Genomic DNA, 57,671 nt, shown 5'->3' with positions numbered 1-57,671 from the left:
TGCCAGATCGCTTTTATTTAGGATAAAAAAGGCTTTTTTGTTTGAGTTAGAAACGAGCTTTATTATCTCTTTATCTTGCTCGTCGCTTGCAAATGAGCCGTCAAAGACAGCTAGGATGATGTCGGCCTCGTTTATGGCTGAGATCGAGTAGTTTATGCCGATTTGTTCGATCTTTCCAGCATCTTTTCTAATGCCTGCGGTGTCTATAATGCGAACTAGATGCGAGCCGATCTTGAAATTTTCTTCTATCCTATCTCTAGTCGTGCCAGCCTCATCACTAACGATTGCTCTTTCGTATGCCAAAAATGAGTTTAAAATGGAGCTTTTGCCAACATTTGGCTTGCCAACGATGGCGATCTTAAAGCCATCTATGAGCCCTCTTCTTTGCTCGCTAAGAATTGCTATGCGCTCTAGCTTCTCGCTATTTTTTAAAAGCATCTGCTTAGTCTGCTCTAGTAAATTTGCAGGCAGATCATCATCAGCGTAGTCAATCATAGTCTCAACAAAGGCAAGAGTTTTGACCACTTCACCCCTGATCTCGCCTACAAATTTACTAAGATCACCTTGCATTTGGCGGGTCAAAATTTTAGCAGCGATCTCGCTTTTTGAAGTGATGAGCCCTTGCATCGCCTCGGCCTTGGCTAGATCCATCTTGCCATTTAAAAATGCTCGCTTGCTAAACTCGCCAGGCATAGCAAGCCTAGCACCAGCTCTTATTAGCTCATTTAAAATTCTCTCGCTCACCATCACGCCGCCATGAGTTTGAAACTCGACGATGTCCTCGCCAGTAAAACTTGCTGGGCCTTTAAAATATATAACGATAGCTTCGTCTAAAATTTCATCATCAAGGGAGTAAATTTTGGCTAGTTTTGCGTATCTTGGCTCTAAATTTGAAAGTTTAAGAAGTTTTAAAGAGGTGGCTAGGGCGTCCTTGCCGCTAAGCCTTACGATAGAAACTGAGCCGATGCCATAAGCTGTGGCAAGGGCTACGATAGTTTCACTCATTTTTTGAAAAAGTCATTTACGACGACAAATTTGCCGTCATTGCCGCTTTTTATGCCGACATATTTATCTGGGAATTTCTCTCTAAGCTTCTCAAGTGCGATCTTAACTAAAACTCCGTCAAGTGGCTTTGTTTGGGCTCTACCGCTATTTTGCACGCGCTCGATCACACCATTTAGATATTGATCCATCATCGCTTCTTGATTTTGCAAAAATTGTGCGATCTCAAGACGGATAGCGAGGTTATATTTTGAATTTAGCCAGTTATAGAGCATATAAGAGATCGCTTTATATCTATAGCCCTCTTTGCCGATAAGTAGCGCCGCATCAGCACCGTCTAGCTCGATAAGCACTGTCTCATCGTTAAATTTACTAACTTCTACCTTGTCTATCTCAAAGCAGCTTGCTTTAAAAAGACGCGTCATGCCCTCTTTTATCTCAGGCAAAATTTTATCAAAGTCGATTACAACTTTCTCTTTTTTCTCTTTTGGCAAAGCTTGAGGCGCGCTCTCTTCATCAGTTTGGTTGAAATTTTCGATGATTGAAGTATCTAGGATGTTTTTAGGAGCACTTTTACTAGCTTGTGGCTCTTTTGCCTCTTTAGTCTCTTTTTGCTCTTTTGGCTCATCAAGTCTTTTTATGACATATCCTGGCTCTTCACCCTTTTCGGCAAAGGCATCTTTTGCAAGGGCTGAGTTTTTTTCACTCAAATTTGGCTTTTCGTTTTTATGCTCTTTTTGCTCAGACTTAGCCTCATTTTTCTCATCTTTATGCTTTTTAGGATTTCGCTTTTTATCATTATGATCGTGTTTTTTGCTCTGTTTTTTCTCTTCTTTTACACTCTCATTATCATCGCTTTTTTTAGCAAAATTTCTATCATTTTTTGGTTTATGCTGTGGTTTTGGCTGATTTTCTAAATTTGCCTCAATGATCGCTGTCTTTTTAAAAAATCCAAAAATTCCACCGCTTGGATGTTGCAAGACCTTGATGTCAAGTTCGGTGACTGAGCAGTTAAGCTGCTCGGCTGCCTTTTGAAATGCCTCTTGGAGGGTATTTGCTTCTATTTTCATTGAGCTTTTACCTCCGCAGCTTTTTTATGTTTTTCAAAAAGTTTATTTACAAAGACTTGTTGAACGACTGAACAAACGTTATTTACAAACCAGTAGAGCGTAAGACCTGCTGGGAATGTCACAAAGAAAAATGTGAAGATCAAAGGCAAGAATTTCATAACCTTTTCTTGCATAGGATCGGTAAATGTCGTTGGTGTAAGTTTTTGTTGTAAAAACATCGTTAGACCCATTAAGATAGGTAGCACAAAGTATGGATCCATCACTGAAAGATCGTGTATCCAAAGTATCCAAGGAGCACCTTTTAGCTCGATCGCATTTAGTAAAACGCGGTAGATCGCAAAAAATACCGGAATTTGAAGCAAGATCGGCAAGCAGCCACCCATCGGGTTTGCGCCATGTTTTTTGTATAGCTCCATCATGTGAACTTGCATCTTTTGCTTATCATCTTTATATTTTGTTTGGATCTCTTTTACCTTTGGAGCAAGCTCTTTTAGCTTATTCATCGATAGCATACCCTTATATGTAAGTGGGAATAAAACTATCCTTATAACAAGCGTTAGCACAACTATCGCCCAACCCCAGTTGCCGATGTAGTTATGTAAGAAATTTAAGAATGCAAACATCGGCTTTGCAATAAATGTAAACCAACCATACTCGATAACGTCATTTAGCCTTTCATCCATTGAGCTTAAAATTTTATGCTCTTTTGGTCCGATGTAAGCGCCTAATTTTAGACTATCGTTTGCCTTTACAAAGACGATAGGATTGTTATTTGCATCTTTATCTACAACAGCTTCAAATGGCTTGTTAAATGAGTAAAATAGCGTTGTGTAGTATCTATCAGATGCAGCCGCTATAGTTGTGCTTGCATAGTTTTTAACCTCTTTTGCATCGCCATCTTCTATGATATTTAGGCTATCGTCTGTATTTCTAAGCATGACGCCATGAACCGTGTAGCTATCTATCGCGATATTTGGTCTAAAGCCAGGAGTGATGAAATAATCAACACTTTTGCTTAAATTTACTTCAACCTCGTAACGACCATTTGGGTAAAATTTGATATTTTTTGTGACTGTAACACCATCTAAATTTTGAGTGAGTTTTATAGTTTTAGGCTCGCTGCTAGCATCTATTTCGCTAGCGTCACTGCTATATGCAACCTTAAAAGCATCAGTATTTAAAGCGCTATCGTTAAATCTAAGCTCAAGCGGCAGTGGATTTTGCGAAACAAGCTCGATTTTGTTGCCATCTTCTGTTTTATACTTATCTTCGGTGAGATAAAATTTCGCAATCCTACCTAGCTTATCTATCTTTGCTTCGTAGCTTTGACCTTTGATGGTAGCGATTATCTCGTTTGAAGCTAAATTTTCATTTGATTTTGGAGTATCGTTAGTAGAGGCTGGGGCTTTGCTTTGATCCATTGTTTGAGAGATCGTTGTCTGGTTTTGCTCTAGTGGAGCTCTTTTTGGCATAAAAAAGTCATATACTATGAAAAATACGATTGACAAAAGTGCTGCAAGAAGCAACCTTTTTTGCATAGACATCTGTTCCATTTAATTTTTTTCCTTTAATTTATCTAATACTTTTACGACATAAAATTTACTATTTTGGCAAGGGATAAACCAGAAATTTACATTTTTGGTATCGCTTTTTTGAAATATAAAACATGAGTTAAATTTTTTGCGGATGATTGGGTAGTTGATACCGCCTTTGAAAAGTTGATTGCATCTTAAAATTCGCATAAATGTTGCAAAAAAAGCAGAGAAAAAGCTATTTGTTTGAAATTCCCAAATGGCGTATTGTGAGCAAGTCGGATAGTAGCGACAGCTTTTTGGCAGAAGTATGGAAATATATTTTTGATAAAAAGCGATAAATTTAATCGCAAATTTTTTCATTTTAGACATCCCATTTTTTTTGTAGACCAGCTCAAATTTTTACAAATTTTGTCAAATGAAATTTCTATAATTCCATTTTTTGCGACCATAATGTAAGTGCCATCTTTTAGCTCTTTAGAAATAGAAAAAAAAGCAGCTCTTAAAAGCCTCTTTGCTCTATTTCTAACTACTGCTTTTCCCACTTTTTTGCTAGCAACAACTGCTAATTTTTTTTCAATTGTAGGTTTATAAAAAACTACGCAAGCGTCGCAGTGCCATTTACTGGCCTCTTTATAAACCTGAGAAAATTCTCTCGAGTCACTTAGTGACTCAAAACCAGCTAAGCAGCCAATCTTTTTCTACCTTTAGCACGTCTAGCATTGATAACCTTGCGGCCATTTTTAGTTTTCATTCTTAAACGAAAGCCATGAGTGCGTTTTTTAGGGGTTTTATGAGGTTGATAAGTCCTTTTCATTTCTATCCTTAAAGTTAATATAAAAAGTGGGATTTTATCAAAGCAATACTTAAATTCCTTTGAATAAATCAGCCCGAAAAAACTATAATTTAAACTTTAAGTAAATCAAGTTATAATCCAAAAATGAAATTTCATAAAAACAAAGATCTCTTAGAAAAATTACTTTTTTTAAAAGCGATCGGTTACAATTTTATAGATGAAAATTTTCTTAATTTAAGTAAATATCAAGATTATAACAGCATAGACGAGCTAAATAGCGAGATAAAAAAGTGCTCTCTTTGCTTTTTAAGAAATAGCTCAAAGTGCGTTTTTACTGGCTTTGGCGATAAAAATAGCAAGATAATGTTTATCTCGCTTTGCAAAAAAGATGATTATTTTGAAGGCACAAGCGGCAAAATTTTAGAAAAAGCTATAAATAATGGCTTAAATTTAGAAAAAGATAGTGTCTATATAAGCTTGCTTTTGCGCTGTGAAATTTCAAATAGTGACGCGAAAAATCCAGCGTTAAAGAGCTCGTTTGAGCTTTGTAGGCCATATCTTTTAGAAGAGATAAGACTTATTAAACCAAAAATTATCATCACTTTAGGAGAGGAAGCTTTTATGCATCTTTATCCAAATTTGCTCTCAAAGGGCGGATTTTCAAGCATAAGAGGGAGCATTTTAAAAGATGATGATAGGTTTATAATGCCAACCTTTTCACCAGAGTGGATCAGCAAAAATCCAAGTTTTGAAGAAAATTTTATAGATGATTTGAAAAAAATCAAGGGAGTGATATGAAAAGAATTTTTCTTTTTTTAGTTATATTTGTAAGCCTTTTTGCAGCGCAAAATGAAGCCATAAGCGAGATGCAAGACGAGATCACTGAGGCAAAATTTGAAAGCAACATCACTAAAAATCAAAGCCTCTCAAGCATACCGCCAGCAAAGATCACTTACATAAATTTAGAGCCAGAATTTTGTGATAGCTCTTGCCTAAATGAGCTTGTAAAAAGCGATATGTTAGCTAGCTTTATGGCGAGATTTGAGCCAGCAAAGATAGATGATAAGGCACTTTTAGACCTTTACGCTTCGCTTGGCGGAGAGATGGTTTTAAAACTTGCACAAAGCGACAAGATAGCAGTCATCATCCCTCAAAAGGTTATAAAATCATACGCAAATGTCGTATCAAACGCTATTTTGAGCTACATCTTAAAGCAAGATGCAAATGTTGAAGTGAAATTTATAAATAGCAGCGACGAAAGTTTGCCTAGCCTTCAAAACGCGCTTCAAAACGCTAGAAATGAGGGCTTTATCTACTTTATAGCAGCCCTTACTCAAAATGGCGCAAACATAGTAAATTCTCTCATCTTGCCAAACGAACTCATCTACATCCCTAGCGTTCATAGCTCTTTCGTGGTAGCTCCAAAGCCAAATTTGATCTTTGGCGGAGTTGATTATAAAGCTCAAATTTCAGCCCTGCTCGCTTTTGCCAACGAAAAAATAGTCGCCTTTGACGATGGCAGCGCGCTAGCACAAAAGCTAAATGAGTATGTACGCATGCAAAGTAACGACTACTACGAGAGCTCGATCACAGGTAAAGATATAAATTTAAACGATACTTTAAGCAAAAAGTCTAAATTTGATAACGCAAGCATCTTTTTAAACATCCCTATAGTTAAAGCTTCTCTTGTAGCAACGCAGATGAGAGGCTTTGAGATAAAGCCTTACGCGCTTTTAAGCACGCAGATAAATTTCTTGCCAAATATCTTTAGCGCCATCACGCAAAGAGATAGGCAAAACCTCTTTGTGGCAAATTCGCTAAATTTACTTGATGAGAGTTTTTTAGGGCTTGGAGATCTTTTTGGAGTTGATTTTAGATACTCACAGATCGGCTACTCAAGTGCCTTGGGAGTGGAGTATATCTATACAAATTTCATAAACAAAAATGCCAGCAAAATTTTTGCTGAGAGAGTTGAAAACTCACAAGTTTTATATGATGTAAAAATTTATGACACAAAAAGCGATCACTTTAATGAGGCAAATTCGCAGGAGCAAAACAGTACAAGCGGGATTTAGCAGTTTTGCTTGCTAAAATTTAACCTCATTTATAAAAGTTTTCATGCTCTCATCTATCTTTGCTAATCTGCCCTCTTTCATAAAAGCTAGCGTGATAGTCGCTTTAAAGAGCACTTTTTCGGCATCTTTTTCATCAAATTTATAAATTTCTTGCTCTAAAACAAGGCTTGCTTTTTTAAGCTCTATGAGCTTTGTTCTCACAAAAACCTCATCGCCAAGCACTGCTGAAGCGAGAAATTTAGCCTCAAGAGCTGAAACGACAAAGTATCCGCCCTCTTTTGTGAAATTTAGCCCAGCCTCAAAAAACGCTTCACTTCTGGCTCGCTCGCAATATTTAATATAGTTTGTATGATAGACAATGCCGCCTGCATCGGTATCTTCGTAATAAATTCTTATCTTCACAGCAAAGCTCCTTTAAATTTTCATTTGCTCTTACTAGGTCTACCTTTAGCGCCTCTAGTTATCGTAAGCGACTGATCATAAAACAAGATAAGTACCACCGAAACGCCGACACCTAGGGCTAGTGAGACCGTCGTAGTCGTGATAGCATTATCAAAAAATATAATCAAATACTCATTTTTCTTAGCGATGCTTGTCTCATTTAAAAATGAAAAAAGTGCCAATATCCCTTTATACGCAAAAACTCCTGGCACCATCGGCAAAAGCGCTGGAAATGCGATGATCTCAGCTGGCACCTTTAGCCGTTTGGCAAAGAGCATGCCTAAAATTCCGCTCATAAAAGAGACGATGAGCGTTGCGACACTGATGTTAAAAAATCCCATCTGCATGATCCAAAAGCGGCTAGCATGCGCAAATGCAGCGAGCAAAGCACAAAAGATGAGAGTTCTTTTTGGAGGCGAGCTAGCATAGGCAAAGCCAAGTCCAGCCACCGCAGCAAAGCCAGCATCTACAAGCGTTTCACTCAAAAGCTCAAACATTTAGTATCTCCGCACTGCTAAGTGTTAGCGTGATATAGACGCCAACAGCCATGCAAAGTATGAGGATGCCCGTGCTTATGGCTCTACTGATGCCAACAAGGGTGTTGTCATTTAGGATGTCAAAGACTGAATTTATGAGAAAAACGCCAGGCATCATAAAGAGTACAGACGAGCCTATCGCCACGTCGCTTGTATGTGTAAGCCCGTAAGATACGCCAAGGTAGGCGATAAATGAGACGACAAAGGATGTCAGGACGTATTGAACCTTTAAATTTACACCCATTTTCGCAAGGGTAAATTTAAGAGTGTAGCCAACAAGCGTTGCAAAAAATATGCAAACAACTGAGCCAGCATCGCCTCCAAAAAGTCTGCAAAATGCCGCATTTGCAAGGCTTATCAAGATAAGCGAGCTAGCAAATTTATTTGCACTGACACTCATCACGCCCTCAAAGCTCTCTTTAGCCTCATCTAAACTTAAACCCTCATCTAAAATTTGCCAGCTGAGTGAGGATAACTCAGAAATTCTGTTAAAGCTAACCTGCCCTAATGGGATCTTTCTCACATAAGTTCGGCGCAAGGAGTTATCCTGCGAGTCCATCACGCTAATGGTAAAATACTTCACGAAAATCGTCACGCTAACGTCGTAGCCGTAGTGCTTAGCTATGCGGTCGACGCACTTTTCTACGCGCGCAGTGTATGTGCCAGCGCTCACCATCGCTGTCGTGTATTCGGCGAGGAAATTTGTTAAGATTTGGATATCAGGCTTGGCGTTCATCTTGGCTGATCTTAAATTTCACAAAAAACAAAATGAGCTGCAAAACAAGCATCACTTTCATCACATATTCGCTTGCGCTGTGCATCTTGGCAAACTCCGCTGTCTGCGTCGCCTCTGCGCCAAGACTTTGAGCCTGCACGATAAAAGGCGTAAAGATAAAGACAAAGCTAAGCGCTAGGGCTAAATTTAAAAACGAGAGCATAAATGTGCTAAATTTTAGTGAAAATGCAAGCTTTTTTCTTAGATCAAATAGCTCGCTAACTGCCACAAATGCGCTTACAAATAGCAAAACATAGTTAAATTTTAAAAATATCTTTGTCATCATCTGTCCGCTCATAAAATGCGTAAGCACACCCTCGCCTATGATGCTTTGTGGGAAAAATATGACTGGCGCGACCAAAATTCCAAGCGTTAGCTCAGTGCCGATCACCGCCGCTAATAGTAAAAAATAGATACTTCTCAATCTCTCTCCTTTATAGTTTTAATCTCGCGCAAAAGCCCCTATCAAAGCCCGCCAAGTCCTTGTAAAAAGCGCTTTTGAAGCCATTAAATTTTAGCGCCATCTCCATGCTCGCTCTTTGATCATAGCCCATCTCGCAGGCGATATTTTTTATGCTGCGATTTCTAGCGATAAGGATGATGTTTTTTAAAATTTCATCTCCAACCTCGCCGCCAAATAGCGCCTCATGCGGCTCATTTATCACAAATTTATCAAGTTTATAGTCTCGCGCTATATAAGGCGGGTTTGAGACCAAGATGTCGATATCACCTGAAATTTCATCGATATAAGAGCACTTTACAAAGTCGATCTTATCGCTTACATTAAATTTAAGCGCATTTTTTTTAGCCAAATTTAGAGCCTTTTCATTTATATCAGTAGCTACTATTTTAGCGTTTGTTTTTAGAGCTAGCATGACGCTTATTATCCCGCTGCCAGTGCCGATCTCAGCGATCTTTGGCGCTTTATAGCTGCTTGCTATCTCAAGCACTTTATCAACTAAAATTTCAGTCTCAGGGCGCGGTATCAAAACGCCACCTTCTACCTCAAACTCCAAGCCATAAAAGCCAGCCTTGCCAGTTATATATTCAAGCGGCTCGTAGTTTTCAAAGCGCTTTACAAGGGCAAAGTAGCCGACATCGTCAAATTCGCTCTTTTGGTTTAAAAATATCCACTCAACGCTCACATCAAGGTAGCTCATAAGCAAAATTTTAGCCACCCTGCTTGGGTTCTCACAAAGCGGCTTTAGCCTTAAATTTGCCTCTTTTAGAGCCTCTTCAACTCTCATTTTCTAGCTCATTTATCCTCTCAAAAAGGCTTGGGTGCGAGTGATAGACAAATGAGTAAAGCCAGTGCGACTTTGGAAATGCTTTGTTTTCGCTGCCAAGCTTGGTTAGGGCGTTTATCATGTCGGTTTTGTTTGAAATTTCTTTTGAAAATCTATCTGCGCCAAATTCATTTTTGCGGCTAAAGTGCGAGATGATCGGCGAGAAAAGAAAGCTAAAAATAGGCGAGAAAAGCACCAAAAAGATGATGATACTAGCGCCATTTTGCCCTAGTCCTATCGCCTCATAAGCGCTTGCGCCAACGTTTCCAAAGATAAAAAATAGACAAAATAGCATGACCGCACTTAGTGCTATCATTTTTAGGATATCTTTATGCTTAAAGTGCCCAAGCTCATGACCTAAAACCGCCACGATCTCCTCGGTGCTTAGCTTTTTTATCAGCGTGTCAAAAAGTACCACTCGCTTTGTCGCTCCAAGTCCGCCAAAATAGGCATTTAAGCGGTTGTCGCGCTTGCTAGCATCTATCGTAAAAACGCCGCTACTTTTAAAGCCGCATTTTTCAAGTAAGCCCTCTATCTTGCCCTTTAACTCGCCATCTTCAAGCGGCGACATCTTGTTAAAGATAGGCGCGATGAGCGTTGGATATATCAAATTTATAATTAAAGCGATGCCAAAACTTAGCAAAAATGCCCAAAACCACCAAAATTCCCCAAGGAAATTTATACATAAAAGCACGAGCCAGACGAAGGCCGAGCCAAAAACGAGCATTAGCGCTAGCGACTTTATGGTATCAATCAAAAATATCTTTGCACTCATATTTGAAAAGCCAAGCTTTTTGTCTTTTACAAAGCTCTCGTAGATATTTAGCGGTAGATCAAGCAGCGACGAGATCAGCAAAAAACTCATCACAAAGATAATATTTTCAAACGTGGTGCCATCTTTTATGCAAGCGTTTGAGAGCATTTTTAGCCCAAAGCTTATCCACGCAAAGAAGATAACGGCGTGATAGATGAGGCTAAAAATTTCAAATTTTAGATTTGTCACGGCGGCCTCTGCAGCGTTTTTATATTCGCTCTCTTCAAGCACGACTGGCTCTTTTTTGGCTTCAGTCCTTACAAAGCTGATCTGTAAATTCGCCAAAAAAAGCTTAAAAATCACATAAAAAATATAGATAAATAAAAGTGTATAAAACATATTCTCCCTTAAATTTCATAAAGACTAAAGCAGCCATAGTCCGTTCTAACTGCAAGCTTGCCATCTATAAATTTAGCCTCGCAGCTTTTCACAACGTGATCTAGCCTAAATTCCGCCATCGCATTGCCACTTTTTAGATTGATAGCGTAGCCCCTGCTTTGATCTATCACCACAAGCTTGTCAGTATCCACACAAAACTCGCTCACTCTTAGATACTCATCCTTTATCCATGGCTGCTTTGTCACCTTTGCGCTCTTTATATCAAGGCTTAATAGCTTGTTTTCAAGATGTTGCCTAAGCAAAAGCGTGTTTTCGTCTAAAAAGCAAATTTTATCAAGCACGCCAAATTCTGCTCTTAGCTCGCTTAAAATTTCGCCATTTTTTGCATTTAAAATTTGTAGCTCATTTTCTTTGGTGCAAAACGCAAGCATGCTAGCATCCGCACTAAGAGCTGCGCAAAGTATCGGCACGTGTTTTTTTGTGCTACATTTATACTCGCCGATCTTTGAAATTTCGCCATTTTTAAAGGCAAAAATTTGCCCAAACATACCAAAGACGGCTACATCATTTGAAGCACAGATAAAGCTCGCTATCTCGCTACTTTTCTTGGCATTTTGCTTGGCTAAAATTTCACGAAATTTAGCCCCATTTGGCTCAAAAATGTAAATTTCATGATCAAGGTCTAAAAGTAAATTTTCACTTGCACACTGGATGTCCCACGCAAGCGGCTTTGGCAATGCGATCTGCTCTTTTATAGTGCCGCTTCTATCAAGCTTCACTAAAAGATCGCTAGAGTTGCCGCCATCTTTTTGACCACCACTTTTATAAACATAAATTTCATCTCTTAAGCCTACAAACGAGAGCGTTCCAGTGTATCCACCACCGATATAAACGTGCAGACTCGCTTCACCTGTTTTTGCCTCGCTATCTTGCAATATAAAGCCCTTTTTTAGGCTATCCCACTCTTTTTTGATGCAGGCTTTTTTAGCCTCCGTCTCGCTTGCAAATTCTTTTTTACTCTGTTTTGTTTTGCCGCCTTTTTGGCTCACACTCACTAAAGCATTATCCTCTACGCTAAGTCTTAGGCGCTCACCACTATCAAAATTTACAAGCTCACGCATATTTCACTTCAAAAAGTTGTCGTAAAAACTGCTGATAAATAGCACCAAAATGACAAAAGGCACGATAAATTTAATGTAGAAAAACCAAATATTTATAAGCTTTGCGTATTTTTCGCTGCCTTGCAATATCTCTTTTTTCGCTTCATCTTTTAGCACCCAGCCCACAAATATCGCACATCCAAGCGAGGTCAGCACGAAAAATATGGTCGCACTTATCGCGTCGTATGCGTCAAAGATATTTTTACCAAAAATGCTCACATGACTTAGTAAATTTGTAGCCATAAGTGAGGGCAAATTCCCAAGCACAAAGATAACGCTAAGCACTAAAAATATCGCTTTTTTGCGTTTTATCTTAAATTTCTCTTGCAACGTTGTAATGATCACTTCATATATCGGTAGCGACGTCGTAAGCGCAGCGATCATAAGCAGCGCAAAAAATGCAACCGCGAAAAATCCGCCAAAAGGCATGTGCGAAAAGACGATCGGAAGCGACTTGAAAACTAGGCTCGGCCCGCTATCTGGCGAGACGCCGTAGCTAAAGAGCGACGGAAATATCATAAAGCCAGCAAGCACGGCTATGACGGTGTTTAAGATACCTGTGATGATAGAAATTTTAACTAAGCCTTCGTCTTTTTTAACAAAGCTTGAGAGCGTTATCATCACGCCAAATCCAAGCGAAAGCGCAAAGAAAACCTGTCCCAAAACCTCAACAAAAAGCTTTAAATTTATCTTTGAAAAATCAGGCGTTAAGTAAAATTTCACACCCTCCATCGCACCCCCAAGCGTGATGTTTTTAGCGATCATGACGAGCATCAAGATAAAAAGAAGCGGCATTAGGTATTTTGCTGAGCGCTCGATGCCGCCAACTGCGCCTTGCACCAAGATAGCGTAATTAACCAGAACAAAAACAAGGGTCGCAAAGCTGATGGCAAGCGGGTTGCTGACAATATTTTGCTCGTAAAATGCGCTAGTTTGCTCAAAGCTCACGATGTGCGAGAGATCAAGCAGGCCAAATGAAATTTGAGCGATATAGTTTAAGACCCAGCCTCCGATAACCATATAATAAGCCATGATGCCAAATGCGCCAACAAGCCCCATCCAGCCAACTATCTGCCACTTTTTGCTAATCTTTTTGCCATTTACTGTGCCGCCAAATGCATCAACGGCGTTGCACTTTAGGCGCCTGCCGATGGCGTTTTCAACCAAAATCATAGGAATACCAATGACTATCATCGCTATGCAAAATACCAAAACATAGGCCCCACCGCCGTTTTGACCGACCAAGTAAGGAAAACGCCACGTCGCGCCAAAACCGACCGTAGCCCCTGCAACAGCTAAAATGTATGTAAGTCTTGAACTCCACGATTTTCTATCCATATTATCTACCTTTGTGAAAAATTTGGATTATATAAAAAAAATGATTAAATTTTGCTAGCAAAAGGCGATGCTTGCGTGTAAATTTGACTTTTTTGCTAAATTTTAGGACTTTTATGGACAGAATTTATTTTTAAATTTGCGTGTAAATTTATTCAAAAAGTTTGTTTATCTAAAACACCAAATTCTACATATCCCTCCATCGCAATGAGTAATATCCAGCCCTCTTTTGGACTGCAAAAATAGTGATGTTGCGGGACATTTTCAACCATAAATTTTAAAAAGTGGTTTATAAAATTATAGTGGTAGTTAATGAGCAAATTTTAAAATTTCATGAGCGAGTAATTTCGGCTCTAAAATTTGAGCTAAGCGGCAGGCGAAGCCAAATTTTAGTAGTCAATTCTTGCGAGTGAGTGGAATTTTAAAATTTACAAAAAAAGATTTTTAGAAATTTAAAGTTTTGTTTCTTTGTTAAGGGGAAGAGGCTTGAATTACGAAGTCGCTCCCTTCCCCCTTAACAATCCCCCAACCCCGACGACGTTAGAGGTGCATGCTTCAGTGCTAAAGCACTGCATGCGGTTTTATTAAATTTGAGCGAATTTTAAAATTTGCAAAATAGCTTGATTAAATTTGAAAATTTGCCCAGAATTTTAAAAATCTAGGCAAATTTCACTCAAATTTACTCTCTCACGACATGCAAGAACTGCATATGTTTGCGGTATTGCTCGATGACGTCATTTATCAGCGTGGCTTCGCTCCAGCCAAGCACGTCGTAGTCCTGACCGCCCTCTTTTAGATAGACTTCAGCTCTGTAGTAAAGATCGTCGCCGTCAAGCTCTCTAGTGTAGTCTGGGCTCTGGCTCTTGGTGAGATAGACGCCATATCTAAAGTCCATCTCATCGCCAAGTCCAACGTTTAAATTTACAAAATTTTCGTTATTTGTGACCTTTGCTTCAAGGCCGTTTTTGGCAAATTCCTCTTTTAGCTCGTTAAACGCTTTTAGCACGACTTCGTTTAAAAATTTCTTGCCATCTTTCTTGCCTGGCAGCGTAATGATCGCACTTAGGCGCTCTTGCCACGGCTTTGAAAGATCACTAATGGGCATGTTGCTAAAGTTATTTGTCTCTTTTTTGGTTAGATCCACACGTAACGCCTTAAATAGCCCATAAATGGCGCCAAGTAGCACTATGGAAAATGGCAGTGCTGTGGTGATCGTAAGTGCCTGAAGTGAGCCAAGACCACCAGCTAGCATCAAAAATGCTGCCACGACGCCCACTGTAACGCCCCAAAAGACCTTTTGCCAAACTGGTGTATCATCCTTGCCGTTTGAGCAAAGCATATTCATCACGATCGCTGCTGAGTCAGCAGAAGTGACGAAAAATATGACGATCATAAAGACTGCGATCACGCTTAGCACGCCTGAGAAGCTAAATTTCTCTAAAAACATAAATAGCGCTGAGGCTGAGTCAGAATTTACGGTCGTTGCTAGCTGGCTAAAGCCATTTTGCACGAGTGAGATCGCCGAGTTGCCAAAGAAGCTCATCCAAGCAAAGGTAAAGCCAGTTGGCACTAAAAGCACGCCGATCACAAATTCTCTGATCGTTCTACCCTTTGAAATTTTAGCGATGAATAGCCCCACAAATGGCGACCAAGATAGCCACCAAGCCCAGTATAGCAGCGTCCAACCGCCAAGCCAGCTCTCGTTTTGCCTCTCATAGGCGTAGAGGTTAAAAGTGTTTGAGATGAGCGTAGAGATGTAGTCGCCGCTGTTTTGCACAAACGACTTTAGAAGCTGCGTCGTATCGCCCAAAAATAGTATCAAAAACATAAAACATATAGCTAGCGCGATATTTGCGTTTGATAAGATCTTGATGCCCTTATCCACGCCGCTTGCCGCTGAGATAGTAGCTGCAAAACAAAGCACTATTAGAAGCGTGATATGCATAGTCGGCAGGCCAAAAACGTGCGTAAGGCCAGCATTTACCTGAAGTACGCCATATCCCAGCGATGTCGCCACGCCAAAAAGGGTCGCTACGACGGCAAATGTATCGATGGCACTACCTATCTTGCCGTAAATTTTATCTCCGATGATCGGATAAAATGCCGATCTAAGCGTGAGTGGCAAGCCGTGTCTATACGAGAAAAAGGCTAGAATTAGCGCTACGATAGCATAAACTGACCATGCGCTCATGCCCCAGTGAAAAAATGTGATATTCAACGCAAGCTTTTGCGCTGCGATAGTTTGCGCGTCGCCAACTGGTGGGTTTAGATAGTGCATGAGCGGCTCGGCCACACCAAAAAATACTAGACCTATGCCCATGCCAGCGGCAAAAAGCATAGAAAACCACGAGATATTTTTGTGCTCTGGCTTTACATGGTCAGCTCCAAGCTTGATCTCGCCAAGCTTACTAAAGCCAAGAATGATGACGCTTAGCAGTATGACGGCAACGACTAGGATATAAAACCAGCCAAATTTGGCCGCGATGTAGTTTTGCATACCCTTAAAAAACTCATTTGAGAAATTTGGAAATATCGCTGCAAATGCCGCTATTAAAAATATGATAACAAGCGATGGGATAAATACTGAGTTGTTAAATTTTGACCTTTGAAATTTAAACATTTTTCTCCTTTTTATAAATTTCAGTTTTGCCTTAAAATAACAAAAAAGAGTAAATAGGTCAAATTTTCTCTTTAAAGTTTTTATGAAATTTTAAGCTTTAGCCACCAAAAATAGCCACTTTAAAATTTATCTCAAGTCTCTTTTATCTCTCTTTGGTTTTGCAAGAGTTGTTAGCACTATGACGACAAAAGCGATGCCAAATGTGATATACAAAATGATCTTTGGCGAGTCATACTCTATCCTAGATCTTGCGACCTCTTCGCCACTTGCCTCCACTAGCTCGCCGCGCTTTATCATCTCGCTGATATCTTTTGCGCTAAGCTCTTTAGACGCTCTTGTTAAAATTTCTATGACACTAAGATCAGCCACCTCATAAACACTATGCTTTATGCCATAAAATGGCTTTATCTTGCTAAAAAAATAGACCTTCTCGCCATTTGCATAAACTGCGCCATACTCGCCATCTTTTACCAGCCCTACTTCGCGCCAAGATGAGCTTGGGGCAAATTTATATAAAGAGACTGTTTGCGCCTCTAAGTGCCTGCCATGCTTTGAGCGCCGCCACTCTTCGCCTTGCTGTAAGAAATACGCTGAGCTCTCATCTACAAAAACATCAGCATAGAGCCTTTTTAGCTCGCCTTTTAGCTGGTAGTCTGAAATTTTAGCCTGCTCGTTTTTACTGCCATCCCAAAAGTAAATTCCATCTTTGCTGGCAAAAAGAGGCCAAAACGAGTGCATATTATCCACGCTATAAATGGCGCTATAAGGCATATTTTGAGCGCTAAATTTATGCTCATTTGCAAACACCACCCCACTTTTTGGCTCAAAAAGATATTCTATATCGTGCTTTGGGTCATAGCATATCTGGCGCGTCCCATCTGAATATCTTGCATCAAGCCTATAAAAGCCTAAAAACAAGCTTTTGCCATCTGTGTAATATCCGCTAGCAGCGCCGTTTTCTGTCGTGATGTATCTTAGCTCGTTAGGATCTGCGTCAAGCTTTTCGCCCTTGTAGTAAAGCGTGCCGCCGTCTCTTGCAAAGCCAGCGTCAAATATAGGCTCCAAATTTGCACTTTCAACCAGCTTTGTCCTGTAAAAATAAGGGCTATCATCGTAGCTTTTTATAAAAACGTGAACAAGGTTTTTCATAATGGCGCCAAATTCGTTAAATCCCGCCTCTTTCTCGCTTCTAGTGGCGCAATAATAGCTTATCTTGCCATCACTTATATAGCCATTGCCAAGCACTTTGGCACTTTTTGGATCAAGACCTGGCAAAATTTCCCTAGCGCAATAGATATGATTTTTATCAGCTGCCACATTTGAGTAGTCGTATGCGTGTTTTAGCTTTAAGACCCTAAAACTAGCCTCATCGACGCCTTTTAGCTCATACTTGCCACTGCCTGAAATTTGAACGTAAATTTTACCCTCAGGCGAGCGGTAAAACTCGCTACTATCAATGTTTGCAAAGCCTCTTTGATACTCGCCCTCACGCCACAGATAAAGCATCGCCAAAACAAAAAATAGCGTCAAAATGACAAAAAGATAAAGTATCTTAGTCGCAATTTTTCTCATTATCTATAATCATCCACCCTTTTTTTAAGCTCGCTTTTTTGCTTTTTATTTTTAAAAATAGCGCCAACTACCGAGGCCACAAATGCAATGGCAAGAAATATCCAGTAGGCATATTTTTGCGAGTAATCATCAAAGTCGCTTATCGCATCGATCACCACCTCGCCCTCAGCTGGCGTCATAGCGCCTTGATCTACCATTTTTACTATCTCATCAAGTTTTAAATTCTTAACATTTGGACCATAAGGACGAGTGAGAATTTCAACCACGCCAAGGTCGTTTATATCATAAACACTGCTGTTAAAACGCCAGCCGTAGCCGACGTTATCAAAATAATATGTCTTATCGCCGTTTGCATAAACTGCTCCGTAGCCATCGTTTCTTACAAGCCCTATCTTTCGCCACTGCTCTTTTGTATCAAGCCTAACAATACACGTGTGGCGTGAGCTTAGGCTGTGATCATTTTTTGTGTTGTGCCAAATTTCATAGGTTTTTAGAAAATATGTCTTGCCATCACTTATCACCACGTCGCCATATAGCGGCGTTATCTCGCCTTTAAAAGGATCGTCTCCGTCTCTTACAAACTCGCCCTCATCTATGCTGTTATACCACTGCCACTTTCGCTCCCAGTGATAGATACCGCCTTTGCCACGAAAGAGCGCATGATAGGTGTGCCTGTCTTCTAGGTTAAAAAGTGGCTCGTATGGGGCAAATTTTGGGTCAAATTCATGGTCGTTTGCATAGACCATTCCAGAATTTGGCTCATAAAGATAGTGAATGCGCCATATCTCGCCGATATCACGCATTTGCGGGCTAAATTTGATCCTTAGCTTTGTGCTGTCGTAATAGACATTTTCCCCATCAGTCGTAAAATGCACGCTCTTTCTGCCAGATATCTGCTCGATATAACGCATCTTGCTGGCATTTGCGCCCTCTAGCTCTTTGCCCTCATGATAGACCTTTACTCCGTCGCTTGCATAGCCAAAGCCCAAGATCGCTGCTAAATTTGCGTTATCAACCTGCCTAAATTTATAGATATGGGTTTGCGCTTTTGGGGTTTTAAACATTTTATGTGAGAGGATATCCCAAAACTCTTTAAGTGCGGATATTTCAAGGTTTGTCTCACTTGCGCTATCGCAAAAGTATGTTACATTGCCATCACCAAAGTAGCCATTGCCAAGCGCTCTAACGCCATTTGGATCAAGCCCACTCATCACAAGGTTACCGCAATACACCACCTTATCGCTAGCGCCAACGTTTCTGTTGTCGTATTTGCCAGTGTCGATGTATCTAAATTTACTGGCCCTCACGCCTATTAGCTCAAATTTACCCCCACTTGGCACCAAGGCATAGACTTTGTCATCTTTGACGTAAAAAAAGCTATTATTTAGCTCTTTACTATCGCCAATGTCATCATCTAAAATAGAAACTAACCCAAAGATAAAAAAGTAGGTAGCAAAAAATATCACAACAATGGCGATCACTACAGAGATTAGCGGATGTTTTTTTAGCATTTTAGCCTCGTTTCAAACAAATTTAGCGACCTCATCATGCCGCAAAACCTTTCATACATTTAAATTTCAAAACACCTATCCAAATATAAAATATCTAAAAATTAAAAACTTAAGATAAGCAAATTTACCCATCAAAAACAAAAAACAAGCAGCTGCTAATGTAATAATAAGCCTAATAATATCAAATTCCAGCGTAACCCCATAATAAATAAAAACTGACGCAATAAAGCAAAAATAAAAACAACCAAGCATGAAGATCAAATTTGTAATCCTTGCAAAAAGTCCCGACTCCTCGCTGCTTTTTGCGATTAGCCTAATTGTCTCTATCTTATTTAAAAACCCAACTCTTTTATATTTTATCCGGACCAGATCGCCTACTTCATATTTATATATATCAGGTGAAAATGTCTCACTAAACCTCATCTTATCAACGATAATGCTAAGGCTTACAACAGAATTTTGCCTAACAACTCTCGTATTTAGCGCGCTTATCCTACCGATCTTTTTCAAGCTACTCTAGCTCCTCGGCGATCTCAAGCACTTCAAAATACTCATTTTCTAGGCTTTCAAGCTCGGCTTTTGCACTTTCTAGCTCTTCATAAAGCTTAGTAAGCCCCACTTCTTGATAAATTTTAGGATCACTAAGCCCCTCGTTTAGCTCGGCTACTCTTGCTTCAAGAGCTGAAATTTTATCTGGATATGTGTTTAAAATTTGCGTTTGTTTGTAGCTTAGTTTTGCGCCAGATTTACTCTTTTGTTTGGCTTCATTTTGGCTATTTGCTAGCTCTTTTTCAAATTTATCAAGCTCTTTCATCTCATCTTCAAGCTCCAAATAAACGCTATACTCTTCATGCAAGACATTTATCTTTGTGCCCTCAAACGCCCAGAGCTTATTTGCCATCTTATCGACAAAATATCTATCGTGGCTAACTAGCAAGATAGCCCCCTCAAAGCTTTGCAAGTAGTCTTCTAATATGTTGATAGTTGCGATATCAAGATCGTTTGTCGGCTCGTCAAGCACCAGCACATCGTAAGTTTTAGTAAAAAGCATCGCCAGTGCCACGCGGTTTTTCTCGCCACCACTTAAAACGCCTATCTTTTTATCTAAAAATTCCTTTGGAAAGAGAAAATTTTTAAGATAACCATAAACGTGCATATTTCGCCCACGAACTAGCACGTGGTCGCCGCCGTTTGGGCAAAATGTCTCTATAAGGCTCTTATCATCATCAAGGACATTTCTAGCCTGATCAAAGTAGCCGATACTCGCCTCGCCCCTTTTTATCTCGCCGCTGCTTTGTTTTTCAAGCCCTAGCAAAATTTTAAGTAGCGTGCTTTTGCCACTGCCATTTCGTCCGACTATGGCGATCCTCTCGCCCTGCAAGATTCTTGCGTCAAATTTTTCAAAAAGCACCTTGCCATCTATGCTTTTGCCTAAATTTTTAAACTCAAAGAGCATTTTTTTGCGGTTTTGGCTCTGCGTTTGGTTGAAATTTTTACTCGCACGCTCAAGCTCTAGCCTCACTCGCCTTATCACACCTGGATTTTTCTTCGCCTCTTCACGCATAGCAAGCACCCGCTCTTTTCTGCCCTCGTTTCGCTTTAGCCTAGCTTTTACGCCGCGCCTTAGCCACTCCTCTTCAGCCTTTAGCTGCTTTAGCAGCGTCTCATGCGACTTTGCAAGGCTTGCTAAAATTTCCTCTTTTTTGGTTAGATAGTTTGCATATCCGCCCTCGAAATTTTTTAAGCTTGCATCCTCGACCTCAACGCACCTAGTAGCGAGCGCATCGATAAAATATCTATCGTGACTTATAAAAACTATGCTTTGATTTGAGCTTTTAAGCATATCTTCAAGAAATTTGACCATATAGACATCAAGGTGGTTTGTAGGCTCATCAAGCAGCAGCACATCTGGCTTTTTAAGGATGAGCGCGCCCAGTGCCACGCGCCTGATCTCGCCACCACTTAGCGAGCAAATGGGTCTGTTTTCATACTCTTTTAGCTTAAATTCTTGCAAAATTCGCTCGATCTTGTGCTCGATATTCCAGCCGTCCTTTGCCTCTATAAATTTTAAAAGCCTCTCTTGCTCTTTTAAAATTTCTTTGTTCTCTGGGTCGTTTGCTAGTAAAACGCCACTTTTTTCATACTCGCTTATCGCGTCAAATATCTCTTTTAGCTCGTTATTTAGCGCATCTCTTACGCTAAATGTGGCGTTAAAATTTGGATTTTGCGCTAGCATCTCGACGCTTATCAAGCTCTGCACTATGCGTCTGCCGCTATCAGCTACCACCTCGCCAGAGATGATCTTCATAAGCGTGCTCTTGCCGCTGCCATTTTTGCCGATGATCGCTATCTTTTCATTTTCATTTACACTAAGGCTTACGCTGTTTAAAATTTCATTTGCGCCAAATTTTTTACTTACGTCTATTAGGTCGATTAATGCCATTTTTCTCTCAAATTTTAAATTTTTTGGATTATATCAAAAGGGAGCTAAAACCTAATTTGGCTATAATCGCCCCAAAATTTAAAAAGGGAGAAATTTATGAATCTTTCTATGAAAAAACTGGTCGTCCCTATATTTTTAGATATGTTTTTGCACTTTATAACGCTCATCATCAACACCTACATGGTGACAAAAGTGAGCGTGCATCTAGTTGGCGCCATGGGTGCTGGCAATCAAGTGATGGATCTTTTTATGACCATTTTTAACTTTTTAAGCATGGGCTGCTCAGTCGTCGTCGCACAAGCACTTGGAGCAAAGCAAAACGAGCTAGCCTCAAGCGTCATACATGCAAGCATCACTTCAAACACAATATTTGGCGTATTTTCAGCCATCATTATCTACGTCTTTGGCTACAACATCTTAAATTTACTAAACGTGCCAAGTGATCTCATAAACGATAGCTTCTCATACCTTCACATCCTTGGCTTTGCATTGCTATTTGATGGTATCGGCATGGTGCTAGCTGCGGTGCTTCGCGTCTATAACCTAGCAACTGCCGTGATGCTAACTTCGGTTTTGATGAACATCATCACCATCTTTGGCAACGCCATCGCTCTTTTTGGCTGGTTTGATCTGCCAAATTTAGGCTTGCAAGGTGTTGCTATCTCGACATTTGTGGGCAGACTAATAGGCCTTTTTGTCCTACTTTACATGCTCATACGCGTGGCAAAAGTTAGAATTTATCTTAGCGGACTGCTTGTCGTGCCGTTTGGAATTTTAAAGAAAATACTCTCAGTTGGCCTACCAAGCGCTGGCGAAAATTTACTCTGGATGGCGCAATACATGGTCGCTTTTGGCTTTATCGCGAGCATGGGCGAGGCAACTCTTAGCGTGCAGACTATCTACTTTCAGATCACTCTTCTCATCTTGCTTTGTGGAGCTAGTATCAGCGTGGCAAACGAGGTTATCGTGGGACATTTGGTTGGGGCAAGCGAGTTTAACGAGGCTTATACCAGAACCTTTAAAGCCTTGTGGCTTGGAATTTCTATCACGCTCATCGTCGTTTTGATCGCCTACGCCTTAAAGTATAAGATCATGGACGCACTAAATTTAGATGAGAACTTGCGCAAGATAATGCTACCACTCTTTACGCTCTCGATCGTGCTAGAGGCTGGCAGAACCTTTAACATCGTCATCGTAAATGCCCTTCGCGCAAGCGGCGACGCGAAATTCCCACTTGCAACTGGGCTTATCTTTATGTGGGGACTTTCGCTGCCGCTTGGATATTTCTTAGGCATACACCTTGGCTGGGGCATCGTTGGTGTTTGGATAGGATTTTGCGCTGATGAGTGGCTAAGAGGCCTTGCAAATACCTGGCGCTGGAGAAGCAAAAAATGGCAAGAAAAACGCCTAGTTTGAGGCAAAAGAGCCTAAATTTAGACTTTTATGGCCTAAGCGTTTTAATAAATTTTAAAACAAATGTAAAGTCTATGCGCCTAAGAGTTGGCAAGGATGCTAAGATCACGCTTTCTATGCCATTTTACAGCACGCAAAAGATGGCTCTGGCATTTTTAGAGAGCCATAAAATTTGGCTTGAAAATTCCTATAAAAAAGCCATTTTAAATTTGCCAAAAGATGATGAGATGAAATTTCTTGGGCAAATTTATAAGATCAAATTTGATGAGAGCATAAATGTACCATTTTTTAAAGATAAATTTATCATAACGCCAAATTTAAAGGCACTTGAGCGCTTTAAAAAAGCAAGAGCAAAAGAGCTATTTTTAGAGCTTGTAAGCTACTATCAGCCTCATATCAATAAGCCAGTTAGTCGCATCGTCATAAGAGATAGCAAAACTCGCTGGGGCAGCTGCAACCACAAAAAAGGCTATATAAACTTAAGCCTAAGGCTCATCGAAAAACCGCTCTCAGCCGTGCGATACGTCGTGCTTCACGAGCTTACTCACCTGCTCTATCCTCATCATCAAAGCAGTTTTTATAAATTTATAGAAGCCATCATGCCTGATTACAAAGCGCAAGAGCAAATTTTAAAATCGTAATTATTTTTTATCAAGTAAGTGTAAATTTAATATGTTAAAATTGCATATTACTTTACAAAAGGAAAATTTTATGAAAAAAATGATTTTTATCTCGCTTCTAGCAGCTTGCGCTCTAGCAGGCGACTTTGAAGATGGCTTGAAAGCTTATGCTGACTCAAATTTCACTGAGGCTTTGTCTAAATTTGAAGCAGGTTGCGCGGCAAATGACGCAAGATCATGTGCAAAAGCAGGTGCGATCTACCAGCTTGGCAAAACTGACGTGCCAGATAGCAACAAAGCGTTAGAGTTTTACAACAAAGCTTGCCAAGGTGGCGAAAAAGAGGGTTGCTCAGCAGCTGGTGGAATTTATCTAGACAGCGATCCGCAAAAAGCAAGAGAGCTTTTTAACAAAGCTTGCGAGCAAAACGACGGCTACTCTTGCGGCATGATAGGCTCGATACTAATAGAAGCTAAGAAATTTAAAGAGGCTTATACCTTCTTAGAAAAAGGCTGCAAACTAAACGATAAGATGTCTTGCGAGTTTGCAGGCGATCTAAAACGCTCAAAACAACTTTGATCTTTAGGCTTTTAAAGCCTAAATTCTCACTTTTTATAAAATCAATAGAAATTTATAAATAAATTTAAAAGTTTAGGCAAGAGAGCTCTTGCCTAATGTTAAATCGCTCTTATTTGATCAAGCGGTTTATCTTTTATGCCCCACTGAGTCATAAAGACAAAGCCATAAAGAGCTGCTGCTACGATGTAGGCTGTGTATTCGTTTGGCATTAGTCCAAATTTCACGCAGATGTTTGGCACAAGAGCTAGAGGCACGACTGGGATAAGTAGCACTCTCTCCCAAATCCTAAGCTTTGTGACGTAGTATCCTTGAAGCAAGCTTGAAAAGGCAAACATTCCCACGATCGCCATGCCAAATATAAGTAAAATTTCAAGTGGATTGCTCATCCAGACTATCCCTTTTGAATCAAGCGGATCGCCAGTATTTATGCTCTCAATAAGCATAAGTTTGTTGTTAAAGAAAAAGGCAAATGGCAAGATCGCTGTTCTTAGATCGTAAAAAAATCCTTGCACGCCAACGGTTATTGGGTTTGCCTTGGCAATGCCCGCTGCTGCGTAGGCTGCGATGCCAACTGGTGGCGTATCATCAGCTAAAATTCCAAAGTAAAATACAAAAAGATGCACGGCGATGGCTGGGATTAAGAAGCCATTTTTGTGCGCTAAAAACAAGATAACTGGCGCAACAAGACTTGAGACGACGATGTAGTTTGCTGTCGTTGGAAGTCCCATGCCAAGGATAAGCGACATAAGAGCCGTTAAAAGTAGGATCATCATGATGTTATCGCCCGCTAGAAGCTCGACTAGATCAGAAAGTACTTGACCAAGGCCAGTTAGCGAGATAGAGCCCACGATGATGCCAGCAAGAGCAGTTGCGATAGCTATTGTGGTCATGCTCTTTGCAGCTGCGACCATCGCCCAAAATATATCCTCAAAGCCAAGAAGCACGTCGCTTAGCCCCACTTTTTCGCCTGAAGCTAGCTTTTTAGTTGGCTCTTGAAAGATCATTATTAAAAATAAAAATCCAATCGCATTAAAAGCTGCGGCTATGGCTGACTCTTTTGCGATTAAAAGCGTGTAAAGCAAGATTAGAATCGGCGTTATATAGTGAAGGCCGCTAACGAAAATTTTAAATCTTGAGTGAAATTCGCTCTGATCTATGCCTTTTAGTCCAAGTTTAACGCTCTCTAAATGCACGATGAAAAATAGCGACAAATAACAAGCAAATGCTGGGATAACCGCTGCCATCATAACATTTGTATATGTCATGCCTAAAAACTCAGCGATGATAAAAGCAGCTGCGCCCATGATAGGTGGCATGAGCTGTCCATTTACGCCAGCTGCGACCTCGATAGCGCCGGCTTTTGTGCGTGAAAGACCAGCCTTTTTCATAAGCGGTATAGTAAATGTACCAACGGTTACGACGTTTGCTGTTGAACTGCCTGAAACCATGCCCGTTAGGCCACTTGCGATGACTGAGGCTTTGGCTGGGCCGCCTCTATATTTTCCAAGAAGCGAGAAGGCTAAATTTATGAAGTATTGTCCAGCTCCTGCCCTCTCAAGTAGTGAGCCAAAAAGAACGAAAAGGTAGATAAAACTAACGCTAACGCCGATAGGCACGCCAAAGACGCCCTCTGTCGTTAAAAACATATGTCCCGCGATCTTTTCTAAGCTAGCGCCCTGATGAGCGATGATGTCTGGCATATAAGGGCCAAAGTGGTCATATATCAAAAATATAGCGCAGATGATGCCAAGAGCTGGCCCCATCACGCGTCTGCCACCCTCAAGCAAGATAAAGATAGCGATAAATGAGATGATCACATCCTGCTTGATATAATCCCCAGTCCTATCGGCAAGCTCATAAAAATAAACCGCTGGGTAGAGCACAGCCGCTACGCCAACTACGCAGAGGAAAATATCGTAAAATGGCACGCTTGAATGAGCCTTTTTATGAAAAGTGACTGGATATAGCAAATATACAAGCCCAACCGCAAAAGCTAGGTGAATAGAGCGTGAAATGTTAGTATTTAGCGGAAAATAAGCTATATAAAGCTGAAAAACTGACCAAGAAAAGCATACAATCGCAATAAAATAGTTGTAAAAATTGCTATTTATCTCCCTTGTTTTTACCTCGACAAATTGTTCTTCGTTGTCTTTGACTTCGTTCATCTCTCTCCTTTAAAATTTAAATATAAAAATTTAAAAGAATTTGCATATTTAAATTTTATCCAGAGGCAAAAGCCCCTGGAAATTTGAGTTATTTTAAGATACCAGCCTCTTTAAATGCAGCTTCTGCAGCTGGGTGAAGCGGTGCTGAAAGACCTTGAACGAGATCTTCTTTATTTACTGATTTTAGTGCTGGGTGAAGAGTTTTATACTCATCAAAGTTGTCTAAAATAGCTTTTATCACAGCTTTTACAGCCTCATCTTTTGTATCTTTATTAGTTACCAAAACAGCTTTTACGCCGATAGTATTTACGTCGTGATCGACGCCGTCATATGAGCCTTTTGGGATCACACCTTTTGCAAAGTATGGCTTCTCTGCAAGAAGCTTATCGATCTCGCTGCCTTCGATGTTTAGGATATCGATAGGCAAAGATGTCGCAGCGTCAGTGATGTTTGCAGTTGGGTGGCCGACGACAAAGCTATATCCGTCTATTTTTTTATCTTTTAGTGCGTGCGGGCATTCGCCAACTGTTAAAACGCCGCGGTAGCCTAGTTTTGAAACGTCAAAGCCTTTTGCTTTAAAGACTTCAAGCGTACTCACTTCGTTGCCGCTGCCTGGGTTGCCTACGTTGTATTTTTTACCTGCAAAAGACTGGATATCACTTGTTAGACCGCTATCTTTTGCTACAACAAATGCAAGAAGCTCAGGATAGATAGCTACTACTGAGCGTAAATTTTCATCTTTTGCTCCGTCAAATTTGCCAGTGCCGTTATATTTATCATAGACGACGTCACTTTGAACAAAGCCAAAAGTAAGCTCTTTTTTAAGGACGTTATTTACGTTATAAACAGAGCCGCCAGTTGATTGAACAGAGCATTTTACGTCTGTATTTTTATTTGCCAAGCGGCAGATCGCTCCACCTATCGGATAGTATGTACCTGTCATGCCGCCAGTGCCGATACTGATAAATTCTTTTGCTGAAAGTGTTGTTGCCAAAAGCAATCCAGCAAGTGCCAAAGAAGTAGTTTTCATCTAAAATCCTTTCAAAAAATTTAAGGCTATTTTATTCTATAAATTTAGCTTTGTATCTTTTTGATATGATATTTTTATGCCATTTTGGTAAAGTTGCAACTATTCTACACAATCAAGGCTTAAAAAAATATTTTCTTAAGAATAAATTTATATTTCTTTTACGAGCAATCTAAATTTTAAGAGCTAGAAATTATAGCTCTAAATTTAGTCGATAAACCTCTTTGTGATATCTGCGTAGGCATCGATCCTGCGGTCACGTAAAAATGGCCAAATTCTACGTACTTCTTCGCTTCTTTTCATGTCTATCTCAACGATCTTGCATAGCTCGCTATGGCTATCTGCACGGAAAAGCTGCTCGCCTTGTGGCCCGTAAACAAAGCTATTTCCCCAAAATTTGATCCCATCCATCACGCCGCTATCATCTTTTTCAAAGCCGACGCGATTTACTGCGACCACTGGCAGTCCATTTGCCACGCTGTGGCCTCTTTGCACTGCCACCCACGCTTCAAGCTGTCTTGACTTCTCATCATCACTATCGCCCTCAAACCAGCCAATAGCCGTTGGATAGATGAGAATTTTTGCCCCTTTTAGCGCCATCAGCCTTGCTGCCTCTGGATACCACTGATCCCAACACACCAAAACGCCAAGCTTGCCAAGGCTGGTTTCAATAGGCTCAAAGCCAATATCGCCTGGCGTAAAGTAAAATTTCTCGTAAAATCCAGGGTCATCAGGGATGTGCATTTTTCGGTATTTGCCAGCCACGCTACCGTCACGCTCGAAGACAAAAGCGGTGTTATGATAAAGTCCGTCAGCCCTCTTTTCAAAGAGCGAAGTGACTAAAACTACGCCGTTTTCTTTTGCTACCTTGCCCCAAAAAGCAACATCCTCTTGCCAGTCGTTTGCGTGATCAAAGAAATTTGTATCCTCGCTTTGGCAAAAGTACTGCGTCTGGTGCAGCTCTTGACAGACTACGAGATCAGCACCTCCTTTTTTTGCCTCAGCGATTAGCTCAAGCGTCTTTGCGATGGTCGCTTCTTTTGTGCCTTTAAATTCTTGTTGAAGTAGTGCTACTTTCATCTCATCTCCCTTCTTTGTCGTTATATGGGTCTAAATGCGTGGTTATCTGCCACGAAAATTCCTTAAATTTCTCTCTTATCTCAGCTTCAAGCGATTCGGCCACTTCGTGCGCGTCGTAAAGCGAGATATCTTTGTCAAAAACTAAGTGCAGCGTTAAAAATATGGTATTTGCGCTCTGCCTTGTGTTTAGATAGTGAAAGTCTGAAATCCTCTGCTTTGCCTTTATCATCTTGATGATCTCAGCTGTGACCTCAGGGCTTGCTGCGTGATCTAGCAAGACACCAAAGGCGTCTTTGCCAAGACTTATCGCGCTTTGAGCGATGTAGCCACTTATCACGATGCCAAAGATCGCATCTATCATCACAAATCCGCTAAATTTAATGATAAGCAGCGAGATGATGACTGCAAGGTTGCTAAAAAGGTCGATCTTATAGTGCAGCGCGTCTGCTTTTATGATAAGGTTGCCACTTTTTTTAGAAATTTGGTTTAAAAATAGCACCAAACATAGCGTCACTACGACCGAAAAGACCATCACACCAAGGCTTAAGCCAAGGTCTATCTCTAAATTTGGCTCGCTAAATTTCTTAACACTCTCATAAAATATATATCCAGCAGCCACAACGATGATGACGCACTCAAATAGCGCTGCTAACGCCTCTAGCTTTGTGTAGCCAAAGTTAAATCTCTCATCAGCTTGCTTTCTTGACTTTCTAAGAGCAAATAAATTTAAAAGCGAAACGATAAAATCAAGCATTGAATCAATCGCCGAGCCAAGCACAGCGACCGAGCCGCTAAAAAGTCCCGCTGCGAATTTCACAAGTGCGAGCAAAAAGGCGCAAGCTCCTGCTGCGATGACGGCCTTATTTTCGCCCTGCGTGCACTCCTGCTTATTTATGCGGTTAAACTCATAATCAAAAGGACTTCCCAAGTTTAGGCCCTCTTGTATCTATTTTGGCTTGAGCAGTGAAGCGAGCCATTCTGACGAACAAAAACTAGCGAATTTACACCGATGATCTTTCTATCTGGCAGTGCCTTGGCAAGTAAATTTAGCACCTTTTCATCGTTTTCGTCATTATATGTTGGCACGATTAGCGCACCATTTATAAAGATAAAATTTGCGTATGTGCAGCCAAGCCTTTTACCATCATAAAATTTAGGCTTAGGAAGCGGCAGAGCAAGCAGCTTAAAGCCAGTTTTTTTAAGCTCATTTTCCATCCTTTTTAGCTCATCAAAGTGCTCATCGCTCCCATCTTCGCAAGCTGCGTAAGCAATAGTATCAGGCGTGATAAAACGCGCTAAAGTGTCGATATGGCTATCTGTGTCATCGCCTCTTATAAAGCCATTTTCAAGCCAGATGATACGCTTTAAGCCAAATAAATTTTTTAATTTTTCTTCGATCTGCTCTTTGCTAAGCGCTTTGTTTCTATTTTCATTTAGCAGGCATTTTGAGGTGGTTAAAAGCACGCCATCTCCGTTAAACTCGATGCTTCCGCCCTCTAGTATCATATCAACAGGCTCAAGCTTAGTTTTATAAATTTTAGCCAGCTCTAAATTTATCGCATCATCTTTTGAGCTCTTAAATTTACCACCCCAAGCGTTAAATTTAAAGTCATAGCTCTTTACGCCGTCCTTGGTGCAAACGTCGATCATACCGTAGTCTCTGATCCAAGTATCATCAGTCTCAAGCTTTACAAACTCTACATTTTTAAATTTCTTAAATCTGGCAAAATTTGCCTCATCAGGACAGATGAGCACCACCTTTTCATAGGGCGTAACAGCAGCCACAAGCTCCTCATAACCCGCCAAAATCTCCTCTAAATAAGGCTCCCAGTCGCTCTTACTATGTGGCAGCGATAAAAACAAAAGTTCCTGCTCCTCCCACTCTGCATACGCTCTCACGCTCTCTCCTTGTAAATTTTATAAATTCCATATATCGTAATGATTATCCAAAAGACCTCTATCAAAAATGAGCCGAGGTTAAAGTGCACAAAAAGCGAGATTATAAGTAGCACCGCACCTGCTAAATTTATTATCTGGTAGGCTAGATCGTGGCTATTTAGGCGGCCGATCTGAAGTAAAAAGTAGCCCATCACGATGCAAATCATCCCTAAAAAGCCGATGATCTGAAAAAGATCGATCAAATTTTATCCTTTTTGTAAGCTTAAATTTAAAGCGTGATCATATCTAATTAGTTTTAAATTTATGATTATGGGATAAAATATCTCCATTTTTCAGATTGGATTAAAGTTTATGGATTTTGATTTTATTGAGAAATTTTACCCCCTTTTTGTAAAGGCTGGGATTCTCACCTGCCAGATCGCCTTTTTGGGGATCGTTTTTTCTATTTTGATAGGCATTTTTTGCATGGCTGTGAAATTTTACAAGCTAAAATTTCTCTCAAAGCTCGTTGATTGCTACGTTGAGCTTTCAAGAAATACGCCGCTTCTTATCCAGCTCTTCTTTTTATACTACGGCTTGCCAAAGCTTGGAGTGTCGATGAGTGGCTTTACCTGTGCGGTCGCTGGGCTTAGCTTTCTTGGTGGTAGCTATATGAGCGAGAGCTTTAGACTTGGCTTTGAGGCGGTGAGAAGGTCGCAGATAGAAGCAGGACTTAGCATCGCACTTAGTAAAAATCAGCTTCTAAGATATGTCATTTTGCCACAAGCCTTTAGCGTGGCACTTCCGAGCATCAGCGCAAACGTCATATTTTTACTAAAAGAGACAAGCATCGTTAGTATCGTAGCGCTTGCTGATCTAGTCTATGTCGCAAAAGATCTCATCGGACTTTATTACAAGACAGATGAGGCGCTTTTTATGCTGGTTATTAGCTATCTTGTCATCATCTTGCCAGTCTCGCTGGCGCTTAGCTACGTTGAAAAAAGGGCAAGACATGCAAGGAGTTAGTATATTATTTGACACGCAAAATTTACTAAGGCTGCTTGAAGGTCTTGTAGTAAGCACTGAAATTTCATTTATCTCGATCATCATCTCCGTCATCGGCGGCCTCATACTTGGCGTTTTGATGAGCATGAAAAACAAATTTATCTATCTTATTTTAAAAATTTGCCTAGAGATCGTTCGTATCATGCCTCAGATCGTCTGGCTATTTTTATTTTACTTTGGCGTTAGTAAGGCTTTTGATATCCATATCTCGGCATTTACCGCCTCGCTCATCGTCTTTAGCCTTTGGGGTGTTTTTGAGATGATGGATATCGTGCGAGGAGCGATCACCTCGATACCAAAGCACCAGTTTGAGTCAGCCGCCTCACTAGGACTTAGCAAATTTCAAATTTACTTTTATGTCATCATCCCGCTTGCTACTAGAAGGCTGGTGCCTGGAGCTGTAAATTTACTAAGCCGTATGATAAAAACGACCTCTATCGTCGTGCTAATCGGCGTTGTAGAGGTGGTCAAAGTCGGTCAGCAGATCATCGAGCGAAATGTATTTACCAATCCTATGGCGCCATTTTGGATATATACGCTCATATTCTTTTTATATTTTGCGATCTGCTATCCAGTCTCAAAACTATCGAAAAAACTAGAAGAAAAATGGAGCTAAAATGAGCGAAAATATCTTAGAACTTAAAAAAATAAACAAATTTTATGGAGAGCTTCACGCCTTAAAGGATATAAATTTAGAGGTTAAAAGCGGCGAAGTAGTAGTGCTTCTTGGACCATCAGGCTGTGGCAAGAGCACAACTCTTAGGTGCATAAACGGCCTTGAGAGCATCGCAAGCGGCGAGATCGTCATAGACGGCGAAGTGATAGACGCTAAATTTAAAGAGTGGCAAAGGATCCGCCAAAAGGTCGGCATGGTCTTTCAAAGCTACGAGCTCTTTGACCATATGAACGTCATAGATAACGTCCTTCTTGGACCTTTAAAAGTGCAAAAAAGAGATAGAGCTGAGGCCGAAAAGACCGCTGATATGTGGCTAAGCAAGGTTGGGCTACTTGATAAGAAATTTGCCTATCCAAAGGAGCTAAGCGGCGGTCAAAAGCAGCGTATAGCCATCGTTAGAAGCCTTTGTTTAAACCCTGAGATCATGCTATTTGACGAGGTTACGGCCGCACTTGATCCAGAGATCGTTAGAGAAGTGCTTGATGTGATACTAAATTTAGCCAAAGATGGCATGACGATGCTAATAGTCACCCACGAGATGAGCTTTGCAAGGGCGGTTGCAAATAAGATCGTATTTATGGACGCTGGAGCGATCGTGGAGATCAGCGAGCCAGAGGAGTTTTTTACTAATCCAAAGAGCGATCGCGCGAAGAAATTTCTAAATTTATTCTCGTTTTAGAAAAAATAAGAGATAATTTGCCGTTTTTCAAAATGCGTTTAGAGCGAGATTTGATCGCTCTTATTTACTAAATTTTTCAAAGGAGAAAGAGTGAGAAAATTTAAATTTTTCTTATTAGCATTAGTCGCTACCGTCTTTCTAACGGGTTGTGGTGATGACAAAGGTGCGGACAAAGCAGCCGCTTCAAACCAAGCTGACACGATCGCAAAGATCAAAGAGCGTGGATATATAAGGATAGGCGTTTTCAGCGACAAACCGCCATTTGGCTACGTCGATAAAGACGGCAAAAACCAAGGCTATGACATCTACTTTGCAAAACGCATCGCAAAAGACCTGCTTGGCGATGAGAGCAAGGTTAAATTTGAGCTAGTCGAGGCTGCTGGCAGGGTCGAAGTGCTCACAGCTGACAAGGTCGATATCACGCTTGCAAATTTCACAAAGACGCCTGAGCGCGCGCAAGTTGTTGATTTTGCGCTTCCATATATGAAGGTCTCTCTTGGTATCGTTAGTCCAGAGGGCGCTGTGATAAAGAGCGTTGATGAGCTAAAAGATAAAACTTTGATCGTCAATAAAGGCACAACAGCAGACGCATTTTTTACAAAAAATTATCCTGATATCAAGCTTTTAAAGTATGATCAAAACACCGAAACTTTCGCAGCTTTGGTTGATAAAAGGGGTGCAGCTCTAGCGCATGACAATGCTCTACTTTTTGCCTGGGCAAAAGAGACTCCTGGCTTTGTCGTTGGCGTTGAGGCGCTTGGCGATGTGGATGTGATAGCTCCAGCTGTCAAAAAGGGCAACAAAGCCTTGCTTGATTGGCTAAATAACGAGATCATCGAGCTTGGAAAAGAAAATTTCTTCCACAAAGACTATGACGCAACACTAAAACCGATCTATGGCGACAGCGTAAATCCTGAATCTCTAGTCGTCGAAGGCGGCAAACTCTAAATTCAAAGTAAGTGATCATAGTGAATGAATTTAATGAATATGTTCGCGATAGATTTTCTGAATTCGGCGATATTGTCATAAAATCCATGATGGGTGGATACCTTGTATATTTTAACGGTAAACTGATAGGTGACATTTGTAATAATGAACTGTTTTTAAAGAGAACGCCGACATCGGACAGACTTCTTGCAGACTCAGAACTACGTTATCCTTATAATGGCTCAAAGACGTTAATGCATGTATTCGAGAAATTTGAGGATGCGAATTTGATTGGAGAATTGTTGCGCGGCATGTATGCGGAACTGCCCGAAAAGAAACCAGCAAAAGCCAGATAAGTTGGATGTTTAAATAAAAATTTGAAAAGCATTTTGGAGTAAATTTAACCCAAAATGCTTTTATTGGCTACATCAAGCTCTTTAGTAAATTTGTCACTTTTTGCTCGATCTCTGCAAGAAATTCCTTGCTCTTTGCCTCAAATCTAGTGACGATAACTGGCGTTGTATTTGACGCACGCACCAGTGCCCAGCCATTTTCAAACTGAATTCTAATACCATCAATGTCTATGATATTTTTTATCTTTGGCAGGTCGCAGCCTTCATTTTTCACGCACTCTTTTAGCTTGGCTACTATCTTAAATTTAGCCTCGTCAGTCGTCTTTATCTTGATCTCATCGGTGCTAAAGACAAGCGGCATCTTATCAAGCTCGCCGTCAAGATCAAAGCCCTTATGAACTAGCTCAAGCACCCTCATCATCGCATAAAGCGCATCGTCAAAGCCAAAGTATCGCTCTTTAAAGAAGATATGGCCGCTCACTTCAGCCGCAAGATCAACATTTAGCTCTTTCATCATCTTTTTTATATTACTGTGTCCGGTCTTACCCATGAAAACTTCGCCGATTTTTGCGATCTCATCATACATATTTTGTGAGCATTTTACCTCGCCAAGCACCTTTGGATGTTTCATATTTAGCGCATAAAGATAGGCTAGCTCATCGCCTTTTATATCTCTTTTTGGAGTTATCACGGCGATCCTGTCACCATCTCCGTCAAAGCCAAATCCAAGGTCAAATTCTTTTTTTTCGATGAGTGAAAATATCTCTTTTAAATTCTCTTTTTCGCTTGGGTCTGGGTGGTGATTTGGGAAATTTCCGTCTGGATCTTCATATAAAATTTTCGCATTTAGCCCAAGTGCCTTGACGATAGGCACCAAGCTCACGCCAACAGCGCCATTTGCGCAGTCTATGACAAAAGGCTTTTTGAAATTTTTAAGCTCGCTAAATTCTTTTACAAAAAACTCAACGTATTTTTCTAAGATATTAAATTTCTCACAGCTCTCATCGTCTGCGATCTCTAAATTTGAGGCGATTATCTCATTCACCTTATCTTTTAAAATTTGCAGATCTTTACCAAAGAAACTATCTTTTTTAATGGTGATCTTAAAGCCATTATAGTCTTTTGGGTTGTGAGAGCCCGTGATCATGATGTTTGCGTCAAAATAATCAGCATAAACACTAAAGTAGCCAACAGGAGTTGGTAACAAGCCGATGTTATAAATTTTAAAGCCACCAGCCTTGTTTAGACCACTTAGCAGATACCTAAAAAGCGTGCTAGCACTTAGCCTTGCGTCAAAGCCAACGCTTAAAGTTTTCACGCCAAATTCGTTAAATTTCTTACCCAAAGCAAGCCCTATAGCCTTGACGCTATCTTCTGTCAAGTCTTTTTCAAAAATGCCACGGATGTCGTATTCTCTAAAAATTTCATCATATTTCATTGTAAATTCTCCCTAAAAGAATGCAAAAATGATACAAGAATAAATTTAAAAAGGAGTAAATAATTTTATAAATTTAGTGAGGTTAAAATTTAAATTCGAGCTAGAAAAGGCTCTAGCTCGAAAAGGGCTGCTACATCATGCCGCCCATGCCACCCATTCCGCCCATGTCAGGCATTGCAGGCATTGCTTTTTCTTCTTTTATCTCGCTGATAGTTGCCTCAGTCGTTAGTAGCAAGCTAGCCACGCTAACAGCATTTTGAAGCGCAACTCTCTCAACTTTAACTGGATCAATGATACCAGCTTCAAACATATTTACATATTCGCCAGTTGCAGCGTTAAAGCCAAAATTTGCATCTTTGCTTGTCTCAACTGCATTTGCTACTACGCCTGCGTCAAAGCCAGCGTTCTCAGCGATTTGGCGAAGTGGAGCACGAAGCGCTCTTCTAACGATCTCAGCACCGATTGCCTCATCGCCTTGTAAATTTAAATTTACGCTCTTTGAAGCAAGGATAAGAGCTGAACCGCCACCTACTACGATGCCCTCTTCAACAGCTGCACGAGTAGCGCTTAGAGCGTCATCTACGCGGTCTTTTTTCTCTTTCATCTCAGTCTCAGTCGCAGCACCTACTTTGATAACTGCCACGCCGCCGCTTAGTTTTGCAAGGCGCTCTTGAAGTTTTTCTTTGTCATAGTCGCTTGTAGTCTCAGCGATTTGTGCTTTGATCTGAGTTATTCTAGCGTCGATCGCTGACTTCTCGCCTGCGCCATTTACGATAGTAGTGTTGTCTTTGTCGATAACTACGCTTGAAGCTTGTCCAAGGTCGTTTATAGTGGCACTCTCAAGTGTTCTGCCTAGCTCTTCACTAATGACTTCGCCACCTGTTAAGATAGCGATATCTTCAAGCATAGCTTTTCTTCTGTCGCCAAAGCCAGGAGCTTTAACAGCTGAGATGTTTAGCACGCCACGAAGTTTATTTACAACAAGCGTTGCAAGTGCCTCACCTTCGATATCTTCAGCGATGATTAGAAGTGGTTTGCCGCTCTTTTGTACTTGCTCAAGCACTGGAAGCAGGTCTTTTAAATTTGTGATCTTCTTGTCAAATAATAATATAAATGGATTGCTTAGCTCAACTTGCATCTTTTCAGGGTTTGTGATGAAGTATGGGCTTAGATATCCGCGGTCAAACTGCATACCCTCAACAACACTTAGCTCGTCTTGGATAGACTTTGCCTCTTCTACTGTTATGACGCCATCTTTGCCGACTTTTTCCATCGCATCAGCGATAAGCTTACCGATGCTCTCGTCTGAGTTCGCAGAGATAGTAGCGATCTGAGCGATCTCTTTTGAGCCAGAAACTTTTTTAGAGATGTTTTTTAGTGCATCTATAAGAGCTGCTACTTCTTTATCCATACCGCGTTTTACTTCGATAGGATTTGCGCCAGCAGTTACGTTTCTAAGACCCTCTTTAAATATCGCGTGAGCTAGCACAGTCGCTGTTGTAGTGCCGTCACCTGCTTGGTCGTTTGTCTTGCTAGCTACTTCTCTAACTAGGCTTGCACCCATATTTTCGATAGTATCTTTTAGCTCAACCTCTTTAGCCACGCTAACGCCGTCTTTTGTGATGTTTGGAGCGCCAAAGCTCTTTTGGATAAGGACATTTCTGCCTCTTGGTCCCATTGTCACTTTTACAGCGTCATTTAGTTTTTTTACGCCCTCGTATAGGCGGTTTCTTGCATCATCAGAGTAAAAAATTTCTTTTGCCATTGTCTTTCCTTTTTAAATTATTTAATCACGCCTAAAATGTCATCGATGTTTAAAACAAGATATGTTTTATCATCTAAATTTACCTCAGTGCCAGCGTATTTAGCAAATACTACTTTTTCACCAACTTTTACGCCCTCAGCTTCAGCACCAACTGCTTTTACCTCGCCGCTTAAAGGTTTTTCTTTTGCGTTATCAGGTATAATTATGCCCGAAGCTGTCGTCTTTGTCTCTTCTACGCGTTCGACTAGGACACGCTTGCCTAATGGTTGAAAGTTCATTGTTCATCCTTTTAGTTTAATTGTCTTTTTTAGCACTCTTTATTTTTGAGTGATGAAATCCTAGCATTTTTTTCTGAAAAAGTCAATAATTTATAGTGAATTTTATTAAAAACTTTAGTCTAAGTGACTAAAGTTTTATGATATGTAAAACTAATATAAAGGAATTTTATGAAAAAAGTAGCCTACATAGTAACGGCTTTGGTGCTGATAATCCTTTGCATTTTTGGCTTTATCTTTAGCTCTTTTGGCAATAAATTTATAGCCAGCAAAATAGAAAAAGAGGCACTAGCTCGTGGTATCGATGTCAAATTTAAAGATTTTAACCTTGGGCTTAGCACTCTAAATTTAGAAGCGACCGTGATGGATGCCATAAATTTAAAGGCAAATGGCGACCTCTCCTTGCTTGCTCAAAGTATGAGCTTAAACATAGATATAAATGCCAACAAGGCAAAGGCTAGCGAGCTTGGGCTAAAAAAGGATGTCGCTCTTAAAGCAAATGTGGCTGGTAAATTTAGCGACTTCAAGCTAACGGCCACTGGCACGGCGCTTGGTTCAAACATAAATTTAAACGCAAATTTAAAAGACTACCTGCCAAAAGCTCTAAATCTTGACGCTAAAAATATCGAGCTTTCTGAGATATCAGCTCTTGCCAAAAAGCCAAATTTAGCTAGCGGCAAGCTTGATCTAACGAGCAATATGCAAGGAGTTGATGAGAAAAATGAACCCATCATAAACGCTCAAATTTTAACTAGCGACGCAGCGATAAACAAAGAAATTCTTAAAAATGAATTTGGGCTAAATTTAGCAAAAGATATAAGCTTTAAAGGTGGCGTAAATGCCAAATTTGCAAATGAAAAAGTGAGCGCAAAAACCATTATCATCGCACCTAAAGCCACTCTAAAAGCAAACGAGACGACTTATGATTTAGCTAGTAAAAATTTAAAGAGCGACTTTTCGCTAAATGTGCCTGATCTTGCCCTTTTTGGCAAGCTCTTAGGCGAGCAACTAAGCGGCGCTGTGGATGCAAACGGCGAAATTACAATGCAAGAAAATGCTCTTAAAAGTCTAAAAGCTGAGATAAACGGGCTTGGTGGCAAGATAAATGCAAATTTTGATAGCAAAAACTTAGCCCTAAACGCGGCTAACATCAAGCTAAAAGAGCTTCTATCGCTTGCCTTGCAGCCTAGCTACGCAGACGGACAGATAAATTTAAACGCAAATTTTAGCGGCTTTGATGAGCTAAAAAAACTTGCGGGCGAGGCTAAACTTGAGATAAAAAACGGTCTTATAGATAATGGGCTTGCAAAGCTTAAAAACGCAGCTAAATTTGAGCTAAAAGGCGGTGCCACCGCAAAAGGTGAGCTTGTAAATTTTGACGCAAACGTGCTTAGTGACCTTGGCGAGCTAAAGGATGTAAAGGGCGTTTTTGACATAAAAAACAGCCAAATTTTTAGCAAATTTGCCCTGCTCATTAGCGACCCTGAGAAATTTAAAGCGGTCAGTGGCTTTGAGGTGGGCTCAAAGATGGCGCTTGCGGGCGATGTGAAGGTCAAAAACAGCAAGATAGATGAGCTAAATTTAGGCGGCGATGCCTTTGCTGGCAAGCTAAACGCCACCATAAAAAATGAAAATCTTGATCTTAGCCTAAAAGAGGCGCAGCTAGGAGAAATTTTAGCACTTAGCGGCAACGACAGACTGGCAAACGCCAAGGCAAATCTCCAAGCAAAGGGGCAAAATATCTTTAGCAAAAGCCCAAGTGTCGCTGCAACGATCACTTTAAATGATGGTAAATTTAACGCCGCAGCGCTTAGCAAAATGCTCGATAAAAAATTCCCTGAAAATGAGAAATTTAGCTCAAATTTGAGCCTAGACTATAAAGGCGACATGGCAAAATTTAGTGGCGACTTTCTTAGCTCGCTAGCTGATATAAAGGGCATAGATGGCAGTTTTAACGTGGGCAAAAGCACGCTAAGCTTAAAGCTTCAAGCGGTAGTTTCAGAGCTAAATAAGCTTGCATTTTTAGCTGGCCGCGAGCTTCACGGTAAATTTGCAGCCCTAGTAACAGCAAATGGCAAAGTGGATGATCTAAGTGTGAAAGTCACTTCAGATGATCTGTTTAAGGGCAAACTAGAGGCAAACTACAAAAGCAGTACGCTTGATGCGGTGCTAAAAAACTTTGAGGTCAAAGGGCTAACGCAGACTTTGGGGCTAGAGCATCTATATGACGGCAACGGCAATGCTAAATTTGACTACGAGACGAAGCAAAAGCTCGGTAAATTTGACATCTTACTAAAAGAGGGTCACCTAGCCAGCACAAATCTCACAAACAATATAAAAACCTTCACCGGCAAGGACATCACAAAAGAAATTTACAAAGACGGCAAAATTTACGGCGATATAAAGGGTGACAACGTCATCTTTAACGTAAATTTAAGCTCGCCAAAGAGCGATATAAAGGTTTCAAACGGCACTTATAATACCGCCACAAAAATGCTTAATGCGCCGCTTGTTTGCAGGCTAGAAAAGACCGACCTAAACGTGCAAATCTCAGGCACGACAGACAAGCTAAAATACGACGTCAGGTCGCAATATCTCGAGAATAAGGTCAAAAAAGAGATAGGTAGATTTTTAGATAAAAAGCTGGGCAAAGATGATGACGCAAGCGGCGAAAAGCAAAATTTAAAGGGGCTTTTAAAAGGGCTATTTTAGATGAAAAAGGCGGAAAATTTAAAGTATCTAATGGGGCTTGGGCACTTTTGTAGCGACATAAACCAAAGCGCGCTTGGTGCGATGCTGCCCTTTTTCATCGCGAGCTACCACTACGACTACGCTACAGCCGCCTCGCTCGTGACCGCCACAAATTTAGCAAGCTCGCTCATCCAACCACTTATCGGCCGACTAAGCGACAAAAAAGAGCTACCATACGTCATCCCGCTTGGGCTACTGCTTGCGGGCGGTGGCATGAGCCTAACTGGCTTTGTCACAAACTACTACATCATCTTGCTTTGCGTGATGATAAGCGGTATCGGCGCCGCGCTCTTTCACCCAAGTGCCGCAAAGATCGTAAACTACGCCTCAAACGCCAAAAATAGAGCCAAAAGCATAAGCATATTCTCTTTTGGTGGCAACGTGGGCTTTGCAGTTGGACCCATTTTAGTCGCCGTTTTTGTGGGAAATTTTGGCCTAAAAGGGACGCTGGTCTTTATAATCCCTCAAATTTTTCTAACGCTTTTATACCTTAAAAAGGGCAAATTTATAAAAGCGCTAGAAGGCAATCACAAAAAGCAAATTTCACAAAAAACAAGCGCTCTAAAAGACGATCTGGGCGCATTTTTGAGGCTTTGTCTGTGTATATTTTCACGCTCGATTGTCGCTTTTGGCTTTTCGGCATTTTTTAGCATCTATCTCATCAAAATTTTTGGTCTTAGCAAAGAGACTGCAAATGTAAATTTAAGTATGTTTTTTGCTGCAGGTGCGATCTCTACGCTATTTGGCGGAGCACTAGCTGATAGATACGGCTTAGTTAGGCTCATCAAAATAAGCCTAAGCATCGCCGCGCCGCTAGTCGTGCTAATGCTCTTTATCGACAGCTACGCGCTATTTCTCGTGGCCTCCATGTGCGTGAGTGCCTGCATCAGCCTATCTTTTAGCCCATCAATCGCCCTTGCACAGCTTTATCTGCCAAATCAAATCGGCCTAGCCTCTGGCGTAACGCTTGGGCTTAGCATAACAATCGGCGGTATATTTGCGACGGTCATCGGCAAGATCGCTGACATCTTTAGCCTAACGCACTCATTTTACTTTATCGCCGCAGTATCGCTCATCTGCGCGGTTTCTAGCTACTTTTTAAAGCCGGTTAGCAAGATATAAATTTATAAAAATAGCTCGCTAACAGCGTAAAACACGGCTTTGTCATCATTTTTATGCTACAAATAATCCCACCGCCATTTTTTTGAGTTCGCTACGAGGAGACAAGGCGGATAAGCAAAAACAAGGGAGCACATACAAGAATATTAAATTTACGCAACATAAAAAATTAAATTTTGGCTACTAAAATATCAAGCCAAAGTATCTTGCGATGATTTTAAATGTTTTGCTTCGCAAGCTCGCAACGAGACTTCGCTACGATGAGACAAGGCGGATGAGCAAAAACAAGGGAGCGTATAAAAAATACTAAATGCGCGAAACATTAAAATTTAATTTTATTTAACGGTAGTATTTTGTGATAGATTTGAATGTTGCGCAGTTTAAAATTTGCACAAACCAGGCAAATATAAATTTAAATTTTAGTTACAAAACATCAAGGCAAAGTATCTTGCGATGATTTTAAATGTTTTGCTTCGCAAGCTCGCAACTGCAAGCAGAAACGAAGAAATTTTCGACCGAAGATAGAACATATAAATTTAAGCCACCAAGACAAGAATTTTTTTGTTTTTAGACAAGGCGGATAAGCAAAAACAAGGGAGCGTATATATGATACGTGACCGAAGTTTGAAGCGATATCCAACGCAGTATAAAATAAAAAGGGCTTGTCTTTTTTAAAGTTTTCTCATCTTTGCTATCTCGTCACGTAATGCCGCCGCCTTCTCAAACTCCAGCTGCGCTGCCGCTTCAAGCATCTGCTTTCTTAGCTCTTTTACGATCGCGGCTCGCTCGCTCGCAGGCATTTTTTCCAGATTTGCGCCTTTTCTTAAAATCTCCGTACCGTCCTCGACGTGCAGACTCTCTTCGATATTTCTACTTGCAGAGTGTGGCGTTATGCCGTGAGCTTTGTTGTATTCATCTTGAAATTTACGTCTAGCAGTCGTCGTATCGATCGCCTCTTTCATGGACTTAGTTATCTTTTTGGCAAACATTAGCACCTTGCCATTTACGTTTCTAGCCGCGCGCCCCATCGTCTGTATAAGGCTCGTTGTCGAGCGCAAAAAGCCCTCTTTATCAGCGTCCATGATCGCTATCAAGCTCACTTCAGGCAGGTCAAGCCCCTCACGGAGCAAATTTATGCCTATTAGCATGTCAAATTCGCCGCTTCTAAGCCCCCTAATGATCTCATTTCGCTCGATCGCGTCGATGTCTGAGTGCATATACTTGACCTTGACGCCAAGCTCGATGTAGTAGCGGCTTAGCTCCTCGGCCATCTTTTTAGTTAGCACCGTGACAAGCACACGCTCACCTCTAGCGATAACTGCCTTTGCCTCGTCAAATAGCGCTTCAACCTGGTTGTCGCTATCTTTTATCTCGATCAAAGGATCAAGCAGTCCCGTAGGTCGCAAAATTTGCTCATAGACGTGGCCCTGGCTGATACCAAGCTCATACTCGTTTGGCGTGGCTGAGACAAAGAGAAATTTAGCCTTTTTGCTTATAAACTCGTCAAATTTAAGCGGCCTGTTATCAAGCGCTGATGGCAAGCGAAATCCATACTCCACAAGCACCTCTTTACGGCTCCTATCGCCTGCATACATGCCCCTAAACTGCGGCAAACTCACATGGCTCTCATCGACGATAACTAGATAGTCCTCGCCACTTATCTCAAAGTAGTCAAACATCGAGTATGGCGTCTCTCCGGGCTTTTGTCCAGTTAGGTGGCGTGCGTAGTTTTCGATGCCTTTACACATGCCCGTGCTTGCCATCATCTCAAGGTCAAACTCCACTCTTTGCTTTAGTCTCTGCGCCTCAACAAGCTTGCCCTGCTCGTTAAATTCTTTCAAGCGCACATCAAGCTCCTCTTCGATCTCTTTCATAGCGATCTTTAGCCTATCAGCGCCCACGATAAACTGGCTGGTCGGGTAGAGGATAAATTTTTTCAGGTCGTGTCTTTTTTTGTTTTCCAGCACGTCCAGGCTATACATCGTCTCGATCTCGTCGCCGAAAAACTCGATCCTAAACGCCTCGTCGTTAAAATATGCGGGATATACGTCCACCACGTCGCCGTTTACGCGAAAGTCGCCACGATCGAAATAAACGTCGTTTCGCTTGTATCCCATATCCACTAGCTTTTGCAGTAGCGTGCGCTGGTTGATTTTATCGCCGACGTTTAGGTATGCGACCATGCCTTTATACTCGCTTGGATTACCAAGGCCGTAGTTTGCAGAGACTGAAGCCACACAGACGACGTCATCAAAGCTTAGCAAGCTAGCAGTCGCAGAGAGACGCAGGCGCTCAAGCTCATCATTTACCGAGCTATCCTTTTCTATATATAGGTCGCTTCGTGGGATGTAGGCCTCTGGCTGATAGTAGTCGTAGTAGCTTATGAAGTACTCCACGTGGTTTTTTGGGAAAAAGCCCTTAAATTCGCTGTAAAGCTGAGCGGCAAGGGATTTATTGTGCGTCATGATGAGCGTTGGCATATTTAGCTCGCGTATGACATTTGCCATGGTAAAGGTCTTGCCAGATCCTGTGACGCCTAGAAGTGTTTGATATTTATTGCCTGATTTTATACTTTTTACTATCTCTTTTATAGCTCTTGCTTGGTCGCTGCTTGGGCTAAATTTAGATGAAATTTCAAATTTACTCATTGATCGCCTTTAAATTTGGGCGAATTTTATAGCAAAGATAGTGCTTTGTCAAATGAGAATTTTAAAAAGAATTTAGCCTCTGCGTGTTAGAATACGGCATTAATTATTATTTTAAAGGAACCTTTATGTTTGAAGATAATGCGATCTTAACCACACTAAGCGATAAAGTAAATGACCTCATCACAAAATACGATGAAGTTTGCAAAGTAAATGAAGAGCTACGTAATGAGATCGTAACATTAAAAGCACAAAATGAGGCAAAAACCAACCAGATCATGCGCTTAGAAGAGGATCTAGATAAGAAAAATAGCGAAGCCGATGATGTAATGAAGAAGATCGAAGCCGTCCTTGGCAGATAAGCTAGACATTTTTGGCATAAAAAATGAAACAGATCACGCTCACCGTATCATCTCGTGACTACACGATAACGCTTGATGATGATTTTGCTGAAATTTTTGAGCGCGACTGGCAGAAATTTATGGGGGGAAAGAAATTTATCGAGCCTCGTGAGCTTATAAACGCCTTTGTCGAAAAGAGCTACGAGAGCTACACAAATTTGCGCGTCGTAAAGGACGTTACAAAAGAGATAGAAGAGATACTAAAACCGGAAAATAAATGAAAAAACGAGCTTTTACCCTAATAGAAATCATATTTGTCATCGTCATACTTGGCATTTTAAGTGCAGTCGCGATACCAAAGCTTTTCTTTACTAGAGGCGACGCCATAGTCGCAAACGCAAGAACACAAATAGCCGCCATAAAAAGTGGCATCTCGCTAAAATACAATGATAGCATCCTAAAAGGCACTCCAAAGTATCCTGATACGCTTGAGAGCCCAGGAAGTAACCTTTTTCAAAACGTTGTGAGCGTGCCTGTAAAAGATAGCGGCACAAAAAACGGCTGGCACAAAACTGGAGCAACAACTTATACCTTCAAACTAGACGGACAAACAGCAAATTTCACTTACGACAAAGACACTGGCGAATTTGACTGCACGAGCAGCGACGGACTTTGTAGCACCCTTGAGTGATGAGATACTACGAGGTCGTATTTAGCGGGGTAAATTTAGCTGCGCTCACATATAAAAGCGAGCTAGATATTGCGCCATTTCGCGCCGTCACTGCAAAAATTAGAGGCAAAAGTTTAACTGGCTTTATCCTGCGTGAAGTAGATGAGCCAAGCTTTAAAACAAGCTTTATTGATGAAATTTTACCCATTAAGCTAAACGACATCCAAGCAACTTTGGCTAAATTTATCGCCTACTACTACACCTGCGAGCTTGGCGTTGCTATAAATTTATTTGAGCCACAAAGCCTTATAGATGATGAAATTTATAGTGGCGCAACCGACTTTAAAGCGCCAAATTTAAGCCCAAAGCAGCTTGAAGCGCTAAATTTTATAAACGCACGAAAAAGCTCGCTCATCTTTGGCGACACGGGAAGTGGCAAAAGTGAAATTTATATAGCTAAAATCAGAGAAATTTTAAACGCAGGCGGCCAAGCGCTATTTTTGATGCCTGAAATTTCACTAACACCGCAGATGCAAAAGCGCTTAGAGAGCTTCTTTGGCGAGGCTGTGGCAGTGTGGCACTCAAAGATCACGCCAAAGAAAAAAGAGCAAATTTTAAAGGATATTAAAAGCGGTAAGGCAAGACTAATAGCAGGAGCTAGGTCTGCCCTATTTTTGCCACTTGAGCGGCTAAAACTCATCATCATCGACGAAGAGCACGACGATAGCTACAAAAACACAGGCTCAAAGCCCCACTACAACGCAAGGGACCTAGCGCTTTATCTAACTAGCAAATTTGACCTGCAAGTGGTACTTGGAAGCGCCACACCAAGCCTCACTAGCTTTTACAAGCAGGAGCACTTTCGCCTAAAAGGGACATATTTTGAGTCGCAAAAGAGCTATATATTTGATGAGAGCGAGACTGGCATAAGCGAAATTTTAAAAGAGCAGATCGCAAAGACGCTTGAAAACAAAAAACAAGCCGTCATCTGCCTGCCAACAAGGGCAAATTTCAAATATCTTGTCTGCAAAAACTGCGGCGAGACGGTGAAGTGTCCATTTTGTAGCATCGGCATGAGCTACTATAAAAAGCAAAACGTGCTAAAGTGCCAATACTGCGAGCACAAAATGGCCGTGCCAAAGACCTGCCACCAGTGCGGTAGCGAGATGATAGAGGCTAAAAAGATCGGCACGAGCGAGCTTCTTGAGAGGCTGCAAGCTGAGTTTGCAAACGCTAGGATCGCTAAATTTGATAGAGACGAGATCACGACGCAAAATAAGCTCGTAAAGGCTTTGAAAGAATTTAACGACGGCAAAATCGACATCCTGCTAGGCACGCAGATGCTAAGCAAGGGGCATGACTATCACAACGTCGTGCTCGCTGTCATCATGGGCTTTGACGAGCTTTTAAATTTTCCTGATTATAGAGCTAGAGAGCGGACACTCGCCCTTGCTATGCAAGTAGCTGGAAGAGCCGGCAGAAACGGAGCTGGCAGGGTCATCATCCAAAGCAAGCAAAGGGAGTTTTTCGAAAGCTTCATTAGCGACTACGACGCGTTTTTAAAGGATGAGATCGGCTACCGAGAGGGACTGTATCCGCCATTTACTAGGCTTCTTCGCGTGGTCGTTTCGCATAAAGATGAGAGCACTGCAAAGGGTGCAATGAACGAATTTGTGCAAAGGCTAGAGCCACTAAAAAGTGACGAGCTAGAGATCGTTGGATACGGCAAGTGCCAGGCTGAGTATCTTGTGGGTAAATTTAGATATGAAATTTTACTTCGTTCAAACTCGCACACCATGCTTTTAAAAGCGGCAAACCTCTGCAAAAGCGAACTTAGCGATATCGATATAGACCCAGTAAATTTTAGTTAGAGATTAGCTAATGTTGATTATAATCTCACCAAAAATTTAACGGATGCATCAATGCTTTTTAACTCTTATGAATTTATATTTTTATTCTTGCCATTTACATTTTTTATATACTTTTACCTAAATAAAAAGCGTCTTACAGAAGTAGCAAAAGGCTTTTTGGTTCTATCATCTCTATTTTTTTATAGCTGGTGGAATGTCATATATCTGCCGCTAATCTTAGGCTCAATGGTGTTTAACTACTGCTTTGGAGTGGAGCTAAATAAAGAAAATAGTAAAATTTCTAAAAAATTTATTCTTGTACTAGGCATTGTGGCAAATTTAATGCTACTTGGATATTTTAAATATTCAGACTTCTTTATAAGCAATGTAAATTTTATCTTTAATACCCACATATCTCATTTAAATTTACTATTGCCCCTTGCGATATCATTTTTTACTTTTCAGCAGATAGCATATTTGGTCGATAGTGCTACGGGGGGGGGTACGAAGCAGTATGATTTTTTAAACTACTGCTTATTTGTTACCTTTTTTCCGCAACTAATCGCTGGTCCGATCGTGCATCACAAAGAGATGATGCCGCAGTTTGCAAATTTAAGAAATAGAGTAATCAACTATAAAAATATAGCACTTGGTCTATTTATATTTTCGATAGGGCTTTTTAAAAAGGTAGTTATCGCTGATAGTTTTGCTGTTTGGGCAACAAATGGTTTTGACAAGGTGACTGTATTAAATTTATTTGAAGCATGGGCGACTAGCCTAAGCTATACATTTCAGCTCTACTTTGACTTTAGCGGATACTGCGATATGGCTATCGGTGCGGCACTTCTTTTTAATATCAAGCTTCCAATAAACTTTAACTCACCCTATAAAGCCTTAAACATTCAAGACTTTTGGCGCAGATGGCACATAACGCTAAGCAGGTTTTTAAGAGACTATATCTATATCCCGCTAGGTGGTAACCGCAAAGGCAGGCTTCGAACATACGCAAATTTAATGGCAACCTTTATAATAGGTGGTATATGGCACGGGGCTGGCTGGACATTTGTCTTTTGGGGATTTTTGCATGGCGTTGCCTTGGTTATTCACAGAATTTGGAGCGAACTTGGCTTTAAGATGAATAAAATTTTGGCTTGGTTCATAACATTTAACTTTATAAATATTACTTGGGTATTTTTTAGAGCAAAAGATTGGGACGATGCTTTAAAAGTTTTAAAAGGGATGTTTGGGCTTAGTGGTGGCATAGTTTTAAACTCTAGATTAGAAAAAAGAGTAGGATTTTTAAAAGAGTATGGTGTAAGTTTTGATAAATGGGATATAAATTTGCAAGTAGATGGAACAAATACTTTGATTTATTTTATGGTTTTCAGCTTTGTACTTGTACTATTTTGCAAAAACTCTGCTCAAAAGATACAATATTTTAAACTTTGCTGGCAAAATTTAACTATTGCTGTTTTTTGTTTTGTGCTAGCTATTTTAAATATGTACAAGATGTCTCAATTTTTATATTTTAATTTTTAGGAAGATCGCATGGGATTTAAAAAATGGACGTTTAGTTTTTTATTCGCCACAATTTTTATAATTCTATTTGTAGCAACTTTTAACTATATAGTTGACCCATATAGAATTTATGATACAAACATATTTAAAAATAAGCCAAAAGAAGATCTACAAGCGCGTTTTGCAAAGGTTTTAAGAATTCAACAACTAAAGCCTACATCTATTTTTTTAGGAAATTCTCGCCCACAAAGATCATTTGATTCTGCACATAAATATTTTACACAACCAGCCTTTAATGCAGCCATATCTGGAAGCAATCTTAATGAGGCTAAAGCATATCTAAAATGGGCAATAAGACAAGGAAATTTAAAACAAGCGCTACTTGTTTTCGACGATAAAACTATGCTGGGCATGCGCAATAAGACGGATGATTTTGAGGAGTATTTTAAAAATCCAAAAGTGTATAAATATAAAATTTTATTTAGTCTTCAAATGCTTAGAGACTCTATAGCTACAGTTAAAAAACGAAAACAAACTCCACTTTTTGAGCCTGATGGCAGGCGCACAGAGGCTTCTTTGCTAGAAGAAGTACAAAAAAATGGAGGATATTACAAATACTCCATAAATACACTAGAAAACGGATACATGGCTAAATATAATAAGAATGAGGTGTCAAAATTATCTTATAAAGTTTTTATAGATATCTTAAAAGAATGCCATGACAACAATATCAAACTAGATATTGCAATAAGCCCATTGCATGTTAGATTGCTTGAAGCTATGGACTATAGAGTTGGACTTGATGTGGTTTGGTATGAATGGAAAAAACAAATAGTGACAATAAATGAAGAGGTTGCTTTAAAGCTAGGTAAAAAGCCATTTAGGATAATAGATTTTGGTATATACAACAATATAACAGCACAAGAACTACCAAAAGATATAAATCAAACCTCTAAATACTATTGGGAAGCAAGCCACTACAAAACAAAACTTGCAGATATGATGTTAGATGCTTTAATGCAACAAAATATAGATAACGATTTTGGCGTAGAAATAACTAGTAAAAACATTGATGCCCACATAGAAAAGCAAAAGGGCCTTAGAAGTAAATTTATAAATACGCAAGAATACAGACGTGAAGTTTTTGGGTATTAGTGCTAAACAAATTTATTTAAAAGCCAAGATTTTATATAATCCCCAATAAAATTTAAAGGCAAAATTTTGCAACGATACCCGACAAAACAGATAAAAATTCGCGATGTTTTAATAGGCGGTGACGCACCGATCTCCGTGCAGTCGATGACATTTTCAAAGACAAAGGACGTAAAAGGCACGCTAGAGCAGATACAAAGGCTATATTTTGCAGGCTGTGACATCGTGCGCTGCGCAGTTTTTGACAAAGAGGACGCCAGCGCGCTAAAGCAGATCGTCGCAGGCTCACCCATCCCAGTCGTTGCAGACATTCATTTTAACCACACCTACGCGCTTATCGTTAGCGAATTTGTCGATGCTATCCGCATAAATCCAGGCAACATAGGCTCAGCTAAAAACATAAAAGCAGTCGTTGATGCCTGCAAACAGCGAAATCTGCCTATTCGCATAGGCGTAAATTCTGGCTCACTTGAAAAGCAGTTTGAGGACCACTACGGCCGCACGGTGGAGGCGATGGTGGAGAGTGCCTTATACAACATCAAGCTTCTTGAGGATTTTGACTTTACGGACATTAAAATTTCGCTTAAATCAAGCGACGTCGAGCGCACGATGCAAGCTTATAGAGCGCTTCGTCCAAAGACAAACTATCCATTTCATCTAGGCGTAACAGAGGCTGGCACGGCGTTTCATGCGACTATCAAGTCCGCGATCGCACTTGGCGGGCTTTTGCTTGAAGGCATCGGCGATACGATGAGAGTTAGCATCACGGGCGAGCTTGAAGAGGAGATCAAAGTCGCAAAGGCGATCTTAAAAGATAGCGGCCGCCAAAAAGAGGGGCTAAACATCATCTCATGCCCAACTTGTGGGCGTTTGCAAGCTGACCTCATGGCAGCAGTAAAGCTCGTAGAAGAAAAGACAAAAGGGATAAAAGAGCCGCTAAATGTCTCAGTGATGGGCTGCGTGGTAAATGCGATCGGCGAGGCAAAAGGCGCGGACGTAGCCATAGCATTTGGCAAAGGCAATGGCATGATCATGCGACACGGCGAAGTGGTCGCAAGGCTGCCTGAGAGCGAGCTTGTGGATAGATTTTTACAAGAGATCGACGACGAGATAAAGAGTAGAGGATAAAGCAGTGGCAAAAGAGAGACTTAACGAGATAGAATTTAGCAACCTTTACGACCTTGATATGGAGCGAGCCATACTAAGCTCTATCATCGCAAACAACGACGCTTTGGGCGAAATTTTCGACACGATCAAGGCTGGGGACTTTTACCTAAAGGCTCACGCTCAAATTTACAAAGCGATGGTTGATTGTCTAAACGGCGACGTGCCTATCGCATCGACATTTATCAAAAACAAGCTTGGCGAGAGCTACGATGACAACGTCATGGCGAGCATTTTGGCCACAAACTCGATCATCGACATCCAAAGATACGCAAACGAGCTAAAAGAGAAATCGATCAAACGAAGTCTAGTAAAGATCGCTCACGACATCCCAAGTAAGGTAAATGAAGACAAAGCTAGCCGTGATATGGTCGATGAGCTGAGTCAAGAATTTTACTCGCTAGTCGATGGCAGCGGCACTGGCAGCATCAGAGATAGCGAAGATATCATAAAAAGCTTGATCGTGCACATGCAAAAGCAAGCAGCCCTAAATGAGCGAGATATCATCGGACTAAACACCGGCTTTAAAAAGCTAAATGAGATGATAAAAGGCTTTAAAAATGGCGACCTCATCATCATCGCAGCACGCCCTGGCATGGGTAAAACGACGCTTTGTCTAAATTTCATGGGGCACGTTTTAAAAAGTGGCGCTGGCGTCGTCTTTTTCTCACTTGAGATGCCAGCAGAGCAGATCATGATGAGGATGCTAGCAGACAAGACCTCGATCCCGCTTCAAGAGATAATGACAGCGACCCTGGACGACGAGAAGCTCGCTCACTTTAGCCACGCATGTAGCGAATTTTCGCACGCCAAACTCTTCGTGCATGATAGCGGCTACGTAAATATCCACCAAGTAAGGACGCAGCTTCGCAAGCTAAAGTCAGCTCATCCTGAAATTTCACTCTGCGTCATCGACTACATCGGCCTTATGATGAGCACAAATAATTACGCCGACCGCCACATACAAATAGCTGAAATTTCTCGTGGCTTAAAGCTTCTAGCGCGCGAGCTGGATATGCCTATCATCGCACTTTCGCAGCTAAACCGCGGCCTTGAAGCACGCGCGAACAAGCGCCCTATGCTAAGCGATCTAAGAGAGTCGGGCGCGATCGAGCAAGACGCTGATATCATCCTTTTTGTCTATAGGCACGAGGTATATTTAGAGCAAGAAGAGAACGAGAAAAAGAGCAAGGCAGCAGCCGAGGGCAAAGAGTATAAAAGCGAGCACGTTTTTAACAAGCTTCAAGAAAACGCCGAGATCATCGTTGGCAAAAACAGAAACGGCGAAGTGGGATCTATCGACGTGCTCTTTCAAAAGCAGTACTCACGCTTTTGCGATATCGCCACCACACCAGTGCAATCAACTGAATTTAAAGAGTAAATTTGCCAAAAAACAGGCGTGTATTTTATTTTCTCCTGCTTTGCCTATTTATTTTTGGCCTAAATTTAGCACTTAAATTTTATGAATACAGCGCTTTTATGGAGCTTGGCGAGCAAGACGTTGTAGGAAAAGTAAGCGTAAATTTCACCAAAGAGAAAAACGGCAAAAAGCGCCAAATCATCAGGATAGATACTTCAAATTTTAGCTTTTACACAACCGCTTCTAAAAAAGATGAGATCAGCCTTTATGACGTCGTGGCGCTTAGCGTTCAGCCAATAGATGTTAGCTTCAAAGAGTATCTTTCTGGCTCATTTTACATGCCAAGCTACGATAGAGCTGTTATCAAAAAAGACGAGAGTCTAAGGCAAAGAGCTATAAATTTCATCTCCGCCCAGCACGAAAACGCCAAAATTTCGCAGCTTTACTCAGCGCTCTTTCTTGGCACAAACGTCTTTGGCGAGCTAAGAGATGACGTCTCAAACTGGGGCATAGCGCACCTCATCGCCATTAGTGGCTATCACCTTGGTGTCATAAGCGCGGTTTGCTTTTTTCTTTTAAAGCTCGTTTTTAAACCCATTTACGCAAGATATATGCCATATCGCTCTTACATTTTTGACTTTACTATCGCCGTATTTTTGGTGCTTTGTTTCTATTTTTATATGATCGGCTTTATAGCAAGCTTTTTGCGGGCATTTTTGATGAGCGTGGCTGGATTTTACATGATCTGCAAAAAGATAAAGATATTAAATTTCTACACGCTCTTTGGCGTTATTTTATTTAGCGTCGCCCTATTTCCCCAGCTTCTTTTTAGCGTTGGCTTTTATTTTTCATGCCTTGGCGTCTTTTATATCTTCGTCTATCTTTTATACTTTGCGCCCAAATTTAGCCTGCTGGCAAACTCACTACTTTTAAATTTATATGTCTTTTTTGCTATGGAGGTTGCGGTGCTTTACTTTTTTCCGCTCATTAGCCTCTTGCAGCTTAGTGTGCTAGCTTTAAACTACATATTTAGCATATTTTATCCGCTAAGCTTTTTACTTCACCTCTTTGGATGTGGCGGTATTTTTGATGAAATTTTAAGCAAGATGCTCTCTTTTAGACTAAGCTCAGGCAGTTTAGAAGTGAGTACATTTATATTTTTGCTTTACAACACCTGCGCACTTTTATCCCTTAAATTTAAAGCCGCCTCCCTGCTGCCACCTCTTTTTGGCATGAGCGCATTTTTACTCTATATACTAAAAATTTTTATTTAAATTTGCCGATATGCTTTTAAATTTAAAGGCAAGGCGATGCAGATAAACTCAAATTTTATAAATTTAAATAAAAGCGCTCCCAAAAGTGGGCTAAATTTAAAGGCTGATGAGGCAAATTTAAAGAGTGAAGAGTTACAAAATAGCGATAAAAGCACTATCTTGCACGACGCTTCAAATTTAGCTAGCGAGGCAAATAATGAGAGAGAGAGTAGCGCCGATGTCATAAAAAAGCAGTTAGAAAAACTGCAAAAACAGCTAAAAGAGATCGATAATGCGATAAAACAGGCAAGTGCGAGCAAAAATCCATACGCAAAAGAGCTGTTTGCTTCGCTTCAGACAAAAAAGGGAGCTATCTTTGCTCAGATAATGCAGCTAAACGCCCAGCTTGTAAAGATGCAAGGCGCTTAAATAGATCAAATTTAATGCTTTAAAATTTTCTACTTAGCTTAAATAATCTTAAATTTAACCTCACACAGCCTTTACGCCGTAAAATTTCATGATTTTATTGTGAATTAGTAGCGAGATATACATTATCGCAGCTCCTAAAATGAGCCTTGTTAGGTTGGCGTCCTTTTGCCAAAAGACTAAATTTACGATGATAGCCGCTGGTATGAGGGCGTTATTCATGATGGCAAGCACGCCGCTATCGACCTCGCAAGCCCCTTTGTTCCACATAAAATATCCCAGCCCACTAGCGACCGCTCCAAGCCACAAAAGTACCAAAGTTTGGGTTAGATCTACGTGAAATTTGGCTGGATTGCCAAGTGTTACGAGTGCGATCACTGCTACAAAAAACGCTCCAAAGTGAAAGTAGCCAAAGACCTTTTTTTGATCCACGTCATATCTCTCCAAAAGTGCCTTATACGCACTCTGCCCTGCTCCAAAGCAGATATTTGCTCCTTGCACTAGCAAAAAGCCCTTTATCGCCCCTTCGTTTATCGCGCCATACTTGATGATAAGCGCGCCAAAGACCGCAACGCCAACGCTAAAGAGATAAAGCGGTCTAAATTTAAAGCTAAACGCATCGTAGATCAGTGTCACATAAAACGGCGTGAAAATGGTAAAAAGCGCGACTTCTGGCACACTTAGATACAAAAACGAGTTGTAGTAGCAAAGATACATTAGCCCTATTTGCACCGCTCCTATGCCCATTATGCCAAGGGCTAGCTTTGGACTAACTCCTCGAAATTTCGTAAATGGCAAAAAAACTAGGCTTGCAAGTGCCACGCGCATAAAAACAGCCAAATAGCTATCGACCTTGCCAGCTAAAAACTCGCCTATCAAGCTAAAGCTAAACGCCCACAAAATGGTCACAAAGATCAGTTTATTCATTCTATCACCACCTCATTTATATTTCTTGCGCATTCAAAAAAGTATTCAAGCTTATTTAGCTCGAGCAAATCGCCATTTAAAATGAAATTTGCCCTGTCGCTAAAATTTTTCTCACTCACAAACAAAAACTGCTCAAATTTTACCTTGCCGCTAAGATAGCCATTTAGCAGGTCATTAAAGTCGCTATCAAGGCTATCTTGTTTTAGCGAGTCTAAATTTAGCCTAGCACTTAAGCCCTCTATCACGCCTCTTAGATCCTTTAGCCTAGCTATTATCCTGTTTTCTTCGTCGCTTAGATCAAGTGCGGCCTTTTGCTCCTCTATGCGCTTAGTTTGGCTTTGCTTGCTAAGGCTTAGGCTATCTGGCAGCTTCCACTCAAACTCCACTCTAGGCTTGTTTGCATCAGCGTATGCCTCAGCCATCTGTGAAGTCGTCCTCTCGCCTTTTTTAAAGCTGTTATTATTCACACTTTGCGTATCTTTTAAGTAAATTTTTGGAGCAAATTTACTCTTTTGCTTCTCATTTTCTTGCTCTTTTATATATTTTTCTTGCTCCATAGCCCCAAGCTTAGCGCTTAGATCATCCTTGCTAAAATCAGGCATCACTATCTTTGAGCCAGCATTAAAGCCGATCTCGCCGTTTGAGAGTAAATTTATCCTTGAGTTTAGCTCAGCTAGCTTAAGTCCAAGCTCGTCTAGCTCGGCTCTTTTTTTATTTAAGGTGAAATTTATCGCATCAAACTCGCTCTTATCTATCTCGCCATACTCAAACCAAAACTCATTTTCAGCCGCAGCCTTGGTAAAGCTATCTACAAATTTTGTCTCTAAATTTATCAGCGAATTTAGCGCAACAGCGTTAAAATAGACCTTTGCGACCTGAAAAGCGGTTAAATTCATCAGCTCTTCATCTTTGTAAATTTTCTCCACGCCCTTGTGGTCTAAAATCTTATCCGAAGCCTCACTAGCACCCCCGTCAAAGATGAGATACTCGACCTTTGCCGTTATCGAGCCAGCCTTTGTCATATATCCGCCCTTTAGCTCGTCAGGCACAAAGGTATATCTGCCATCAAGGGACAAATTTAGCTTGTTGCTCTTATTTTTATTTATATATTCATTTTTATTAAATTCTTTCAAACTCTCAAGCTTCGCACTTTGCGCCAGAGCGATGATCTCTAGTAAATTTCCAGCCCAAAGAGGCAAAGCAAAGAGCAAAACCGCCAAAATCTTCTTCAAATTCTCTCCCTTTCATAAAATTTTCTTATAAATTTATCAAGATTATAGACCCAAGCAAAAAGCACTGGCACGACAAGCAAGCTTAGCAAAGTCGAGCTAATGAGCCCAAAGATGATACTTATAGCCATAGGTGAGTTGGCCTCATAGCCAGCACCCCTGCTAAGAGCAAGTGGCAGCATGGCAAATATCATCGCAAAAGTGGTCATCAAAACAGCCCTTAGTCGCTTCTTAGCAGCCATTTTCACAGCTTCGTTTGCCTCCATGCCACTATTTGCAAAGTGGTTTGCAAAATCAACGACTAAGATGGCGTTTTTACCGACCATTCCAAAGAGCAAGATGACGCCAACCATGACAAATAGGCTAAATGGATTGCCGCTTATAAAAAGTCCGATCACGACGCCACAAAAGGCAAGCGGCATGGCAAGCATGATGAGAAATGGCAGCAAAAAGCTCTCATAAAGCGCAGCTAGCACCATGTAAATAAGCACTGCGCTAGCACTCACCGTAAAGATAAAAGAAGCGTTTGTATCGTCCATGAGCTCCACAAATCCAAGAAATTTATACTTGAAATTTGCTGGCAAAATTTCATCAAGCTTCTTTGAAATTTCATTTGCCACGCTATTTAGCGGAGCGTTATTTTTGGTATTTGCTAGAAATTTGATCTCATCTGCTCTATTAAACCTTGAAATGCTAGCTGGCTTTTGCTCGAAACTAATCGTCGCCACATCGCCAAGCGTGACAAAAAAGCCCTCGTTGCTTCTTATCTTGGTCTTTAAAATATCATTTGTATCGCTTCTAAATTTATCATCGAGGCGCATGTAAAGCTCATACTCTTTGCCATTTTCGTTTTCAAAAACAGAGACCTCGTTCTGGCTAAATGCGCTATAAACGGTGCTTGCAACGCTGGCTTTATCTAAATTTAGCCTCTTAGCCTTATCTTCATCGATAGAAATTTGCACACGCTTTAGCAGATCTTCTTCGGGCGAATTTACGTCCGTCGCGTCATTTATCTCTTTTAGCATCTTGCTGATCTTTGGTACAAATTTCTCTAGCTCTTTGCCATTTTCAGAGGTTATAGTAAGCTTAACTGGCTGCACATCGCCACCTTCAACCACCGGAAGATCAGCCACAATGACGCTCATATCGTCACTTTTTAGCTTGTCACGAAACCTCTGCATGATGGCGTTTTGCCGCTCGTGATTAGCTCTATCTTTTAGCTCCTTTAGCCTAACGTAAGCCTTTACAAGATAGGGCTGCTTGGCATCTGTATAGCCAAGGATGAAGTAGGCGTAAGCGACCTGAGGATCGGCATTTATGAGTGAAATTTTATCTTTTAGCCTCTCTTTGCTAGCTTGCAAGCTAAGTGAGGGATCAAGCTTAAAGTAGATGTTAAACTCCGAGTTATCCTCGCTTGGCATGAAGTCACCGCCTACAAATTTAGCCAGAGCAAATGAGCAAACAACTACCACAAGCGTTATGGCTAAAAATATGAGCTTAAATTTAAGCGCCAAGGCCAAAAGCTTCTCATAGCCATTTTCAAGCGCTTCAAAAAAGGGCTCGCTCTTTAGAAAAAAGCTGCTTTCTTTGGCATTTACAAACCTAGCACTTAGCGTTGGCACGAGAAAGATGCTCACAAAAAACGAGATGACGATGCCAGCTGCTACGCTCATGGCAAATGAGTTAAAGTACTTGCCGACGATGCCACTCATAAAGGCTATTGGCACAAAGACGCAAAGCAGCACGAGCGAGATCGCAAAGACGCTAAATGCTATCTCTTTTATACCTGCAAAGCTTGCTTTTAGGGCATTTGGCTCATCTTTTAGCTTGCTAGCGATATTTTCAGTGACGACTATCGCGTCGTCGATGAAAATTCCGATGCCAAGTGTGAGCGCTATGAGGCTTAGGCGGTTTATGTCGTAGCCTAGGGCATTTATGATGAAAAATGTCGCCACGATGCTAGTTGGTATCGCTACGACTGAGATGATGGTGATAGAGAAATTTCTTAAAAACAGATAGAC

General features: G+C 40.9%; 54 protein-coding genes (2 of these 54 running past the window's edge). 22 read left to right on the top strand and 32 right to left on the bottom strand.

Annotated elements, in window-relative coordinates:
• The 6 genes in view from mnmE to rpmH are tightly spaced (each overlapping or abutting the next) and all read right to left on the bottom strand, a layout consistent with a single transcriptional unit that may run on beyond the window.
• A protein-coding gene (gene mnmE / locus CCS77_RS04025; RefSeq protein ID WP_107916640.1) for a tRNA uridine-5-carboxymethylaminomethyl(34) synthesis GTPase MnmE crosses the window boundary here: on the bottom strand, positions 1 to 1,005 show its 5' portion. It extends 321 nt beyond the left edge of the window; 1,005 of the gene's 1,326 nt are visible here — the first part of the coding sequence; its start codon is at positions 1,003 to 1,005; the stop codon falls past the left edge of the window.
• Complete coding sequence (locus tag CCS77_RS04020; RefSeq protein ID WP_107916639.1) at positions 1,002 to 2,072, bottom strand: Jag N-terminal domain-containing protein; 1,071 nt, start codon at positions 2,070 to 2,072, stop codon at positions 1,002 to 1,004. Before CCS77_RS04020 ends, mnmE begins: the two co-directional genes overlap by 4 nt.
• Positions 2,069 to 3,625 (bottom strand): membrane protein insertase YidC, encoded by a 1,557-nt coding sequence (gene yidC / locus CCS77_RS04015; protein WP_107916638.1) that lies wholly within the window; start codon positions 3,623 to 3,625, stop codon positions 2,069 to 2,071. Before yidC ends, CCS77_RS04020 begins: the two co-directional genes overlap by 4 nt.
• Positions 3,626 to 3,967, bottom strand: coding sequence for a membrane protein insertion efficiency factor YidD (gene yidD / locus CCS77_RS04010; RefSeq protein WP_002940252.1), 342 nt, complete (start codon positions 3,965 to 3,967; stop codon positions 3,626 to 3,628). It lies immediately after the preceding gene.
• Positions 3,964 to 4,299 carry a ribonuclease P protein component gene (gene rnpA / locus CCS77_RS04005; protein WP_107916637.1) on the bottom strand — a complete coding sequence of 112 codons (336 nt, stop codon included), beginning with the start codon at positions 4,297 to 4,299 and terminating at the stop codon, positions 3,964 to 3,966. The genes yidD and rnpA overlap by 4 nt, the downstream gene beginning before the upstream one ends.
• Entirely contained in the window at positions 4,287 to 4,421 is a 135-nt protein-coding gene (gene rpmH / locus CCS77_RS04000; protein WP_002940373.1) for a 50S ribosomal protein L34, read from the bottom strand. The genes rnpA and rpmH overlap by 13 nt, the downstream gene beginning before the upstream one ends.
• Before the next feature lie 123 nt (positions 4,422 to 4,544).
• On the opposite strand from rpmH, the gene CCS77_RS03995 reads away from it, so the two are divergent.
• Positions 4,545 to 5,198: a uracil-DNA glycosylase family protein gene (locus CCS77_RS03995; RefSeq protein WP_107916636.1), complete on the top strand. Its 654-nt coding sequence runs from the start codon at positions 4,545 to 4,547 to the stop codon at positions 5,196 to 5,198.
• Entirely contained in the window at positions 5,195 to 6,475 is a 1,281-nt protein-coding gene (locus CCS77_RS03990) for a hypothetical protein (protein ID WP_107916635.1), read from the top strand. The genes CCS77_RS03995 and CCS77_RS03990 overlap by 4 nt, the downstream gene beginning before the upstream one ends.
• A 12-nt stretch (positions 6,476 to 6,487) precedes the next feature.
• Here the strand turns inward: CCS77_RS03990 and CCS77_RS03985 are convergent, their stop codons facing one another.
• From CCS77_RS03985 to abc-f, 13 genes are all read right to left on the bottom strand, one after another.
• Positions 6,488 to 6,877 carry a YbgC/FadM family acyl-CoA thioesterase gene (locus CCS77_RS03985; protein ID WP_002940422.1) on the bottom strand — a complete coding sequence of 130 codons (390 nt, stop codon included), beginning with the start codon at positions 6,875 to 6,877 and terminating at the stop codon, positions 6,488 to 6,490.
• 20 nt (positions 6,878 to 6,897) lie between these two features.
• Positions 6,898 to 7,413 carry a threonine/serine exporter family protein gene (locus CCS77_RS03980; protein WP_103613953.1) on the bottom strand — a complete coding sequence of 172 codons (516 nt, stop codon included), beginning with the start codon at positions 7,411 to 7,413 and terminating at the stop codon, positions 6,898 to 6,900.
• A complete protein-coding gene (locus CCS77_RS03975; protein WP_107916634.1) occupies positions 7,406 to 8,188 on the bottom strand; it encodes a threonine/serine exporter family protein in 783 nt (260 codons plus the stop codon). The genes CCS77_RS03980 and CCS77_RS03975 overlap by 8 nt, the downstream gene beginning before the upstream one ends.
• Positions 8,172 to 8,651: a DUF4149 domain-containing protein gene (locus CCS77_RS03970; RefSeq protein ID WP_021085474.1), complete on the bottom strand. Its 480-nt coding sequence runs from the start codon at positions 8,649 to 8,651 to the stop codon at positions 8,172 to 8,174. Before CCS77_RS03970 ends, CCS77_RS03975 begins: the two co-directional genes overlap by 17 nt.
• Before the next feature lie 10 nt (positions 8,652 to 8,661).
• Positions 8,662 to 9,474 (bottom strand): peptide chain release factor N(5)-glutamine methyltransferase, encoded by an 813-nt coding sequence (gene prmC, locus CCS77_RS03965; protein WP_107916633.1) that lies wholly within the window; start codon positions 9,472 to 9,474, stop codon positions 8,662 to 8,664.
• Positions 9,464 to 10,666: a M48 family metallopeptidase gene (locus CCS77_RS03960; RefSeq protein WP_107916632.1), complete on the bottom strand. Its 1,203-nt coding sequence runs from the start codon at positions 10,664 to 10,666 to the stop codon at positions 9,464 to 9,466. The genes prmC and CCS77_RS03960 overlap by 11 nt, the downstream gene beginning before the upstream one ends.
• An 8-nt stretch (positions 10,667 to 10,674) precedes the next feature.
• Positions 10,675 to 11,787 carry a hypothetical protein gene (locus tag CCS77_RS03955; RefSeq protein WP_107916631.1) on the bottom strand — a complete coding sequence of 371 codons (1,113 nt, stop codon included), beginning with the start codon at positions 11,785 to 11,787 and terminating at the stop codon, positions 10,675 to 10,677.
• 3 nt (positions 11,788 to 11,790) lie between these two features.
• Positions 11,791 to 13,164, bottom strand: coding sequence for a sodium-dependent transporter (locus CCS77_RS03950; protein WP_103572329.1), 1,374 nt, complete (start codon positions 13,162 to 13,164; stop codon positions 11,791 to 11,793).
• A 676-nt stretch (positions 13,165 to 13,840) separates the two neighbouring features.
• Entirely contained in the window at positions 13,841 to 15,781 is a 1,941-nt protein-coding gene (locus CCS77_RS03945; protein ID WP_107916630.1) for a BCCT family transporter, read from the bottom strand.
• 126 nt (positions 15,782 to 15,907) lie between these two features.
• Positions 15,908 to 17,353, bottom strand: a complete 1,446-nt coding sequence (locus tag CCS77_RS03940; protein WP_107916629.1) for a DKNYY domain-containing protein — start codon at positions 17,351 to 17,353, stop codon at positions 15,908 to 15,910.
• A complete protein-coding gene (locus CCS77_RS03935; RefSeq protein WP_107916628.1) occupies positions 17,353 to 18,864 on the bottom strand; it encodes a DKNYY domain-containing protein in 1,512 nt (503 codons plus the stop codon). The genes CCS77_RS03940 and CCS77_RS03935 overlap by 1 nt, the downstream gene beginning before the upstream one ends.
• Positions 18,865 to 18,939: 75 nt before the next feature.
• Positions 18,940 to 19,374 (bottom strand): hypothetical protein, encoded by a 435-nt coding sequence (locus CCS77_RS03930; protein WP_107916627.1) that lies wholly within the window; start codon positions 19,372 to 19,374, stop codon positions 18,940 to 18,942.
• A gap of 1 nt (position 19,375) precedes the next feature.
• Positions 19,376 to 21,307: a ribosomal protection-like ABC-F family protein gene (gene abc-f / locus CCS77_RS03925; protein ID WP_107916626.1), complete on the bottom strand. Its 1,932-nt coding sequence runs from the start codon at positions 21,305 to 21,307 to the stop codon at positions 19,376 to 19,378.
• Positions 21,308 to 21,403: 96 nt separating this feature from the next.
• Between abc-f and CCS77_RS03920 the strand changes: the two genes are divergently transcribed.
• From CCS77_RS03920 to CCS77_RS03910, 3 genes are all read left to right on the top strand, one after another.
• Positions 21,404 to 22,723: an MATE family efflux transporter gene (locus CCS77_RS03920; protein WP_107916625.1), complete on the top strand. Its 1,320-nt coding sequence runs from the start codon at positions 21,404 to 21,406 to the stop codon at positions 22,721 to 22,723.
• On the top strand, positions 22,699 to 23,361 hold the full coding sequence (locus CCS77_RS03915) for a M48 family metallopeptidase (RefSeq protein ID WP_236635294.1): 663 nt from the start codon (positions 22,699 to 22,701) through the stop codon (positions 23,359 to 23,361). The genes CCS77_RS03920 and CCS77_RS03915 overlap by 25 nt, the downstream gene beginning before the upstream one ends.
• Before the next feature lie 70 nt (positions 23,362 to 23,431).
• Positions 23,432 to 23,917: a tetratricopeptide repeat protein gene (locus tag CCS77_RS03910; RefSeq protein ID WP_107916624.1), complete on the top strand. Its 486-nt coding sequence runs from the start codon at positions 23,432 to 23,434 to the stop codon at positions 23,915 to 23,917.
• A 98-nt stretch (positions 23,918 to 24,015) separates the two neighbouring features.
• Here the strand turns inward: CCS77_RS03910 and CCS77_RS03905 are convergent, their stop codons facing one another.
• The 6 genes from CCS77_RS03905 to CCS77_RS03880 form a co-directional block, all read right to left on the bottom strand.
• Positions 24,016 to 26,082, bottom strand: a complete 2,067-nt coding sequence (locus tag CCS77_RS03905; protein WP_107916623.1) for a TRAP transporter permease — start codon at positions 26,080 to 26,082, stop codon at positions 24,016 to 24,018.
• Positions 26,083 to 26,170: 88 nt separating this feature from the next.
• A complete protein-coding gene (locus CCS77_RS03900) occupies positions 26,171 to 27,112 on the bottom strand; it encodes a TAXI family TRAP transporter solute-binding subunit (protein WP_107916622.1) in 942 nt (313 codons plus the stop codon).
• A gap of 204 nt (positions 27,113 to 27,316) precedes the next feature.
• The gene (locus CCS77_RS03895) at positions 27,317 to 28,189 is read right to left on the bottom strand and encodes a carbon-nitrogen hydrolase (protein WP_107916621.1); all 873 of its coding nucleotides are present in this window, start codon (positions 28,187 to 28,189) and stop codon (positions 27,317 to 27,319) included.
• A gap of 1 nt (position 28,190) precedes the next feature.
• Positions 28,191 to 29,117 carry a cation diffusion facilitator family transporter gene (locus CCS77_RS03890; protein ID WP_107916620.1) on the bottom strand — a complete coding sequence of 309 codons (927 nt, stop codon included), beginning with the start codon at positions 29,115 to 29,117 and terminating at the stop codon, positions 28,191 to 28,193.
• A 2-nt stretch (positions 29,118 to 29,119) separates the two neighbouring features.
• Positions 29,120 to 30,088: an agmatine deiminase family protein gene (locus CCS77_RS03885; RefSeq protein ID WP_107916619.1), complete on the bottom strand. Its 969-nt coding sequence runs from the start codon at positions 30,086 to 30,088 to the stop codon at positions 29,120 to 29,122.
• Complete coding sequence (locus CCS77_RS03880) at positions 30,085 to 30,330, bottom strand: CBU_0592 family membrane protein (protein WP_002940350.1); 246 nt, start codon at positions 30,328 to 30,330, stop codon at positions 30,085 to 30,087. Before CCS77_RS03880 ends, CCS77_RS03885 begins: the two co-directional genes overlap by 4 nt.
• Before the next feature lie 109 nt (positions 30,331 to 30,439).
• On the opposite strand from CCS77_RS03880, the gene CCS77_RS03875 reads away from it, so the two are divergent.
• The 5 genes from CCS77_RS03875 to CCS77_RS03855 all read left to right on the top strand — a co-directional run bounded on the left by CCS77_RS03875 (position 30,440) and on the right by CCS77_RS03855 (position 33,770).
• Entirely contained in the window at positions 30,440 to 31,093 is a 654-nt protein-coding gene (locus CCS77_RS03875) for an amino acid ABC transporter permease (RefSeq protein WP_107916618.1), read from the top strand.
• The gene (locus CCS77_RS03870; protein WP_103605260.1) at positions 31,080 to 31,748 is read left to right on the top strand and encodes an amino acid ABC transporter permease; all 669 of its coding nucleotides are present in this window, start codon (positions 31,080 to 31,082) and stop codon (positions 31,746 to 31,748) included. Before CCS77_RS03875 ends, CCS77_RS03870 begins: the two co-directional genes overlap by 14 nt.
• Position 31,749: 1 nt before the next feature.
• Positions 31,750 to 32,487 (top strand): amino acid ABC transporter ATP-binding protein, encoded by a 738-nt coding sequence (locus CCS77_RS03865; protein ID WP_021089304.1) that lies wholly within the window; start codon positions 31,750 to 31,752, stop codon positions 32,485 to 32,487.
• A 90-nt stretch (positions 32,488 to 32,577) separates the two neighbouring features.
• A complete protein-coding gene (locus tag CCS77_RS03860) occupies positions 32,578 to 33,435 on the top strand; it encodes a cysteine ABC transporter substrate-binding protein (RefSeq protein WP_087581880.1) in 858 nt (285 codons plus the stop codon).
• A gap of 20 nt (positions 33,436 to 33,455) precedes the next feature.
• Positions 33,456 to 33,770, top strand: coding sequence for a TfoX/Sxy family protein (locus CCS77_RS03855; RefSeq protein ID WP_035142669.1), 315 nt, complete (start codon positions 33,456 to 33,458; stop codon positions 33,768 to 33,770).
• A gap of 67 nt (positions 33,771 to 33,837) precedes the next feature.
• Here the strand turns inward: CCS77_RS03855 and CCS77_RS03850 are convergent, their stop codons facing one another.
• From CCS77_RS03850 to groES, 3 genes are all read right to left on the bottom strand, one after another.
• Positions 33,838 to 35,205: a phosphomannomutase/phosphoglucomutase gene (locus CCS77_RS03850; protein ID WP_009293643.1), complete on the bottom strand. Its 1,368-nt coding sequence runs from the start codon at positions 35,203 to 35,205 to the stop codon at positions 33,838 to 33,840.
• 130 nt (positions 35,206 to 35,335) lie between these two features.
• Positions 35,336 to 36,970, bottom strand: a complete 1,635-nt coding sequence (gene groL, locus CCS77_RS03845; protein ID WP_002940160.1) for a chaperonin GroEL — start codon at positions 36,968 to 36,970, stop codon at positions 35,336 to 35,338.
• 17 nt (positions 36,971 to 36,987) lie between these two features.
• Positions 36,988 to 37,248: a co-chaperone GroES gene (groES, locus tag CCS77_RS03840; protein ID WP_009293641.1), complete on the bottom strand. Its 261-nt coding sequence runs from the start codon at positions 37,246 to 37,248 to the stop codon at positions 36,988 to 36,990.
• A 168-nt stretch (positions 37,249 to 37,416) separates the two neighbouring features.
• Between groES and CCS77_RS03835 the strand changes: the two genes are divergently transcribed.
• A complete protein-coding gene (locus CCS77_RS03835; RefSeq protein WP_107916617.1) occupies positions 37,417 to 39,957 on the top strand; it encodes a tryptophanyl-tRNA synthetase in 2,541 nt (846 codons plus the stop codon).
• Positions 39,958 to 41,118 carry an MFS transporter gene (locus CCS77_RS03830; RefSeq protein WP_107916616.1) on the top strand — a complete coding sequence of 387 codons (1,161 nt, stop codon included), beginning with the start codon at positions 39,958 to 39,960 and terminating at the stop codon, positions 41,116 to 41,118.
• Between the two features lie 668 nt (positions 41,119 to 41,786).
• Here the strand turns inward: CCS77_RS03830 and uvrB are convergent.
• Entirely contained in the window at positions 41,787 to 43,763 is a 1,977-nt protein-coding gene (uvrB, locus tag CCS77_RS03825; protein ID WP_107916615.1) for an excinuclease ABC subunit UvrB, read from the bottom strand.
• 125 nt (positions 43,764 to 43,888) lie between these two features.
• Between uvrB and CCS77_RS03820 the strand changes: the two genes are divergently transcribed.
• The 10 genes from CCS77_RS03820 (at position 43,889) to CCS77_RS03775 (ending at position 53,497) form a co-directional block, all read left to right on the top strand.
• Entirely contained in the window at positions 43,889 to 44,122 is a 234-nt protein-coding gene (locus CCS77_RS03820; RefSeq protein WP_021089317.1) for a hypothetical protein, read from the top strand.
• A gap of 23 nt (positions 44,123 to 44,145) precedes the next feature.
• Positions 44,146 to 44,382, top strand: coding sequence for a hypothetical protein (locus CCS77_RS03815; protein ID WP_012001557.1), 237 nt, complete (start codon positions 44,146 to 44,148; stop codon positions 44,380 to 44,382).
• Positions 44,379 to 44,792, top strand: a complete 414-nt coding sequence (locus tag CCS77_RS03810) for a type II secretion system protein (protein ID WP_107916614.1) — start codon at positions 44,379 to 44,381, stop codon at positions 44,790 to 44,792. The genes CCS77_RS03815 and CCS77_RS03810 overlap by 4 nt, the downstream gene beginning before the upstream one ends.
• Positions 44,792 to 46,642 carry a primosomal protein N' gene (locus tag CCS77_RS03805; RefSeq protein ID WP_107916613.1) on the top strand — a complete coding sequence of 617 codons (1,851 nt, stop codon included), beginning with the start codon at positions 44,792 to 44,794 and terminating at the stop codon, positions 46,640 to 46,642. Before CCS77_RS03810 ends, CCS77_RS03805 begins: the two co-directional genes overlap by 1 nt.
• Positions 46,643 to 46,693: 51 nt before the next feature.
• Positions 46,694 to 48,160 (top strand): MBOAT family O-acyltransferase, encoded by a 1,467-nt coding sequence (locus tag CCS77_RS03800; RefSeq protein ID WP_107916612.1) that lies wholly within the window; start codon positions 46,694 to 46,696, stop codon positions 48,158 to 48,160.
• A 9-nt stretch (positions 48,161 to 48,169) separates the two neighbouring features.
• A complete protein-coding gene (locus CCS77_RS03795; RefSeq protein ID WP_107916611.1) occupies positions 48,170 to 49,294 on the top strand; it encodes a hypothetical protein in 1,125 nt (374 codons plus the stop codon).
• A gap of 66 nt (positions 49,295 to 49,360) precedes the next feature.
• The gene (gene ispG / locus CCS77_RS03790; protein ID WP_107916610.1) at positions 49,361 to 50,419 is read left to right on the top strand and encodes a flavodoxin-dependent (E)-4-hydroxy-3-methylbut-2-enyl-diphosphate synthase; all 1,059 of its coding nucleotides are present in this window, start codon (positions 49,361 to 49,363) and stop codon (positions 50,417 to 50,419) included.
• A 4-nt stretch (positions 50,420 to 50,423) separates the two neighbouring features.
• Positions 50,424 to 51,836, top strand: a complete 1,413-nt coding sequence (locus CCS77_RS03785; RefSeq protein ID WP_103569749.1) for a replicative DNA helicase — start codon at positions 50,424 to 50,426, stop codon at positions 51,834 to 51,836.
• A gap of 2 nt (positions 51,837 to 51,838) precedes the next feature.
• Complete coding sequence (locus CCS77_RS03780) at positions 51,839 to 53,089, top strand: ComEC/Rec2 family competence protein (RefSeq protein WP_107916609.1); 1,251 nt, start codon at positions 51,839 to 51,841, stop codon at positions 53,087 to 53,089.
• Positions 53,090 to 53,125: 36 nt separating this feature from the next.
• Complete coding sequence (locus CCS77_RS03775) at positions 53,126 to 53,497, top strand: hypothetical protein (RefSeq protein WP_107916608.1); 372 nt, start codon at positions 53,126 to 53,128, stop codon at positions 53,495 to 53,497.
• Between the two features lie 60 nt (positions 53,498 to 53,557).
• On the opposite strand, the gene CCS77_RS03770 is transcribed toward CCS77_RS03775, so the two are convergent.
• The 3 genes in view from CCS77_RS03770 to CCS77_RS03760 are tightly spaced (each overlapping or abutting the next) and all read right to left on the bottom strand, a layout consistent with a single transcriptional unit that may run on beyond the window.
• Entirely contained in the window at positions 53,558 to 54,421 is an 864-nt protein-coding gene (locus CCS77_RS03770) for an EamA family transporter (protein WP_107916607.1), read from the bottom strand.
• A complete protein-coding gene (locus CCS77_RS03765; protein WP_107916606.1) occupies positions 54,418 to 55,653 on the bottom strand; it encodes a TolC family protein in 1,236 nt (411 codons plus the stop codon). The genes CCS77_RS03770 and CCS77_RS03765 overlap by 4 nt, the downstream gene beginning before the upstream one ends.
• Positions 55,650 to 57,671, bottom strand: partial view of an efflux RND transporter permease subunit gene (locus CCS77_RS03760; protein ID WP_107916605.1) — the 3' portion only. 1,005 nt of this gene lie beyond the right edge of the window; 2,022 of the gene's 3,027 nt are visible here — the last part of the coding sequence; its start codon lies off the right edge, out of view; the stop codon is at positions 55,650 to 55,652. Before CCS77_RS03760 ends, CCS77_RS03765 begins: the two co-directional genes overlap by 4 nt.

Origin of the sequence: Campylobacter concisus (genome assembly GCF_003048375.1) — a bacterium.
GTDB lineage: Bacteria > Campylobacterota > Campylobacteria > Campylobacterales > Campylobacteraceae > Campylobacter_A > Campylobacter_A concisus_T.
Note: the sequence above shows the minus strand (reverse complement) of the source record. Positions and strands in the feature narration are given on the sequence as shown.

Coding starts and splice junctions, on each gene's coding strand:
- CCS77_RS04020 (WP_107916639.1), bottom strand. CDS start 2,072: ATGAAAATAGAAGCAAATACCCTCCAAGAGGCATTTCAAAAGGCAGCC.
- yidC (WP_107916638.1), bottom strand. CDS start 3,625: ATGGAACAGATGTCTATGCAAAAAAGGTTGCTTCTTGCAGCACTTTTG.
- yidD (WP_002940252.1), bottom strand. CDS start 3,967: ATGAAAAAATTTGCGATTAAATTTATCGCTTTTTATCAAAAATATATT.
- rpmH (WP_002940373.1), bottom strand. CDS start 4,421: ATGAAAAGGACTTATCAACCTCATAAAACCCCTAAAAAACGCACTCAT.
- CCS77_RS03995 (WP_107916636.1), top strand. CDS start 4,545: ATGAAATTTCATAAAAACAAAGATCTCTTAGAAAAATTACTTTTTTTA.
- CCS77_RS03990 (WP_107916635.1), top strand. CDS start 5,195: ATGAAAAGAATTTTTCTTTTTTTAGTTATATTTGTAAGCCTTTTTGCA.
- CCS77_RS03980 (WP_103613953.1), bottom strand. CDS start 7,413: ATGTTTGAGCTTTTGAGTGAAACGCTTGTAGATGCTGGCTTTGCTGCG.
- CCS77_RS03975 (WP_107916634.1), bottom strand. CDS start 8,188: ATGAACGCCAAGCCTGATATCCAAATCTTAACAAATTTCCTCGCCGAA.
- prmC (WP_107916633.1), bottom strand. CDS start 9,474: ATGAGAGTTGAAGAGGCTCTAAAAGAGGCAAATTTAAGGCTAAAGCCG.
- CCS77_RS03960 (WP_107916632.1), bottom strand. CDS start 10,666: ATGTTTTATACACTTTTATTTATCTATATTTTTTATGTGATTTTTAAG.
- CCS77_RS03955 (WP_107916631.1), bottom strand. CDS start 11,787: ATGCGTGAGCTTGTAAATTTTGATAGTGGTGAGCGCCTAAGACTTAGC.
- CCS77_RS03950 (WP_103572329.1), bottom strand. CDS start 13,164: ATGGATAGAAAATCGTGGAGTTCAAGACTTACATACATTTTAGCTGTT.
- CCS77_RS03945 (WP_107916630.1), bottom strand. CDS start 15,781: ATGTTTAAATTTCAAAGGTCAAAATTTAACAACTCAGTATTTATCCCA.
- CCS77_RS03940 (WP_107916629.1), bottom strand. CDS start 17,353: ATGAGAAAAATTGCGACTAAGATACTTTATCTTTTTGTCATTTTGACG.
- CCS77_RS03935 (WP_107916628.1), bottom strand. CDS start 18,864: ATGCTAAAAAAACATCCGCTAATCTCTGTAGTGATCGCCATTGTTGTG.
- abc-f (WP_107916626.1), bottom strand. CDS start 21,307: ATGGCATTAATCGACCTAATAGACGTAAGTAAAAAATTTGGCGCAAAT.
- CCS77_RS03920 (WP_107916625.1), top strand. CDS start 21,404: ATGAATCTTTCTATGAAAAAACTGGTCGTCCCTATATTTTTAGATATG.
- CCS77_RS03915 (WP_236635294.1), top strand. CDS start 22,699: ATGGCAAGAAAAACGCCTAGTTTGAGGCAAAAGAGCCTAAATTTAGAC.
- CCS77_RS03910 (WP_107916624.1), top strand. CDS start 23,432: ATGAAAAAAATGATTTTTATCTCGCTTCTAGCAGCTTGCGCTCTAGCA.
- CCS77_RS03905 (WP_107916623.1), bottom strand. CDS start 26,082: ATGAACGAAGTCAAAGACAACGAAGAACAATTTGTCGAGGTAAAAACA.
- CCS77_RS03900 (WP_107916622.1), bottom strand. CDS start 27,112: ATGAAAACTACTTCTTTGGCACTTGCTGGATTGCTTTTGGCAACAACA.
- CCS77_RS03895 (WP_107916621.1), bottom strand. CDS start 28,189: ATGAAAGTAGCACTACTTCAACAAGAATTTAAAGGCACAAAAGAAGCG.
- CCS77_RS03875 (WP_107916618.1), top strand. CDS start 30,440: ATGGATTTTGATTTTATTGAGAAATTTTACCCCCTTTTTGTAAAGGCT.
- CCS77_RS03870 (WP_103605260.1), top strand. CDS start 31,080: ATGCAAGGAGTTAGTATATTATTTGACACGCAAAATTTACTAAGGCTG.
- CCS77_RS03865 (WP_021089304.1), top strand. CDS start 31,750: ATGAGCGAAAATATCTTAGAACTTAAAAAAATAAACAAATTTTATGGA.
- CCS77_RS03850 (WP_009293643.1), bottom strand. CDS start 35,205: ATGAAATATGATGAAATTTTTAGAGAATACGACATCCGTGGCATTTTT.
- groL (WP_002940160.1), bottom strand. CDS start 36,970: ATGGCAAAAGAAATTTTTTACTCTGATGATGCAAGAAACCGCCTATAC.
- groES (WP_009293641.1), bottom strand. CDS start 37,248: ATGAACTTTCAACCATTAGGCAAGCGTGTCCTAGTCGAACGCGTAGAA.
- CCS77_RS03835 (WP_107916617.1), top strand. CDS start 37,417: ATGAAAAAAGTAGCCTACATAGTAACGGCTTTGGTGCTGATAATCCTT.
- CCS77_RS03830 (WP_107916616.1), top strand. CDS start 39,958: ATGAAAAAGGCGGAAAATTTAAAGTATCTAATGGGGCTTGGGCACTTT.
- uvrB (WP_107916615.1), bottom strand. CDS start 43,763: ATGAGTAAATTTGAAATTTCATCTAAATTTAGCCCAAGCAGCGACCAA.
- CCS77_RS03820 (WP_021089317.1), top strand. CDS start 43,889: ATGTTTGAAGATAATGCGATCTTAACCACACTAAGCGATAAAGTAAAT.
- CCS77_RS03815 (WP_012001557.1), top strand. CDS start 44,146: ATGAAACAGATCACGCTCACCGTATCATCTCGTGACTACACGATAACG.
- CCS77_RS03810 (WP_107916614.1), top strand. CDS start 44,379: ATGAAAAAACGAGCTTTTACCCTAATAGAAATCATATTTGTCATCGTC.
- CCS77_RS03805 (WP_107916613.1), top strand. CDS start 44,792: ATGAGATACTACGAGGTCGTATTTAGCGGGGTAAATTTAGCTGCGCTC.
- CCS77_RS03800 (WP_107916612.1), top strand. CDS start 46,694: ATGCTTTTTAACTCTTATGAATTTATATTTTTATTCTTGCCATTTACA.
- CCS77_RS03795 (WP_107916611.1), top strand. CDS start 48,170: ATGGGATTTAAAAAATGGACGTTTAGTTTTTTATTCGCCACAATTTTT.
- CCS77_RS03775 (WP_107916608.1), top strand. CDS start 53,126: ATGCAGATAAACTCAAATTTTATAAATTTAAATAAAAGCGCTCCCAAA.
- CCS77_RS03770 (WP_107916607.1), bottom strand. CDS start 54,421: ATGAATAAACTGATCTTTGTGACCATTTTGTGGGCGTTTAGCTTTAGC.